This is a genomic window from Leucobacter albus (assembly GCF_039528015.1).
GTDB classification, from domain to species: domain Bacteria; phylum Actinomycetota; class Actinomycetes; order Actinomycetales; family Microbacteriaceae; genus Leucobacter; species Leucobacter albus.
Window position 1 is genome coordinate 1 of sequence record NZ_BAAAKZ010000012.1, and the last position, 57,671, is coordinate 57,671.

At 67.9% G+C, this 57,671-nt stretch carries 49 protein-coding genes and 1 tRNA gene (1 of these 50 running past the window's edge); 17 read left to right on the plus strand and 33 right to left on the minus strand.

Annotation, left to right across the window (positions count from 1 at the left end; all coding sequences use genetic code 11):
- Window positions 1-324: 324 nt before the first annotated feature.
- Window positions 325-1,653 (plus strand): tRNA guanosine(34) transglycosylase Tgt, encoded by a 1,329-nt coding sequence (gene tgt / locus ABD115_RS12780; protein ID WP_343961446.1) that lies wholly within the window; start codon window positions 325-327, stop codon window positions 1,651-1,653.
- Window positions 1,654-1,930: 277 nt separating this feature from the next.
- Here the strand turns inward: tgt and ABD115_RS12785 are convergent, their stop codons facing one another.
- The 5 genes from ABD115_RS12785 to ABD115_RS12805 all read right to left on the minus strand — a co-directional run bounded on the left by ABD115_RS12785 (window position 1,931) and on the right by ABD115_RS12805 (window position 7,747).
- Complete coding sequence (locus ABD115_RS12785; protein ID WP_343961448.1) at window positions 1,931-2,626, minus strand: queuosine precursor transporter; 696 nt, start codon at window positions 2,624-2,626, stop codon at window positions 1,931-1,933.
- Window positions 2,627-2,708: 82 nt separating this feature from the next.
- Window positions 2,709-3,713: an NAD(P)/FAD-dependent oxidoreductase gene (locus ABD115_RS12790; protein ID WP_343961450.1), complete on the minus strand. Its 1,005-nt coding sequence runs from the start codon at window positions 3,711-3,713 to the stop codon at window positions 2,709-2,711.
- A 64-nt stretch (window positions 3,714-3,777) separates the two neighbouring features.
- Entirely contained in the window at window positions 3,778-5,301 is a 1,524-nt protein-coding gene (gene gltX, locus ABD115_RS12795; protein ID WP_343961451.1) for a glutamate--tRNA ligase, read from the minus strand.
- 36 nt (window positions 5,302-5,337) lie between these two features.
- The gene (locus tag ABD115_RS12800; protein WP_343961453.1) at window positions 5,338-6,642 is read right to left on the minus strand and encodes an MFS transporter; all 1,305 of its coding nucleotides are present in this window, start codon (window positions 6,640-6,642) and stop codon (window positions 5,338-5,340) included.
- 124 nt (window positions 6,643-6,766) lie between these two features.
- The gene (locus ABD115_RS12805; RefSeq protein WP_343961455.1) at window positions 6,767-7,747 is read right to left on the minus strand and encodes a LysR family transcriptional regulator; all 981 of its coding nucleotides are present in this window, start codon (window positions 7,745-7,747) and stop codon (window positions 6,767-6,769) included.
- A gap of 81 nt (window positions 7,748-7,828) precedes the next feature.
- Here ABD115_RS12805 and ABD115_RS12810 point away from each other — a divergent pair, with 81 nt between their 5' ends.
- A complete protein-coding gene (locus ABD115_RS12810) occupies window positions 7,829-8,911 on the plus strand; it encodes an aminotransferase class V-fold PLP-dependent enzyme (RefSeq protein ID WP_343961457.1) in 1,083 nt (360 codons plus the stop codon).
- Between the two features lie 758 nt (window positions 8,912-9,669).
- The gene (locus ABD115_RS12815; RefSeq protein WP_343961460.1) at window positions 9,670-10,566 is read left to right on the plus strand and encodes a hypothetical protein; all 897 of its coding nucleotides are present in this window, start codon (window positions 9,670-9,672) and stop codon (window positions 10,564-10,566) included.
- Between the two features lie 107 nt (window positions 10,567-10,673).
- Here ABD115_RS12815 and rlmN read toward each other — a convergent pair whose 3' ends face one another.
- The 4 genes from rlmN to ABD115_RS12835 all read right to left on the minus strand — a co-directional run bounded on the left by rlmN (window position 10,674) and on the right by ABD115_RS12835 (window position 15,112).
- Window positions 10,674-11,978 carry a dual-specificity RNA methyltransferase RlmN gene (rlmN, locus tag ABD115_RS12820; RefSeq protein ID WP_343961462.1) on the minus strand — a complete coding sequence of 435 codons (1,305 nt, stop codon included), beginning with the start codon at window positions 11,976-11,978 and terminating at the stop codon, window positions 10,674-10,676.
- A gap of 112 nt (window positions 11,979-12,090) precedes the next feature.
- A complete protein-coding gene (locus tag ABD115_RS12825) occupies window positions 12,091-12,879 on the minus strand; it encodes a fumarylacetoacetate hydrolase family protein (protein ID WP_343961464.1) in 789 nt (262 codons plus the stop codon).
- A gap of 10 nt (window positions 12,880-12,889) precedes the next feature.
- The gene (locus tag ABD115_RS12830; RefSeq protein ID WP_343961466.1) at window positions 12,890-13,993 is read right to left on the minus strand and encodes a branched-chain amino acid aminotransferase; all 1,104 of its coding nucleotides are present in this window, start codon (window positions 13,991-13,993) and stop codon (window positions 12,890-12,892) included.
- A 57-nt stretch (window positions 13,994-14,050) separates the two neighbouring features.
- A complete protein-coding gene (locus tag ABD115_RS12835; protein WP_343961469.1) occupies window positions 14,051-15,112 on the minus strand; it encodes a 3-isopropylmalate dehydrogenase in 1,062 nt (353 codons plus the stop codon).
- 203 nt (window positions 15,113-15,315) lie between these two features.
- Here ABD115_RS12835 and ABD115_RS12840 point away from each other — a divergent pair, with 203 nt between their 5' ends.
- A complete protein-coding gene (locus ABD115_RS12840; RefSeq protein WP_343961471.1) occupies window positions 15,316-16,296 on the plus strand; it encodes an NAD(P)H-dependent flavin oxidoreductase in 981 nt (326 codons plus the stop codon).
- 76 nt (window positions 16,297-16,372) lie between these two features.
- Here ABD115_RS12840 and ABD115_RS12845 read toward each other — a convergent pair whose 3' ends face one another.
- From ABD115_RS12845 to ABD115_RS12865, 5 genes are read right to left on the minus strand one after another with little or no spacing between them, the layout of a single operon-like run.
- Window positions 16,373-17,332 carry a C-terminal binding protein gene (locus ABD115_RS12845; protein WP_343961473.1) on the minus strand — a complete coding sequence of 320 codons (960 nt, stop codon included), beginning with the start codon at window positions 17,330-17,332 and terminating at the stop codon, window positions 16,373-16,375.
- Window positions 17,329-18,444, minus strand: coding sequence for an ABC transporter ATP-binding protein (locus ABD115_RS12850; protein WP_343961475.1), 1,116 nt, complete (start codon window positions 18,442-18,444; stop codon window positions 17,329-17,331). The genes ABD115_RS12845 and ABD115_RS12850 overlap by 4 nt, the downstream gene beginning before the upstream one ends.
- Window positions 18,441-19,277, minus strand: coding sequence for an ABC transporter permease (locus ABD115_RS12855; RefSeq protein WP_343961477.1), 837 nt, complete (start codon window positions 19,275-19,277; stop codon window positions 18,441-18,443). Before ABD115_RS12855 ends, ABD115_RS12850 begins: the two co-directional genes overlap by 4 nt.
- Window positions 19,277-20,167, minus strand: coding sequence for an ABC transporter permease (locus ABD115_RS12860; protein ID WP_343961479.1), 891 nt, complete (start codon window positions 20,165-20,167; stop codon window positions 19,277-19,279). Before ABD115_RS12860 ends, ABD115_RS12855 begins: the two co-directional genes overlap by 1 nt.
- A gap of 5 nt (window positions 20,168-20,172) precedes the next feature.
- Complete coding sequence (locus ABD115_RS12865; RefSeq protein ID WP_343961481.1) at window positions 20,173-21,237, minus strand: ABC transporter substrate-binding protein; 1,065 nt, start codon at window positions 21,235-21,237, stop codon at window positions 20,173-20,175.
- Window positions 21,238-21,394: 157 nt separating this feature from the next.
- On the opposite strand from ABD115_RS12865, the gene lysA reads away from it, so the two are divergent.
- Window positions 21,395-22,741 (plus strand): diaminopimelate decarboxylase, encoded by a 1,347-nt coding sequence (lysA, locus tag ABD115_RS12870; protein ID WP_343961483.1) that lies wholly within the window; start codon window positions 21,395-21,397, stop codon window positions 22,739-22,741.
- A 65-nt stretch (window positions 22,742-22,806) separates the two neighbouring features.
- Here lysA and ABD115_RS12875 read toward each other — a convergent pair whose 3' ends face one another.
- The 7 genes from ABD115_RS12875 to ABD115_RS12905 form a co-directional block, all read right to left on the minus strand.
- On the minus strand, window positions 22,807-24,489 hold the full coding sequence (locus tag ABD115_RS12875; protein WP_343961485.1) for a thiamine pyrophosphate-binding protein: 1,683 nt from the start codon (window positions 24,487-24,489) through the stop codon (window positions 22,807-22,809).
- Window positions 24,486-25,709: a Glu/Leu/Phe/Val dehydrogenase dimerization domain-containing protein gene (locus ABD115_RS12880; protein WP_343961487.1), complete on the minus strand. Its 1,224-nt coding sequence runs from the start codon at window positions 25,707-25,709 to the stop codon at window positions 24,486-24,488. The genes ABD115_RS12875 and ABD115_RS12880 overlap by 4 nt, the downstream gene beginning before the upstream one ends.
- A 50-nt stretch (window positions 25,710-25,759) precedes the next feature.
- Complete coding sequence (locus ABD115_RS12885) at window positions 25,760-26,830, minus strand: ABC transporter substrate-binding protein (RefSeq protein WP_343961489.1); 1,071 nt, start codon at window positions 26,828-26,830, stop codon at window positions 25,760-25,762.
- 99 nt (window positions 26,831-26,929) lie between these two features.
- Window positions 26,930-28,093: an acyl-CoA dehydrogenase family protein gene (locus ABD115_RS12890; RefSeq protein WP_343961491.1), complete on the minus strand. Its 1,164-nt coding sequence runs from the start codon at window positions 28,091-28,093 to the stop codon at window positions 26,930-26,932.
- Window positions 28,094-28,175: 82 nt separating this feature from the next.
- Window positions 28,176-30,227 carry an acetate--CoA ligase family protein gene (locus ABD115_RS12895; protein ID WP_343961494.1) on the minus strand — a complete coding sequence of 684 codons (2,052 nt, stop codon included), beginning with the start codon at window positions 30,225-30,227 and terminating at the stop codon, window positions 28,176-28,178.
- Window positions 30,228-30,338: 111 nt separating this feature from the next.
- Complete coding sequence (locus ABD115_RS12900; RefSeq protein ID WP_343961496.1) at window positions 30,339-30,935, minus strand: TetR/AcrR family transcriptional regulator; 597 nt, start codon at window positions 30,933-30,935, stop codon at window positions 30,339-30,341.
- 113 nt (window positions 30,936-31,048) lie between these two features.
- Window positions 31,049-32,446 (minus strand): flavin monoamine oxidase family protein, encoded by a 1,398-nt coding sequence (locus ABD115_RS12905; RefSeq protein ID WP_343961498.1) that lies wholly within the window; start codon window positions 32,444-32,446, stop codon window positions 31,049-31,051.
- Between the two features lie 122 nt (window positions 32,447-32,568).
- Between ABD115_RS12905 and ABD115_RS12910 the strand changes: the two genes are divergently transcribed.
- Together ABD115_RS12910 and ABD115_RS12915 are read left to right on the plus strand one after the other, a co-directional pair.
- A complete protein-coding gene (locus ABD115_RS12910; protein WP_343961499.1) occupies window positions 32,569-32,730 on the plus strand; it encodes a hypothetical protein in 162 nt (53 codons plus the stop codon).
- The gene (locus tag ABD115_RS12915; RefSeq protein WP_343961501.1) at window positions 32,730-34,208 is read left to right on the plus strand and encodes a cytosine permease; all 1,479 of its coding nucleotides are present in this window, start codon (window positions 32,730-32,732) and stop codon (window positions 34,206-34,208) included. The genes ABD115_RS12910 and ABD115_RS12915 overlap by 1 nt, the downstream gene beginning before the upstream one ends.
- A 56-nt stretch (window positions 34,209-34,264) precedes the next feature.
- Here the strand turns inward: ABD115_RS12915 and ABD115_RS12920 are convergent.
- The 5 genes from ABD115_RS12920 to ABD115_RS12940 all read right to left on the minus strand — a co-directional run bounded on the left by ABD115_RS12920 (window position 34,265) and on the right by ABD115_RS12940 (window position 39,264).
- Window positions 34,265-34,337, minus strand: a tRNA-Glu gene (locus ABD115_RS12920).
- A 121-nt stretch (window positions 34,338-34,458) separates the two neighbouring features.
- Complete coding sequence (locus ABD115_RS12925; RefSeq protein WP_343961504.1) at window positions 34,459-34,869, minus strand: hypothetical protein; 411 nt, start codon at window positions 34,867-34,869, stop codon at window positions 34,459-34,461.
- 19 nt (window positions 34,870-34,888) lie between these two features.
- Complete coding sequence (locus ABD115_RS12930; RefSeq protein ID WP_343961599.1) at window positions 34,889-36,013, minus strand: AI-2E family transporter; 1,125 nt, start codon at window positions 36,011-36,013, stop codon at window positions 34,889-34,891.
- Window positions 36,014-36,155: 142 nt separating this feature from the next.
- Window positions 36,156-37,583, minus strand: coding sequence for a threonine synthase (gene thrC, locus ABD115_RS12935; RefSeq protein ID WP_343961506.1), 1,428 nt, complete (start codon window positions 37,581-37,583; stop codon window positions 36,156-36,158).
- 148 nt (window positions 37,584-37,731) lie between these two features.
- Window positions 37,732-39,264: a GuaB1 family IMP dehydrogenase-related protein gene (locus tag ABD115_RS12940; protein ID WP_343961508.1), complete on the minus strand. Its 1,533-nt coding sequence runs from the start codon at window positions 39,262-39,264 to the stop codon at window positions 37,732-37,734.
- A 116-nt stretch (window positions 39,265-39,380) separates the two neighbouring features.
- Here ABD115_RS12940 and mscL point away from each other — a divergent pair, with 116 nt between their 5' ends.
- A complete protein-coding gene (gene mscL / locus ABD115_RS12945; RefSeq protein ID WP_343961510.1) occupies window positions 39,381-39,857 on the plus strand; it encodes a large conductance mechanosensitive channel protein MscL in 477 nt (158 codons plus the stop codon).
- Window positions 39,858-40,350: 493 nt separating this feature from the next.
- Here the strand turns inward: mscL and ABD115_RS12950 are convergent, their stop codons facing one another.
- From ABD115_RS12950 to ABD115_RS12970, 5 genes are all read right to left on the minus strand, one after another.
- Window positions 40,351-41,751, minus strand: a complete 1,401-nt coding sequence (locus tag ABD115_RS12950; protein WP_343961512.1) for a dipeptidase — start codon at window positions 41,749-41,751, stop codon at window positions 40,351-40,353.
- A 582-nt stretch (window positions 41,752-42,333) separates the two neighbouring features.
- The gene (locus ABD115_RS12955) at window positions 42,334-43,110 is read right to left on the minus strand and encodes a glycerophosphodiester phosphodiesterase family protein (RefSeq protein WP_343961514.1); all 777 of its coding nucleotides are present in this window, start codon (window positions 43,108-43,110) and stop codon (window positions 42,334-42,336) included.
- A gap of 283 nt (window positions 43,111-43,393) precedes the next feature.
- Window positions 43,394-43,630, minus strand: a complete 237-nt coding sequence (locus tag ABD115_RS12960; protein WP_343961516.1) for a hypothetical protein — start codon at window positions 43,628-43,630, stop codon at window positions 43,394-43,396.
- A gap of 196 nt (window positions 43,631-43,826) precedes the next feature.
- Window positions 43,827-44,690, minus strand: coding sequence for an SDR family NAD(P)-dependent oxidoreductase (locus ABD115_RS12965; protein WP_343961518.1), 864 nt, complete (start codon window positions 44,688-44,690; stop codon window positions 43,827-43,829).
- 32 nt (window positions 44,691-44,722) lie between these two features.
- The gene (locus ABD115_RS12970) at window positions 44,723-46,528 is read right to left on the minus strand and encodes an FAD-binding oxidoreductase (protein ID WP_343961521.1); all 1,806 of its coding nucleotides are present in this window, start codon (window positions 46,526-46,528) and stop codon (window positions 44,723-44,725) included.
- Window positions 46,529-46,545: 17 nt separating this feature from the next.
- On the opposite strand from ABD115_RS12970, the gene ABD115_RS12975 reads away from it, so the two are divergent.
- Both ABD115_RS12975 and ABD115_RS12980 read left to right on the plus strand, forming a co-directional pair.
- On the plus strand, window positions 46,546-47,244 hold the full coding sequence (locus ABD115_RS12975; protein ID WP_343961523.1) for a TetR/AcrR family transcriptional regulator: 699 nt from the start codon (window positions 46,546-46,548) through the stop codon (window positions 47,242-47,244).
- Window positions 47,245-47,277: 33 nt separating this feature from the next.
- Window positions 47,278-48,981, plus strand: coding sequence for a glycerol-3-phosphate dehydrogenase/oxidase (locus tag ABD115_RS12980; protein ID WP_343961525.1), 1,704 nt, complete (start codon window positions 47,278-47,280; stop codon window positions 48,979-48,981).
- Window positions 48,982-49,056: 75 nt separating this feature from the next.
- Here the strand turns inward: ABD115_RS12980 and ABD115_RS12985 are convergent, their stop codons facing one another.
- Entirely contained in the window at window positions 49,057-49,923 is an 867-nt protein-coding gene (locus ABD115_RS12985) for a glutamate racemase (RefSeq protein ID WP_343961527.1), read from the minus strand.
- Window positions 49,920-52,244 carry an AAA family ATPase gene (locus ABD115_RS12990; RefSeq protein WP_343961529.1) on the minus strand — a complete coding sequence of 775 codons (2,325 nt, stop codon included), beginning with the start codon at window positions 52,242-52,244 and terminating at the stop codon, window positions 49,920-49,922. The genes ABD115_RS12985 and ABD115_RS12990 overlap by 4 nt, the downstream gene beginning before the upstream one ends.
- Before the next feature lie 294 nt (window positions 52,245-52,538).
- On the opposite strand from ABD115_RS12990, the gene phnD reads away from it, so the two are divergent.
- From phnD to ABD115_RS13025, 7 genes are all read left to right on the plus strand, one after another.
- A complete protein-coding gene (gene phnD, locus ABD115_RS12995; RefSeq protein WP_343961531.1) occupies window positions 52,539-53,456 on the plus strand; it encodes a phosphate/phosphite/phosphonate ABC transporter substrate-binding protein in 918 nt (305 codons plus the stop codon).
- A complete protein-coding gene (locus tag ABD115_RS13000) occupies window positions 53,453-54,406 on the plus strand; it encodes a phosphonate ABC transporter ATP-binding protein (RefSeq protein ID WP_343961533.1) in 954 nt (317 codons plus the stop codon). The genes phnD and ABD115_RS13000 overlap by 4 nt, the downstream gene beginning before the upstream one ends.
- Before the next feature lies 1 nt (window position 54,407).
- On the plus strand, window positions 54,408-55,247 hold the full coding sequence (phnE, locus tag ABD115_RS13005) for a phosphonate ABC transporter, permease protein PhnE (protein WP_343961535.1): 840 nt from the start codon (window positions 54,408-54,410) through the stop codon (window positions 55,245-55,247).
- Entirely contained in the window at window positions 55,244-56,002 is a 759-nt protein-coding gene (locus ABD115_RS13010) for a tyrosine-protein phosphatase (RefSeq protein ID WP_343961537.1), read from the plus strand. The genes phnE and ABD115_RS13010 overlap by 4 nt, the downstream gene beginning before the upstream one ends.
- Window positions 55,999-56,667, plus strand: a complete 669-nt coding sequence (locus ABD115_RS13015; RefSeq protein WP_343961539.1) for a TetR/AcrR family transcriptional regulator — start codon at window positions 55,999-56,001, stop codon at window positions 56,665-56,667. Before ABD115_RS13010 ends, ABD115_RS13015 begins: the two co-directional genes overlap by 4 nt.
- Window positions 56,668-56,725: 58 nt before the next feature.
- A complete protein-coding gene (locus ABD115_RS13020; RefSeq protein WP_343961542.1) occupies window positions 56,726-57,349 on the plus strand; it encodes a hypothetical protein in 624 nt (207 codons plus the stop codon).
- A 68-nt stretch (window positions 57,350-57,417) separates the two neighbouring features.
- Window positions 57,418-57,671: the 5' end (the start) of an RES family NAD+ phosphorylase gene (locus ABD115_RS13025; protein ID WP_343961544.1), read on the plus strand. The gene runs 289 nt beyond the window's last position; only the first 254 of its 543 coding nucleotides appear in the window; the start codon lies at window positions 57,418-57,420; its stop codon lies off the right edge, out of view.

Sequence of the window (57,671 nt, forward strand, 5' to 3'; positions counted from 1 at the left end):
GTGCACACTATTGAGTTCTCAAGAACCAGACACCCACCGTACTCACCCTGAGGCTTTCCGAAGAGCAACCTGTCCAACGTACCACACTGAGGTGATACTGCGCATTGTTTTGAACCGACCCGCTGTTGCGGCCCGGCTGCGTTGCGCTGACAAGGGAATACATTACGGGCATCTCGCCCAGCACGCAAGCTCTCGCTCCTTCTCGGGCGTGTCTTCGCGTATTTCTGCGGTTCATGGGTTATTGCCGTGCGCTTCACCTCAACGTCACCCACGCAGCAGCGCCACAGCTCCCCGGCTCTCACCCGAAGCTCCTACACTGAGGGGGTGACTCAGAGCCCAGCTACATCAGCCTCCCCCTCCCCCGCAGACTTTAGCTTCGACGTCGAGCATCGCCTCGAACGGGGCGGCGCTCTCGGCACAGGCGATCGGCCACTCGGCAGAGCGGGCACGATCCACACTCCGCACGGCGATATTCAGACTCCCGCGTTCATTCCCGTCGGCACCAAGGCCACCGTCAAGTCGCTCCTGCCCGAGACCGTCAGCCAGCTCGGCGGGCAGGCGGTGCTCGCAAACGCCTACCACCTGTTTCTGCAGCCGGGCAGCGACATCGTCGATGAGGCAGGCGGGTTCGGCAAGTTCATGAACTGGCACGGCCCAACCTTCACGGACTCGGGCGGGTTTCAGGTAATGTCGCTCGGCGTTGGGTTCAAGAAGGTTATCTCGATGAGCGAGAAGACTCACGCCGAGGCCGAGGTCATCGCCAAGACTAAGGAGCGGCTCGCGCACGTCGACGAAGACGGTGTGACGTTCAAGTCATTCATCAACGGCGACAAGCACCGCTTCACCCCCGAGATCTCGATGCGGATTCAGCATCAGCTTGGAGCCGACATTATGTTCGCCTTCGACGAGCTCACCACGCTACTCGATTCGCGCGCCTACCAGGAGGATTCGGTCGAGCGCACCGAGCGCTGGGCGATTCGCTGCCTCGACGAGCACGCGCGGCAGACTGCCGAGCGCCAGCACCGCCCGTACCAGGCGCTCTTCGGTGTCGTACAGGGCGCCCAGTATGAAGACCTGCGGCGCCGCGCTGCCGGCGGCCTCGCGCGGTTGCGCGGGGCGACCGCAACCGAACAGGAGTTCGACGGCTTCGGCATCGGCGGGGCGATCGAGAAGTCAGAACTTGGCGAGATCGTTGGCTGGGTGTCTGACGAGCTCCCCGAGGCGAAGCCGCGCCACCTGCTCGGCATCTCCGAGCCAGACGACCTCTTCTTCGGCATCGCGGCGGGAGCCGACACCTTCGATTGCGTCGCTCCCTCGCGGCAGGCTCGGGGTGGCACCATGTACTCGAGCTCGGGTCGCATCAATGCGAAGGCCGCAACCCAACGCCGCCGCTTCGAGCCGCTCGACCCCGAGTGCGACTGCTACACCTGCGAAAACTACACCGCCGCGTATCTCCACCACCTGTTCAAGGCGAAAGAAATGCTCGGCTCGACACTCGCAACGATTCACAACGAGCGATTTATCGTGCGCTTGGTGGAGCGGATCCGCGAGTCAATCATCGATGACACCTTCGTCGAGCTGCGCGATGAAGTGCTCACCAAGCAGTACGGCGCCGACTTCGCCAGCAACGCCGCCGCCCGCTACGCCGGCTGATTGGGCGGCCCCACGGTCTGATTGGGCGCCCGGGCCCCAGTCAGCTGCGTTCACTAGGCGATCAGCGCCCAGTCGGCCCGCAGCGCCCGGCTGCGTGCTAGCGAGTGCAGATCACCTATGCAGCGCAGTCACCCCGCACGCCGGCCGGCTGCGCTCAATAGGCGATCGGCACCCCATCGGCCCGCAGCGCCCGGCTGCGTGCTAGCGAGCGCAGATCACCTATGCAGCGCAGACGCCCCGGGGCCCACGCTCCAAGCCCGGGCGCTAAGCCCAGGCCTCACGCACCCTCGGCCCGCCGCACCCACCCGATCACCCGGGTGGTCACGGGCAACAACACGATCTCGGCGAGCACCTTCACGACGTAACCGAGCACGACGTACATCACGAAGTCGACCCCGGTGATGATTCCGGCGAACGCGATCGTGCAGAAGAGCAGCGTGTCGATGAGCTGCCCAGCGACGGTCGAGACGATCAGCCTCGTGCGCAGCAGGCGGCCCGAGGTCTTGCGGCGCAGCCGGTCGAGCACCCAGGCATTCACGAGTTGACCGACAAGAAAGGCGACGAGGCTCGCCGCCACGATTCGCGGCACGAACCCAAGCACCGCGGCAAACGCTTCTTGGTTCTCCCAACCGGCCGCGGGTGGCGACACCTGCACGAGCAGAATTGTCAGCGATGCCAGGAGCGCGAGCCCGAATGCCGTAAGAATAGCGCGGCGCGATGCCCGCAGCCCGTAGACCTCTGCGAGCACGTCACCGAGAATGTACGCGAGCGGAAACAAGAAGACCCCGCCATCGAACACCAACGGCAACGAGACATCGCCGATCGCGACTGCGCCGAAGGCGATGGGTTTCACCGCGACGACGTTCGAAATGAGCAGGATGCCGACGAATGCCGCAGAGATGAGGGCGTATCGCGACCCCGCTGCTGCTGCGCGTTCGCCCGGAACATTCAGGGCGCGCTGTTGCTCTGACACAACTCTCCTTGCGAATGGCGACGCGCTGCCCCACGTCTAAATCGAAAACACAAAGCCCACCAACAGGCGAGCGGCTTCTAGCTTACTCGTCGATCTGACCGACGCCGAGCGCGCCCCGAATCATATCCATATTCAGTTTCGCCGCGACGGCCGCGCCGTTACCCGCCGCGATGATCAGCTGCTGCGGCCCGGGAGGCACCGTGTCGCCAGCGGCATACACGCCGCGAATCGACGTCTCGCCGCGGTCGTCGACCCGAACCAGTCCCCAGTCATCTCGGGCGATTTCGAGGTCGCCAAAGTAATCCACCGACGCGTGCCAGCGCGGCCGCACGAAGCCGCCGACGCGAGAAATCACCTCGCCGTCTGCCAGGCGCACGCCCGTCATGTCGGCTTTCTCGCCGACAATGTCGTCGATCTCGCGTCGCTCCACGCGGATCCCGATCGACGCAAGCTGGGCCTCTTGCTCGGGCCGAATCGTATCGGCACCATTCGTGAACACCACGAGGTCTGAGCTAAAGCGCGAAATCAGCAACGCGCGGGCGAACAGATCGCTCGTCTCCCCGATGAGGGCAAGCGGCTTGTCGGTCTTTTCAAAACCGTCGCATTCGACGCACGAGTGCAACGCGGTGCCGTAGTATGCCCGAATCATCGGAAACGGCGGGAGATCTTCCGTCAGGCCCGCGGCGATGAGCACGCGGCGCGCAACGATCTCAACGTCGCCGCTGCCGCGAAGCCCGGTGCCGCGCACCCGAAACCCGATGCCGTCGGGGAAGCCGGCAGCGAGCGCCTCGTCTGCGCTCAGCGGAACGACCTCTCGGGTCATCGCCTGGGCGAAGCGCGCGGTCGGGTAGGCTTCGAATTCCTCGCGCCCGAGTCGCCTCAGCTCGAGCGGCGGGGCGCCATCGCGTGTGAGGAAGCCGTGCGAACGCAGCGTCGCCGAGTGCCGCGGCCGGTTCGAATCGAGAATTGCGATCCGGCGATTCGCCCTCACCAGCTGGAGGCCGGCTGACAGGCCGGCCGGCCCACCACCGATAATGACGACGCCGTAGGGAGCGTCGGGGTTCTCAGCCACCGTCTCGATCACCATCTGCCCGCACTCCTTCTGTGCTTCAACCGTCACTGCCAACCGGGCGGCCGCCCGCCCGCGAAACCTACTCGCCCGAAAGCTGCGCTTCGAGCCGCGTGAGTCGTGCGAGCGTCTCCTCGCGGCCCAGCAGCTCGAACGACTCAAAGAGAGGCGGCGACACACGTCGGCCCGACGCCGCGACTCGCAGCGCCCCAAACGCGACGCGCGGCTTCAGCCCGAGCCCCTCGATGAGCGCGGCCTGCAGCGCCTGCTGAATGGGCTCGGTCGCCCACTCGCCCTCTGGCAGTGCCTCGAGCGCCGAAATGCTCGCCCGTAGGGTCTCTGGCGCGTCGTCTTTCAGCGACTTCAACGCATCTTCCTCGTACACAAGCGACCCCGCGTTCGTGAACAGGAAGCCGAGCATCGGCACGACCTCAGAGAGCACGGTCACCCGGCTCTGCACGAGCGGCACAGCCGCCCGCACGGTCGCGAGCTGCGCCTCGCTCGGTTCGACGGGCAGCGCGCCGCCTGCGATGAGATAGGGCAGGATACGCCCGTAAAAGTCTTCCTCGCTGAGCAGGCGAATATGGTCGGCGTTGATCGAGTCGGCCTTCTTCTGATCGAAGCGGGCCGGGTTCGGGTTCACGTCGGTGACGTCGAACGCGGCGATCATCTCGTCGCTCGTGAAGACGTCGCGATCGGCCGAGATCGACCAGCCGAGCAGCGACAGGTAGTTCAGCAGCCCCTCGGGAATGAACCCGCGCTCGCGGTGATGCAACAGGTTCGACTCGGGGTCGCGCTTCGACAGCTTCTTATTGCCCTCACCGAGCACGTACGGGAGATGACCGAACTGCGGGATCGCCGGCTCGATACCGAGCTCGACAAGCGCCCGGTGCAGCGCGACCTGGCGCGGCGTCGATGACAGCAGATCTTCGCCGCGGAGCACGTGGGTGATGCCCATCAGCGCGTCGTCAACCGGGTTCGTCAACGTGTACAGTGGCGCGCCGTTCGGGCGTACCACGACGAAGTCGATCGTCGAGCCGGCAGGGAAGCTGATCGGGCCGCGCACGAGGTCGTCGAAACTCAGATCCATGTCGGGGATGCGGAAGCGGAGCGCCGGTTCGCGCCCCTCCGCCCGGAACGCCGCGCGCTGTTCCTCGGTGAGGTCGCGGTCAAAGTTGTCGTAGCCGAGCTGCTTCGCGCGGCCGTTGGCCTCGTTTCGTGCGTCGATCTCTTCGGCGGTCGAGTAGCTCTCGTAGAGGTAGCCCGCGTCACGGAGACGCTCCGCGATCTCGCGGTAAATGTCGCCGCGCTCCGACTGCCGGTACGGGCCGTGTGGGCCGCCAACGTCGATGCCCTCGTCCCACGTGAGGCCGAGCCAGCGCAGCGAGTCGAGAATCTGGCCGTAGCTTTCTTCGCTGTCGCGGGCCGCGTCGGTATCTTCGATGCGGAAGACGAACGTGCCGCCCGTGTGCCGGGCGTACGCCCAGTTGAACAGGGCCGTGCGCACCATGCCGACGTGGGGTGTTCCCGTCGGCGAGGGGCAGAAGCGAACGCGAACGTCGCTGCCGGTAGCGGTTGAGAACTGGGGTTCGACGGTAGTAGACATCTCCCCCAGTTTAGCCGCTCCGAGCGACATCGCGGCTCAGTGTTGCCTGGCGACCCGCAACTTCGGGTACATCGACGCGATTGCGCCGAGGCACAGCACCGCGAGCGCAACAAGCGCGAGGATCGAGAAGTTGCTCATCGCAAAGACGATTCCCGCGAGCACACCTGCGGCGGCGCCCGAAGCGCTCATAAATGTGTCGGCCCTCCCCTGCCACTTCGGCCGCTCGGCGAGCACTGTGAGGTCGGTGAGCAGGGCCGCTCCGGCTACCGTTACGGCGCTCCACCCCACGCCGACGAGTGTCATCGCGAGCTGCACGTACACGCTGTTGTCGCCCGAGACGTAAGCGAAATAGATGGCGACGAGCAGAATCACCCAACCACCGACGATCACCCTGAGGCGCCCCACCTTGCCCGCAAGAATTCCGAAGACTGGCGACAGCGCATACATACCAGCGATATGCAGGCTGAGCGTGATGCCGACGAGCGCATCGCTACCGCCGTGGTGCTTCAGGTGGAGCGGCGTCATCGCCATGAGCCCCACCATGATCGCCTGCGCCGTCGCGATGATGACGATCGCCAGCACCTTCGCCCGCCGGGAGGCCGAGACCTCCGCGTTCGTCTCGGGCGCGTCGACGGGCGCGGCTGCTGCCGCAGCAGCCTGCAGTTCGCGCGCCGTCAGGAGCGGGTCGGGTCGCAGGCCGAAGAAGTTGACGAGCACGGCGGCAAGCTGAGCGAAGAAGGTGAACACGAAGACTCCGGCGAGCGGGGTCACACCCAGCCAGTTCCCCACGAGAGCGCCGGGCCCCATGAGGTTTGGCCCGATGACGGCTCCAACCGTAATCGACCAGACGACAAGGGAGAGATCTCGGGCGCGGTTCTTCGGCAGCGCAAGGTCGGTCGCCGCGAAGCGCGAGAGCAACTGCACCGCGGCAGCAACCCCGAGCACGCCGATGCCGAGCGCGAGCACCCACCACAGCGAGATCGCCGCTCCGCAGATGGCGAGCAGCGCGCCGAGCATCGCGATCGAGCTGCCGAGCACGACTGCGGTTCGGCGCCCGCGGCGGGCCGCAATGCGCGCGAGCGGAATGCCTGCTGCTGCTGCGCCGGCATTCGACATCGCCGCGGCGAGGCCGGAGATTGCGTCGTGCCCGCTCACCTCGGCGAGCAGCAGCGCCCCGACCGACGCCGAGGCGCCGAAGCCAAGCCCGCCGAGAATCGTTGCGGTCGAGAGCACGAGCAGGGTGCGCCGCTGCAGCTTGCCGCCGAGCTCGCGTGGCAGCCGGTCTCGGTAGCGCGCCCCGCGCCCGGTCTCCCCTGGCTGGGCCGTCGTCTGAATGCTCAACTCACTGTCTCCTTGTTGTGGCGAAGAGCTCCCTGTTGGAAAGCTCCCTCGCGGAAAGCTGTTTCGCGAGGGAGCTGCATCACGAAACAGCTCCGTCGCGTGTGCCGGTTTCGGCGAACCCGACCTACCGCACCGCGGTGGCGGGCGACAGCCCCCAGCACGTGCCGTCGACTCTCGCGAGCAGTCGCTTCGCGAGGCGCACCTGTGGGCTCTCATTCGCGGTGGCCATCGCGATGAGCCCGATCGTGCGGTGCCGCTGCTGGTCAAGCGTGACGAGCACGGCCTCCTCCGGGAGCGTGCGCGCGGCCGCGAGGGCAAGGCCAGGAACGAGCGCGACGGCTCCGCCAGCCGCCGCCATCGCGAGCATCGCCGGTACGTTATCGGTCTCTTGGATGATCTCGGGGTCGAAGCCGGAGTCGCGGGCGGCAGCGAGCAGGTGACCACGACACTTCTCGCAGCCGGCGATCCAGTGATCCGCCGCGAACTCGCCAAGCTTCGCCGGTGCGGCGCTCGTGCCGGCCCCGTCGAGCTCCGCGGCACGCCGCTCCGAAACCACGAGGTGCACCTCCTCTTGCCACAGCGGGAAGAAGGCCGAGCCTGCGGGCAATTCCGCAGCGCCCTCGTAGTCGAAAATCAGCGCGCAATCGACCTCGCCGTCGCGCAGCATCTCGGTCGCCTCCGGCGGCTCGGCCTCGCGGTACTGCAGCGCGACGTCGGGCGCCTCATCGGCAAGCAACCGCATGATGGCCGGCACGATGGTCGCCGATGCCGAGGGGAAGCCGACGAGCCTGAGGGTGCCCGCGCGCTCGCCCCGAAGGTCGTCGATGGCCGCGAGGGCAGCGTCGATCTCGCTCACGACGGTGCGCCCGTGCTCGGCGAGAATGTTGCCAGCGATCGTCAGGCGAATACCACGGCCGGAGCGCTCGATGAGCGGCACGGCGAGCCGCGTCTCGACCCGTTTGATGCGCTGACTCACGGCGGGCTGGCTCAGCCCGAGGGCACCTGCGGTCGCGGTGAGGGAGCCCGTCACCGAGAGCGTGTGCAGAATTCGCAGCTCGGTCGAGTCGATCGAGCCGAGCGGGTCAACTGGTCGCGTTGCGTTCACACCCCCACTATAACGCAGGGGCAACTCTTTCATAAGAATCATTCCCTATTCTTATGTATGGGCCCGGCGTAGCCTGTCAGCATGAGCCACGTCACTCCCACCGCCGGCAGCGAAGCCCTCGGATCCAACGCAAATTTTGCCAGCCACTTCCCCGAGACGCGCGGCTACCTCTCCGTGTGCACGGGCGGCCTCCCCTCGCACGCGACGCTGCGCGCCGGCCGGGAATTCTACGACACCTGGTCGCGCGGCGGTCTCGACGCTCAGGCGACGGGCGCGGCCGCCGAGCGCATGCGCGGGCTCTACGCCCAGCTCGCGGGCGTCGCCTCCGACCGCGTCGCGCTCGGCGCCCAGGTCTCGCAGCTCGTCTCGATCATCGCCACCGGGGTGCCCGACGGCGCCGAGGTACTCTGCGCCGCGGGCGACTTCGCCTCGCTCACGCACCCCTTCGAGCAGCTCGCGGCGCGCGGTGTCACAGTGCGCTACGCGCCGATCGCTGAGCTCGCCGCCGCCGTGAGGCGTGAGACCGCACTCGTCGCGTTCTCGCTCGTGCAGTCGGCGACCGGCGAGGTGGCGGATCACCGGGCCATCGCACACGCCGCAGCCGCCGTTGGTGCTCGCACCTGCGTCGACCTCACCCAGTCTCTCGGGTGGCTCCCGGTCGGTGCCGCCGAGTTCGACTACACCGTGTGCCACGCCTACAAGTGGCTGTGCGCGCCGCGCGGCACGGCCTTTCTCACCGTTCGCGCCGGCCTCGACGACACGCTCACCCCGCTGGCAGCCGGCTGGTGCTCGGCCGACGACGTGTGGAGCTCGTGCTACGCGGGGCACACCCCGCTCGCCGCGGGCGCCGGGCGATTCGATCTGTCGCCGCTGTGGCCGCTCGTCACCGGAACAGAGGCAGCGCTCGAGCTCTTCGTCTCACTCGACGCAGCGGCCGTGCACGATCACGCTGTCGGGCTCGCGAACGCAGCGCGCTCACTGCTGGGGTTGGGCGATGGCAACTCGGCGATCGTCACCTGGCCAGATGTCGACGGGTCAGAGCTTGCCGCGATGAAGGCGGCGGGCCTCGTCGCCTCTGGCCGCGCGGGCAATGCGAGGGTGGCGTTCCATCTGTGGAACACGCTCGACGACGTCGAGCTGCTCGGGCGGGCACTGGGCCGGTAGGGGCTTGCGGGGGCCCGGGCTCCGGGCCACGGGCTCCGGGCCCCGGGTCGCCCCACAGAACTTTCTGCACGAAATGCGCGTTTTCGGGCTCCCATAACGCGCGTTTCCCGCAGAAAGTTGCGCGGCACCCCGCCTCGCCCGCCCAGGACCCAAGACAGCGCTCGATGCCAGAGGCGCGCTTCGCGTTGCGCGACCGCCCGCCAATCGCCCCGTTTCGATGCGGCCCGAGCGACACCCACTGCGGGGTTGCGCCCCCAATCAACCCGCGCAAGGCGCACTCCCCACCCGCCGCACCCGGGCCCCGGCCCCGAGCCCCGAGCCCCGAGCCCCGGCCCCAAGCCTTTCTGCACGAAATGCGCGTTTACGGGCTCCCATAACGCGCGTTTCCCGCAGAAAGTTGCCGGGGCCGAGCCACGCAGTGCCCGGCCAAGCAGCGCCTCCCAGCACCAGCACAGCACGAGCACAGCACGAGCACAGCACGAGCACCAGCACCAGCACCAGCACCAGCACCAGCACCAGCACCAGCACCAGCACCAGCACCAGCACCAGCACACCGAGCCCCACCCGTTCCCCACAGCCGCTTCTCCCCGCCTAAGCCCAGCAGCCCCTGTGCACAGCCCCCTCGGGGCCACGGCCGGCGTGCACACTGGGGCACATGCCCCGAAGACCAACTCCCCTCCCTGCGCAACTCGGCAGTGTCTTTACCCATGCCCAGGCCGCCTCGCTCGGTGTGCCGCGGGGGCGCCTGCTGCAGCCCGATGTTGCCCGCCTCGCGCGGGGCATCTACGCACGCACAGCGACCCTTCCCGCGGTGCCCGAGCCGGGCAACGGGGCGCCAGCACACCCACAAGAGCTGCTGCGGCTCGAGCACAGGCGTCGCGCGCTCGCACTCGGCCCCCCTGCTGCAGGCGGGCGAGTTCTTCGCGGGCCGCACCGCCGCCGTGCTGTGGTCGCTCCCCGTCACCCTCGCAGAGGCGGCACCGGCCAGCCTCGAGATTGCCGCAATCAGCCAGGCACCGGTGCAACGCGTGCACGCTCAGCGCGCCCGCAGGGTCGCTCCCAGCCTGGTGCGCACCCGCTCCCTCCACGGCGTTCCGGTGACTGACCCGGCGACGACGTGGGCCATGCTTGCCCCCGAGTTGCGCCCCAGCGACGCCGTCGCGCCCGGTGACGCGGCCGTCTGGCGGCCGCGGTTCCCCGGCACAACGAGGCTTGTTCGGCCCCCGCTTGCGACGCTGGCCGAGCTCGCCGCCGCTGCAGCGACCCCGTACCGCCGCGGCGGCCGGGTGTTGCGCGGGCTACTCCCGCTGCTATCGACGCAGAGCGCCTCGCCGCCAGAGAGCCACCTTCGACTGCGGCTCGCAGCATGGGGCGCCCCGCAACCGCATCTTGACTACGACGTTCGCGCAGCGGGCGGCCGCTTGCTCGGGTGCAGCGAGATCGCGTTCCCGCAGTTTCGGGTCGCACTCGAGTACGAGGGCGGGCACCACTTCAGCCAGGCGCGCCAGTTCGCCCGAGACATCGAAAAATACCAGAGCTACGCCGAGCACGGCTGGCAGGTGCTTCGCATCACGAGCAGGCTGCTGTACGGCGAGCCAGAGGAGCTACGCAGACAGGTATTTGCCACGCTCAGGCGGCGCGGCTGGGCCCCATAGGCAAGGAGCCGCCCGCGCAGCGGCAAAACCCAGCGGTCAAAACCCAGAGCCCACCCAACACCAAGCCGACACCCGGCGCCCAGCGCCCACAAGGCACCGACCCAGCACTACGCGGTCGCGAACGCCTCCGCGTCGGCACGATCCTGCTCGGTCGCGACGAGCTGGCCACACGCGCCGTCGATCTCCTTACCGCGGGTGTCCCGGAGCGTCGTCACGACGCCGGCTGCGTTCAGCCGGTCGACGAACTCGCGCGTGACCTCCTTGGTGGAGGATGTCCAGATCGACCCCGGAGTGGGGTTCAGCGGAATCGGGTTCACGTGCACCCAACCGCGACCGCGCTGGTTCAGGCGATCGGCGAGCAGGTCAGCGCGCCATGCGTGGTCGTTCATGTCTTTGATCAGTGCATACTCGATCGAAACGCGACGCCCTGTTTTCTCGTAGTAGGCGTACGCGGCGTCGAGCACCTCGTCGACCTTCCAGCGGCTGTTCACGGGAATGAGCTCGTCGCGCAGCTTGTCGTCGGGGGCGTGCAGCGAGAGCGCGAAGGTCACGGGAATGTCTTCGTCGGCAAGCTTGCGGATCGCCGGGGCGAGCCCAACCGTCGACACCGTGATGCCGCGCGCGCTCATGCCGAGCCCCTCGGGCGATGGGGCGACCATACGGCGCACCGCGTTCATGACCCGCTTGTAGTTCGCGAGCGGCTCACCCATGCCCATGAACACGATGTTGTTCACGCGCTCGGGCTCGGCACCGTTGCCGGCCCGGCGCTTGTGGCCAAGGCCGCCCTCGGCGATGAACCGGTTTGCCTGCACGATCTGGTCGAGAATCTCGGCGGTCGACATGTTGCGGGTGAGCCCTGCCTGGCCTGTCGCGCAGAACGGGCAGTTCATGCCGCAGCCGCACTGGCTCGACACGCACAGCGTGATGCGACCGGGGTAGCGCATGAGCACCGACTCCACGAGCGCACCGTCAAACAGGCGCCAGAGGAACTTCACGGTGTTACCGTCGTCGGTGACGAGCTTCTTCACCTCGCTGAGCAACGGCGGGAAGAAGGCCTCGGCGAGCTCCTCGCGGCGGTCTTTTGGCAGGTCTGTCATCTCGTCTGGCGAGGTGGTGCGATGCTCGAAGTAGTGCACGGAGAGCTGCTTGGCGCGAAACTTCGGCAGCCCCATCTCGACGACCTTCGCTTCGCGCTCGGCGAGCGTCATGTCGGCGAGGTGCGTTGCTGGCTGTTTCACGCGCGGGGATGCGAACTGCAGCGTCGGGCGACCGTCGGGGTTGGTGAGCTGCGTCCACCCCTCGGCCTTCGGCCGCACCTGGGGTCTCCTGGCGAGCCCGCCGGTGTTGGGGCGGGTCTTGATGAGCTTGGACTCACCGGTGGGCGGCGTGTGGTTGAGCTTGTTCGGATCCATCGTGCATCTATTGTCTCACCCCGCGCCGCGATTCGTTCACAGGCACGAAAACGCGGTGGCACGGAGTCTATCCAGTGCCACCGCGTGCGTGGTCGAGCGGCCGCCGCGAGCGCTACGCGACGGTGTTGCGCAGGATCCCGATGCCCTCAATCTCGACCTCGACAGTGTCCCCGGCCTCGAGCGGCCCAACGCCGGCCGGCGTTCCCGTCAAGATCACGTCGCCCGGCAGCAGGGTGAACGCCTGCGAGGCGTGGGCCACGATCCGCGCGAGCGAGAAACTGAGCTGCGCGGTGCTGCCGTCTTGCCGCACCTCACCGTTGACGCGGGTGGTGACCCGCGCGTCTGCAAGGTCTGGGTCGGTCTCGATGACCGGCCCGAGCGGGCAAAACGTGTCGAAGCCCTTGCCGCGCGTCCACTGGCCGTCGGCGATCTGAATGTCGCGCGCCGAAACGTCGTTCGCGCACGTGAACCCGAAGACGTACTCGAGCGCACGCTCCTCCGGAACATCCTTCGCGACCGCTCCGATTACCATCGCGAGCTCGCCCTCGTGTTCGACACGGTCGGAGATCGCGGGCCGCACGATCGTGCCTCCCGGCCCGATCACCGAGGTATTCGGCTTCAAGAACAGCAGCGGCTCTGCCGGGGCGTCGCCCCCCGTCACGTCTTTCATCTCTTCAATGTGGTCGGCGTAGTTTTTGCCGACGCAGACGATCTTTGAGCGCGGAATGACCGGGGCGAGCAGCCGCACCTCTTCGAAGCGAAACCGCTTTCCCGTCGTGTCGAAGCCAGCCACGATCGGGTCGCCCGTGAGCTCGACGAGCTCGACGCCCTTGCCGTCTTCTGCGGGGTCGAGAATGCCGAACGAGATCTCTCCGTCGGCCTCAAAGCGTGCGATCTTCATGCGTTTCTCCCTAAACCGCAGCGCCGAGCGCGGTGATTTCCTCGAGCCACCCGTGGCGGTCCTCGCGTGAGCCGTACTGAATACCAGTGAGCTCCTCGCGCAGCGACAGCGTAAACTCACCGGGTGCCCGGTCGCCGAAATCGATCGTGAAATCGGGTGACTTGAGCTGCCCGATCGGCGTGATCACCGCTGCCGTGCCGCAGGCGAACGCCTCAACGATCGAACCGTCAGCGACACCCTCGCGCCACTCGGTCACGGTCACGGCCCGTTCCTCGACCGCGTAGCCACGATCCTGCGCCAGCTGAATCAGGCTCTTGCGGGTGATCCCCGGCAGAATGTTGCCGTTCAGCGCTGGGGTGACAAGTGTGCTGTCGCCGCGCACGAGGAACAGGTTCATGCCACCGAGCTCATCGATGACGTCGGGGTTGTCGGCGTCGGTGAAGAGCACCTGCTGGCAGCCATTTTCGGCCGCAACATTCTGAGGCAGCAGCGACGCGGCGTAGTTTCCACCGCACTTGGCAGCTCCGGTGCCGCCGTGACCCGCACGCGCGAAATCCTGCGACAGCCAGATCGACACGGGCTTCACACCCCCGCTGAAGTAGGGCCCGGCGGGGCTTGCGATCACCATGAAGCGGGCGCGCTGCGCTGCGCGCACCCCGAGGAAACTCTCATCGGCAATCATGAACGGGCGGATGTAGAGCGACTGATCCGCCCCGCTCGGCACCCACTCGGCATCGACCGCCACGAGCTGTTTCGTGGCCTCGACGAACAACTCGACGGGAATCTGCGGCAGCGCGAGTCGCGTGGCCGACTCATTGAGCCGCCGCGCGTTCTCCTCCGGGCGGAAGGTCACAATCGACCCGTCGGCGCGGCGGTACGCCTTCAGCCCCTCGAAAATCTCCTGCCCGTAGTGCAGCACCGACGACGCCGGGTCCATGGCGATCGGCCCGTACGGCATGACCCGTGCGTCGTGCCACCCGGCGTCTTTCGTCCAGGTGATGGAGACCATGTGGTCGGTGAAGTGGTCGCCGAACCCGGGGTTTTCGAGAATCGCGTCGCGGTCTGCGGCGGGGAGACGCTCGGCCTCGGTGAACGCAAAGGTGAGGTCGGTCATGACACGCCTTTCAGGGAAAGAAGGAATATAAAAGAATCTCGGCCGTGGCCGGGTGAATCAGCCGCGCGGAGGGATCTGGGCGATGATCGCATCGCCCACCGCGCTCGTGGAGCGGGGGGCCGCGCCGTTGGACGCGCGGTCGGCGCGAACCGCGGCTCGCAGCCGCTCAGCCTCGCCCGCAAGCCCGAGGTGGTCGAGCATGAGCCCAGCCGAGAGAATGGCCGCCGTCGGGTCAGCGAGCTGCTGCCCAGCGATGTCGGGGGCGGATCCGTGCACCGGCTCAAACATGCTGGGATAGGCGCCGTCTGGGTTGATGTTGCCGGAGGCAGCGAGCCCGATACCGCCGCCGATTGCGCCGGCGAGGTCGGTCAGGATGTCACCGAAGAGGTTATCGGTGACCAACACGTCGAACTGTGCTGGGTTTTGCACCATGTGGATCGTGGCCGCATCGACGTGCATATAGTCTACGGCGATTTCAGGGTACTCGGCGCCAACGGCCTCGACGACGCGCTGCCAGGTCGCGCCGGCGTGCACGAGCACGTTGGTCTTGTGCACCCAGGTGAGCTTCTTGCGGGGGCGGGCCATCGCGGTCTCGAAGGCGTAGCGCACCACGCGCTCGACCCCGAAGGCCGTGTTCACGGACACCTCGGTCGCGACCTCGGCCGGCGTGCCGGGGCGAAGCCGCCCGCCGTTGCCGACGTATGGCCCCTCAGTTCCTTCCCGCACGACGACGAAGTCGACCACGCCAGGGTCGGCGAGCTTTGACTCGACGCCCGGGTAGAGCACGCAGGGGCGCACGTTCGCGTAGTGCTCGAAGTCGAAGCGTAGCTTTAGCAACAGCCCGCGCTCGATGTTCGCAGAGCGCAGCCGCTCGTCGCCCGGCACCCCGCCGACCGCGCCGAACAGAATCGCGTCGTGGCTCGCGATGGCCGCCTGCTCGATCTCTGGCAGCGTCTCCCCCGTTGCGAGAAAGCGGTCGGCGCCGAGCAGAAACTCTGTGCGCTCGATCGTCACGTCGCCGCCGGCAGTGACCGCGTCGATAACGCGGTTCGCCTGCTCAATGACCTCTGGGCCAATACCGTCGCCTGGAATCACTGCAAGCTTGATCGTGCGGGTCACTACGTGCTCCTCGTTGTGCGTGGAAATGTTGATTCCAGCATAGCCCCGCAGCGCCGCCCGCCGATGGTGCAGCGCGACAGCGCGACCGCGGCGCCTTCTCCCGGGGCTCCAACTCGCGCCCTCAGTTTTGCGCTACACTTAATTGACTGGTCAATCAGTTAACGAACTGAACCGGACCGCGTCGCTGAGATCAAGGAGGATCAATGACTTTTCGTACCCGCTTCACCGAGACTTTCGGCATCGAGCACCCCATAGTCTGCGGTGGTATGACGGCCGTGGGGCGCGCGCCGCTCATCGCCGCGGTCGCAAACGCCGGGGCGCTGGGCTTCTTGTCTGCCCTCACCCAGCCAACACCCGAAGAGCTCACGCAAGAGATTCAGCGCACGCGAGAGCTGACCGACAAGCCCTTCGGCGTAAATCTCACGATGCTGCCAACGATCAACCCCGTGCCCTACGACGAATACGCCGACGCTATCGTGCAGGCGGGCGTTCCGTTCGTCGAGACCGCAGGCAACAACCCTGAGCCGTTTCTCCCGGCCTTTCGCGCGGGTGGGGTGAAAGTCATTCACAAGGCGGTGACCGTGCGTCACGCCCTCAAAGCTCAGTCGCTCGGCGTCGATGCGGTGTCGATCGATGGGTTCGAGTGCGCGGGCCACCCGGGCGAGGACGACATCGGGGGTCTCGTGCTCATTCCGGCGGCGGCCGATCAGCTCGAGATTCCCATCATCGCCTCGGGCGGAATAGCAGACGCGCGTGGCCTCGTCGCGGCACTCGCCCTCGGCGCCGACGCCGTCAACATGGGCACCCGCTTTGTCGCAACGACAGAGTCGCCCGTGCACGAGAACATCAAGCGGCAGATCGTCGAGAACTCCGAGCGGTCGACGAACGTCGTCTTCCGCAAGTTCCGCAACTCCGCCCGCGTAGCCAAGAACGCAGTCTCCGATGAGATCATCGAGATTCAGAACCAAGACGGCAGCACGTTTGCCGACATCGCGCACCTCGCCTCAGGCGCGCGCGGGCGCGAACGGGCGCTCGCGAACGGCGAGGTCGACGGCGGCGTGTGGTGGGCGGGCCAGACCCAGGGGCTCATCGGCGACATTCCCAGCACCGCCGACCTCGTCGGCCGCATCGTCTCCGAGGGGCGTTCGATCGTAAGCGCGCGCCTCGCCGGGATGCTGGGTTAGGGCGCAGCGAACCCCGCGCTGGCTGCCGCCCGGCCCCGTGTCCGAGCGGCAGCCAGCGCTCGCCTCGCCACCAGGCTCAGGCGGCAGCAGGCGCGAAAACGGGTGAGAGCGGGCTCCCGGAGCTGCCCACTGCGATCACGTTCTCGGCCTGGTGCACCACGTAGTCGATCTCGCTTTGCGGCGACAGAAATGCGACGTGCGGGCTGGCGAGCACACGCGGATGCCGCAGCAGCGCGTCGCCCGGGTCTGGCGGTTCGACCTCGAGCACATCGAGGGCGGCGCCAGCGAGCCGGCCGCTGTCGAGAGCATCGAGCAACGCGGCCTTGTCGATGAGCGCGCCGCGGGCGACGTTCACGATGCGCGCACCCGCCGGGAGCAGCGCCAGGCGTTGGGCGTCGAGCAGCCGAGACGTCTCGGGCAGCAGCGGCAGGTGCAGGCTCAGCACATCGGCCCGCCGCAGCACGGCCTCGAGGCCGAGCCGTTCGAGGCCCGGCACCGCGAAGTCGGCAGGGTCGTAGCCGACAACCTCTCCGAAGATCGGGGCAGCGAGCCCCGCGAACCGTCTGCCGATGCGGCCGAGGCCGAGCACCCCAACCGTCAGCGCCGAGGGCCGCGCGAGCGCGTCGGCCGCCCCCGGGTTCCACTCGCCAGCCCGGGTCGAACGATCGAACTGCGGCAGACCACGAACGAGCGACAGGGCCATCGCGAGCGCGTGCACCGCGACCTCCTCGGTCGCCGAGGCAGGCACGTTCGACACGGAGATGCCCCGCGCCGCGCATGCGGCGAGGTCGACCATGTCGGTGCCAACCGACTGAGTCGCGACGATGCGCAGGGCCGGCAACGCGTCGAGCATCTCGACCCCCACCGGGGAGTACCCGATGAGCAGGGCCTGCGCATCGGGAGCAACCGCTGCGATCGTTGCCGGGTTCTCAGACCCGGCAACGCGCACCTCCCACCCTGCTGCCTCGAGGGCCGCAACACCCGGCGCGGGGTCGGTACCAACGATGTCGGAATAGACGGCGAGCGGCCGGCTCATGCCTGCCGCTGCTCAGCGTCGTCTGGAACGAGGCGGCTGTCTTCGGTCGCCCACGTCATCACGGCGCGGTCGCCCTCGAGCGGGGCCGATACCCCGTGCGAAATCGGCGTGCGCGCAACGACGACCTGGCCCGACTCTGTGCGGCCATAAACGACCATGTCGCTGCCGAGGTAGACGCAGTTGAACACGCGAACCGGGGCGGCGTTCGTGAGCCCCTCGGTGCTGGCAGCGACGCGCACGTGCTCTGGCCGCACCATGAGGAGGCTCCCGTCGCCACTCGGGCGCCCGAAACGCGCCCCACCGTCGGTGACGAACCCGTCAGCGTCGACGCGCCCCTCAAAGAGGTTCGACTCCCCGATGAACTCGGCGACGTAGCGCGAGTTCGGGGAATCGTACAGCTCCTTCGGGGTTCCCAGCTGCACGATCTTGCCGTGTTTGAGCAGCGCAATGCGATCAGACATCGTGAGCGCCTCGTGCTGGTCGTGGGTCACGAAGATGAACGTGATGCCGAGCTCCTGGTGAATGCGGCGAATCTCGAGCTGCATTTCCTCGCGCAGCAGCTTGTCGAGGGCCCCAAGCGGCTCGTCCATGAGCAGCACGCGCGGTTCGAACACGATGCCGCGCGCGAGCGCGACGCGCTGCTGCTGCCCGCCAGAGAGCTGATCTGGCTTGCGGTCGGCGAGGTGATCCATCTGAATCATGCGCAGCACGTCGCCGACACGCTGCTGCACCTCGGCCTTCGGACGACGCTGACGGCGCAGCCCGAAGGCAACGTTGTCCCAGACGCTCATGTGCGGGAACAGGGCGTAGTGTTGAAACACCATGCCGAGCCCGCGCTTGTGCGGCGGCCTGCGCGTGAAGTCTTCGCCGTCGACCTCGAGCAGGCCCGCGTCTGGCTTGTTAAAGCCCGAGATGATGTTGAGCAGCGTCGATTTGCCCGAGCCGCTCGCTCCGAGCAGGGTAATGAACTCCCCAGCGTTGATGTCGAGGCTCACGCGGTCGAGCACCGTGAGGTCGCCGTAGCGCTTCACGATGTCTGAGACGCGGATCGCTGCGCCTGCCTGTTGCTCGACCTGCGAGATTTGTTGGGTGTACGTGAGTTGGCTCGTCATGCGAGTTCCTCCTGCATAGTGACGATGCGCTTCCGGCGGCGACGCTCGGAAGCAGATGCGAACAGCTTGAATACGCCCTGACCCGCAAACGCGGCGAGTATGACGATGAGGGAGATTGTCGAAATCGCCGCGATTGTTGGGTCGATTTGTACGCGGATCCCCGACCACATTTTCACTGGCAGCGTGGTGATATCTGGGCCCGAGAGGAAGATCGCGACGACGACCTCGTCCCAGCTGGTGATGAAGGCAAACAGCGCTCCAGCGAGCATGCCGGGGAAGATCAGCGGGAGCGTGATTCGAAAGAAGGTGCCGAGCGGGGTGGCCCCGAGATTCATCGCAGCCATCTCAAGCCGCCGGTCTACCGAACTCAGCGAGGCGACCACATTGATGAGCACGTACGGAACACCAAGCGCGGTGTGCACCAAGACGAAGCCGAGCGTCGTCTGCGTGAGCCCGAGGCCGAGGAATGTGATGTAAACCGCGAGGCCAACGATGACGAAGGGGACGATCATCGGGGCGAGCAGCACCCCCATCACCACCCCGCGGAACGGGAACTTTCCGCGCACCAGCGCAAGCGCTCCCATCGTGCCGAGCACGACGGAGAGCAACGCAGACAGCAGCCCGATACTCACGCTGTGGCCGAGAGAGCTCATCCACGCTGCATCGTTAAAGAACTTCTCGTACCACTGCATTGTGAACCCCTCTGGCGGGAACGCGAGGTACGGGCTCTCAGACCACGACATTGGAACGATGACAAGCACGGGCATCAGGAGGTACACCCCAATGAGCACAGCGAGGAGCCCGAGGAACGCGCGTGTGAGAATCTTCGCCATCAGCTTCTCCTCATGAGTGCTTTTTCGAGGTTCAAGAACTTGCCGGCCACACCGAGGAGCACGAGCGTCAAGACGAGCAGCATCGTCGCGAGCGCCGCCGCGAACCCGTATCGCAGCACCGCGGACACCTGCTGCACGATGAGCTCGCCGATCATGGTGTTCTGGGGCCCGCCAAGCAGGGCCGGCGTGATGTAGTAGCCGAGCGCTTGAATGAACGTGAGCAGCAGGCCCGCCGCCACCCCGGGCACGCTCAGTGGCACGAAGATACGCCAGAACGCGCCAGACGGCCGGGCGCCGAGGTTCTGAGCTGCGAGCCCCAGGCGGTTATCGATGCCGCTCATCGTCGCGTACATCGGGAGCACCGCGAACGGCAGCGACACCTGCACCATGCCGAAGACCACGCCGCTGAAGGTGCGCAGCATAGTGATCGGCTCATCGATCGCCCCGATGTCAGTGAGCATCGTGTTGATGACCCCCGTATCGCGCAGCAGCACGATGAGCGCGAAGCTACGCACGAGCACGCTCGTCCAGAACGGAATGAGCATGATCACCATCATGATGTTGCGCCACAACGGCGGCACGAGCGTCATGAGGTAGGCGTACGGGTAGGCGAGCAGCAGCGTGACGAGGGTGACGAGCAGCGCGACATAGAAGGTGTTCATAATGACCTTCATGTACAGCGGCTCGGCAAACACCGCGACGTAGTTCCCGAACCCCGGCTCGGGGTCGGTGAAGCTCTTCACGAGCATCGCAACGAGTGGCACGAGAAACACGACGACAAGGAAGATGACGAGGGGCACGACGAGCGCCCCCCAGCCGTCAATGGCGAAGTACTTCCGCTTCGGCGCCGCCGCTGTCGATGGCGCCGCTGCGGTTTCGACGGTACTCATTCAGCTCAACCCGCCATCCAGACGTTCATTTGCTCCGTCACTTCGGAGTAGTGCTCGGCCCAGTAACCGTAGTCGATCATCGCCGCCATCTTTGCCTGGTTCTCCGCACTGTTGGGAAGCTCCTTCTGCTCGTCTGCCGATAGCAGCTCGAGGGCAGCGGGGGTCACGGGGCCGTATCCGGTCTGCTTCGAATACTCCGCCTGAGCGGCAGGTGTTGCGAGCACCCACTGCATCCACTCCTGGGCGAGGTCTGCGTTGGCGTAGCCCTTCGGAATCACGATCTGCTCGTAGGTTCCGAGAGCCTCGCCATACTCGTTTGCGACCGGCTGACCGCTTGCCTGGGCTTTGAAGATGCGGCCGTTCCACGCTTGCACGAGCGGCGCCTCACCGCTCGCGACGAGTTGCGTTTGCTGGTCGCCGGTGTCGTACCAGACGATGTCGCTCTTGATCGTGTCAAGCTTCTTGAACGCGCGGTCGAGATCGAGCGGGTATAGGTCTTCCGGCGCGACGCCGTCGGCGATGAGTGCTGCCTCGAAGATGCCCCCGGTTGCGTACTTCCAGAAGCCCCGTTTGCCCGGGAACTTCTCGGTGTCGAAGAACTCCGCCCAGGTAGTGGGGTGCGCGTCTGGGAATTTCTCGGTGTTGTAGCCGATTGTAAACGAGTACTGCAGAATCGGAATGCCGCAGTCGCTCATGGTGACGGGGTCGACGCCGTGCTCCTCGGCGGCCCGCTTCACTGCATCGTCGAGTTTGGTGAGCGTGCCGGCTGCGCAGGCCGTCTCGGTGAAGTTCGGTTCAACCTCGACTGTGCCCCAGTTGACCTTGCCCGCCTGCACCATTGCATCGAGCTTGGCGTAGTCGGTCGGCGAATCCTCTTTCATCGCGACACCGAACTCCTCTGCCCATGGCTGGTAGAGCTGCTCCATGGCGACGCGCTGAGTTTCGCCGCCCCAATCCACCATTGTCAGGGACTTCTCTGATGCCTCATCTGTGGCTCCTCCGGCGCAGCCGACGACGGCCAGTGAAGCAGTAGCAATTCCCGCAACGGTGATGACAAGTTTCCTGTTCATCTTCAACGTCCTCCTTGACGTTTTTATTAACTGAGTAGCCAGTCAATAATGACAACTATGGCAGCCAATCGCTACGATGGCAACACCGCGGCCCGAATTCTGCGGTCGCCCGAACACCCGCAGAGGCCCCTCACACACTGATCGCAAAGGAGCGACATTGACTCAGACCCCACCCGTTCACCCCACCGCTTCGACCGCTCAAGGGCAGACACCATTTGACCGCCTGCGCAGAATTCTGCCCGAGGAGAGCGGCGTCAACGACAAGGGCGAACTCACCATCGGCGGCGTCTCAGTCAGGGCTCTCGCCGACGAGTTTGGCACTCCGCTGCACATCTTCGACGAGCACGGGCTGCGCCGACAGATGCGCAGCCTCGTGCAGGGGTTACGCGAGCGCTGGCCAAACTCGGAGGTGCTCTTCGCGTCGAAGTCGATGCCGATCGTCGCCGTGTACGCAATCGCGGCCTCAGAGGGCATGAGCATCGATGTCGCTGGCCTCGGCGAACTGCGGCTTGCAATCGAGGCCGGCGTGCCAGGAGATCGCATCTACATGCACGGCAACGCCAAATCGGACGAGGAGATTGCACTCGCCGTGGCCCACGGCGTCGGCACCGTCATCATCGATGGCACCGACGACATCGCACGGCTCGACGCGGCGCTTGCTGTCGGCCAAACCCAGCGCATCTTGCTGCGCGTCATTCCAAACATCGACGCCGATACTCACGCGACGCAGGCAACGGGCGGCGAGACCTCGAAGTTCGGGGTCACCTTCGATCAGATCGCCGAGATCGCGAAGCTCGTGAGCCACAACTCAAAGATCGAGCTAGTCGGCCTGCACGTGCACATCGGGTCTCAGATCTTGGAGACAGAGCCCTTCGCAGAGGCGGTGCGCCGCGTCACGAGCCTCGGCGAGTTTCCCGTGTACGACGTCGGCGGCGGCCTTGGCGTGAACTACACCCCGACAGATCACGCGCCGACCGTCGAGGAGTACCTCGACGCCGTCGTCGCCGCGGCTCGTGGCCTGCTCCCTGCCGACACCAAGCTCATCATCGAGCCCGGCCGTTCGACGGTAGCCCGGGCGGGGGTCACCGCCTACTCGGTGGTGACCACGAAACAGACGGGCCGGCGCTTCGTCGCGATCAACGGCGGCATGGCCGACCACCTCGACACCGCCCTCACCGGGCAGCAGTACAGCCCGATCCTCGCCGACCGACCCACGGCGATGCCCGACACGATCGCGCAACTCGTCGGCAGGCAGTGCGAGTCGGGCGATCTCTTCGTCGACAACGCCCACCTGCCACACCCACAGATCGGCGACATCGTGGTGCTCGCTGCGACCGGCGCCTACGCGTACACGCTGACCAACAACTACAACGGCGCGCTGCGGCCTGCGGTGGTCTTCGTGGGCGGCGGCGAGGCCCGGCTCGCGGTGGAGCGCGAGTCGCTCGATGATCTGCTCAGGCTGCACCGGGTCGCGGCTGAGCACGACTGGAGCACCCAGATCTAGCGATAGGGCCGCAGCTGCGGCGAGGGGCCCCGACACGGTCGTGTCGGGGCCCCTCGCCCGCGAGACTACTCAAACAGCCCCATCGGCACGTGCACCAGGGAAACACCCGGCGTCGACACCGCGCGCGCGACGACCGCTTCGAGCTGCGACGCCTCGGCGACCGCGAAGCCCGTGCCGCCGAAGGCGCGGGCGAGCAGTGGCCAGTCTGGTTGGCGCAGCTGCACGGCGATCGGGGCAATGCCGCGGTCGATCTCGTTCTGCTCGATCTCGCCGTAGCCACCGTTGTCGACGCAGACCACTGTGAGATCGAGCCCCTGCTCGACCGCGGTTTGCAGCTCGACGACCGAGAACATGAGCGCCCCGTCGCCCGTGACGCACACCACATGCCGCTCCGGGGAGGCCAGCTTCGCGCCGATCGCGGCTGGCACACCGTAGCCGAGCGTCGCATAGGTGATCATGTTCAGGCACTCCCCCGGAGCGTCGGGTCTGAACGCCTCGGCGATGCCGTTATAGCTGATCTGCGACGAGTCGCCCGTCACGATGACGCCCTGCGGCAGCGCCGACACGATGCGCGTCGCCACCTCCACCGAGGCTCGGCTCGTGCGCATGGCTTCGGCGGCGCACGCCTCGCGCACAGCGGCAACGTCACACCACGGGCTCGCCTGCTCGGCCCCCTCGAGGCCGCTGCGCACGCCCGCGAGGAGTCTCGGCACCTCGTTCTCCGCCCGCCCGACAAGCTCCGTGGCGAGGGGAGGCCCGACCCGGATCTGCGCGGCGTCTGCGTCAACCCGAATGACGGCGCCACGTGGCGACAGCGGCCCCGTCATAAACTCGCCTACCGCGATCTTCGAGCCGACAATCAGCAGCACATCCGCACCCTCGAGCAGCTCGACGGCCGGCGCGAGCCGCAGTTCTGCCCCGACGGATAGGGGGTGCGACTCCGGGATCACGCCCTTACCGTTCGAGCTCGTGACGACCGGGGCGCCGAGCTGTTCGGCCAGTTCGCGGAGCTGCTCGCGGCTTCTCCGCGAGCCCCGCCCGGCAAGAATCGCCGGGCGCTTCGCAGCCAGGAGCAGCTCCACAGCCGACTCAATCTCCGCTGCCGGCGCGGCCGCCCCTTGAGCGGCTTCACGGGCCGCGAGCACCGCTTCGTCGAGGGCCGCAGCCTCCTCGAGTAGGTCGAGCGGCACCTCGACATACGCCGGCCGCGGCCGCGGGCCCCGAAACAGCTCGAACGCGGCGTGGACAGCATCGACGGCCGCCTCCGCGCTCTCGACCCGCACCGCCAAGTCAATCACCGACGCTGCAGCCCCGAGCTGGTCCTTGGTTTCGTGGAGCGTGCCAACCGTGCTCCCCTCATGACCCCGGGCCGGGCCCGGCGCGAGAATCAGCATTGGGCGGGACTCGCAATAGGCAGTGCCAGCCGCAGACAGCGCGTTGAGCAGCCCCGGCCCCGAGGTTGCAACGACTACGCCGGGCAGCTCAGTGCGCTGCGCCCACGCGTCTGCGGCGTAACCTGCGCCCTGCTCGTGACGGCTCGTGACGGCACGGATGCCGAGCCTGGGCAGGTGCCGATAGAACTCGAGGTTGTGGGTGCCGGGAATGCCGAAGACCGTGTCGACGCCGTAACCGCGCACCACCCGCATGATCGCGAGCCCCGTGTTCTCGGGGTGCACGCCCGCGGCACGGGCCGCCCGGCGCTCCGCCTCCGGCACCGCAGCCCCCGGAACGGTCTGTGCCGCGCTCACGCGACCGCCCCCGCTGCAAGAGCGCGGTCGCCTGCCTCGATTGCTGCGAGCCCCCGCGCAGCAATCGCCAACGCGGCTGCGCGCGGGGTGATGCCGTCACGGGCTGCGTCTAGTAGCGCCGCCTCGGTGAGCGCACCGATGCGCTCGTCGAGCATGGCGGTCGACTGCTCCCACGATCCGTCGATATCTCCGAAGAGCACCCACCACCACCAGGCGTTCGTTCCCGAGTTGGCGACGAAATCCGGAATCACCGCGACGCCCCGATCCGCCAACGCACGCTCGGCCTCCGCCGACACTGGGAGATTCGCGGCCTCGACCACGAGCCCCGCCGTGATCTGCTCGCAGTTACTCACCCCGATGCAGTTTGAAACGGCCGCCGGCACGAGCACGTCGCACTCGATCGACAGCCACCGATCGCCCGGCAGTTCGCGGGCGCCGCCCGGCAGGCGCGACCGGTCTACGGTGCCGAAGGCGTCGCGTGCGGCGAGCAGCAGCTCGACGTCGAGGCCCGAATCGTCGACGATCACCCGAGCCGCATCCACGACGGCAACGATCCGCACGCCGGCCCGCGAGAGGAATCTCGCGGTCGCCCCGCCCATCGACCCCAGCCCCTGCACGACCGCGCGCGCCCCTACTGGGTCGATTCCCCGGAGGCGCATCGCGGTGAGCGCTGCCACGGTGACACCGTAGCCGCCGACGAGCTCGTCTTGCGCGATCCCGTCAACCGTCACCGAGAACGCGCGCGCGAGCCGCGCATCGGCCGCCGCAGTCTCGCGCTCGGCCCCCAGCAACCGGCGCACGGGCGCAACGGCGCTCCCCCACCCTCGCCGCTCGAAGATCTCGTCGATGTCGTGCTGCCGCACCCCGAGGTCTTCGCCGACCGCCCAGTAGCTGCGAAGAATGGGGCTCAGGCTATCGAGGAAGCGCTCGAGCACGCCCTTCGCGCCCGGGTGTCGCGGGTCGAAATCGATGCCGCCCTTCGCGCCTCCGACGGGCACGTAGCGCGCTCCCTCGAGCAGGTGCACGGCCTCCTTTTTTGTCATCGCCTGAGCGAGGCCCCGCACCTCCTCGAGGGTGCACCCCGCACGCATGCGCAGGCCGCCGCTCGCGACCCCGCGGAGCAAGCGGTCGATCACCACGTAGCCCGTGGCGTCGCTGAGATCGTCTTGCCACACGATCTCCATGAAAGAGGGGCGGGGCCCCAAAACGTTCGCGTTCATGTGTTCTCCTCGGTTGTCACTCTCAGTGAAGCCCGTCGGCGGGCAGGGAGCTACTGAGCCATCCAGACGTTGAAACGCTCCGTGACCGGGCCGTACTGCTCCGCCCAGTAGCTGTAGTCGATCGTGGCGACCGACTGGGAGTTCACGGCCTCGCTCCCGGCGAGCTCCTGCTGAATCTCTTGCGGAATGAACTCGAGCGCCTTCGGGGAGGCGGTGCCATAGCCGGTTTCTTCGGCCTGCTTTGCCTGCGCCTCGGGGTGCGACAGGAACCACACCATCCACTCCTGCGCCAGCTGCTCGTTCGCGTAGCCGCTCGGAATGACGACGTGGTCGTAGGTGATGAGGTTCTCACCAAACTCATTCGCGACCGGCTGGCCGTCTGCGGCGGCCTGCGTGATGCGGCCGTTCCAGGCTTGCACGAGTGGGGCCTCGCCGCTCGCGACGAGCTGGGTCATTTGGTCGCCCGTGTCGTACCAGACGATGTCGCTCTTGATGGTGTCGAGCTTCTTGAACGCGCGGTTGAGATCGAGCGGGTAGAGATCTGCCGGCGCGACGCCGTCGGCGAGCAGCGCGGCCTCGAAGATGCCGCCGGTCGCATACTTCCAGAAGCCACGCTTGCCCGGGAACTTCTCGGTGTCGAAGAACTCGGCCCAGGTCGTCGGGTGCGCCCCTGGGAACTTCTCGGTGTTGTACGCGATCGTGAACGAGTACTGCAGAATCGGAATGGCGCAGTCGTTCACGAACTCCGGGTTCACCTCGGCCGCTGCGATCGCCTGCTTCACCTCGTCGTTGAGCTTCGCGAGCGTTCCGGCCTCGCAGGCCGTCTCGGTGAAATTGGGCTCGGCCTCAACCACGCCCCAGGCGACTTTGCCTGCCTGCACCATCGCGTCGAGCTTGGCGTAGTCGGTTGGCGAGTCCTGCTGAATCGTCACGCCGTTCTCCTCCGCCCACGGCTGGAACACCGTCGCGACGTGGCCCTCCTGTGCAGCGCCGCCCCACATGGTGACGGTGAGACTCTTCGCGTCTGCGGCAGCTCCGCCGCCGCCCGCGCAGCCGCTGAGCAGCATTCCGGCGGCTGCGACCGCCGCAACCGCGGCGAGAGTTCTCTTTCGATCGTGCATCTGGCGTCCTCCTTGACGTCACATTAACTGAGTCGTCAGTTAACAGAATGATTGTTGCATTTCGGCGCGGCCCTGGCAATACGCGGGCGGTGCGCCCGACTACATGTTGCGTGAGATCACCAGGCGCATGATGTCTGAGGTGCCCTCCTCGATTTCTTCGAGCTTCGCGTCGCGCATCCACTGCTCGACAGGAAACTCGCGCGAGTAGCCCCACCCGCCGAGGGTCTGCACAGCGGCCCACGTGCAGAACGCGGCCGTTTCAGACGCCTGGAGCTTTGCCATCGCCGCCTCGCGCACGATCGGCTTGCCCTGGTCGAACATCGTCGCGGCGCGAAGCGTCTGCAACCAGGCGGCATCGATGCGGGTGGCCATGTCGGCCAGGCGGAAGGCAACGGCCTGGTGCTCGATAATCGGCTTGCCGAACTGCACCCGCTCCCGCGCGTAGTTCAGGGCGTACTCGTACGCAGCACGCGCGACGCCGGTGGCCGCCGCGGCCAGCACAATGCGCGATGCGTCGAACGTCTTCATCAGGCCGAAGAAGCCCTGACCCTCGTCGCCCAGGCGGTCTGACTCCGGCACGAACACGTCGTCGAAGAACAACTCGCGGCAGGTGATGGCCCGCTGGCCCATCTTCTTCATTGGCTCCCCCATAGTGAAGCCAGCAGCATCCTTGCGAATCAGAAAGGCGCTGACACCCTTCGACCGCTCGCTGGGGTCGGTCTTCGCGAACACCACGTACTGCTCGGCGTAACCGGCGTTCGAAATCCAGGCCTTCTGGCCGCGCAACAGGTAGCCGCCGTCGGTATTCACGGCCTGGGTCACAATCGAGGCGGCGTCAGACCCCGCGCCCGGCTCCGTCGTGGCGAGCGCGGTGAGCACCGGCTTGTCACCCGTGAGCGGGCGCAACCACTGCTCCTTCTGCTCCTGAGTTCCAAGCACGAGCATGGGGTCTGCGTAGAACCCGTTCGAGCAGAGGAAGTTGCCGATGCCGAGGTCTCCCCAGCACAACTGCTCTTGCACGAGGCACTGGGTGAAGAGGTCGGTGAAACCGCCGCCACCGAACTCCTCGGGAATCATGAAGTCGGTGATGCCGACCTTCGCCGCCTTCTCGAAGAGATCGAGCGGGGAGCCGGCGTCGGCCTCGTCGACCTGCTTTGCTCGCGGGCGAATCTCCTCTGCAGCGAACTCGCGACAGAGCTCAACAATCGCCTCTTGCTCATCGGTGAGCTGCCAGATCGAGCGGGTGCTTTCCATCAGGTTCATGTGTGTATTTCCTTTCGGGAGGGTTTCGAATCGGGCACGCGAGGGCTCGCGCAGCCCGGTGGCACTGCAAACTCGGTGGCCGTCACGGCCGCCCCTCGGCTATCACCGCGAGGCAGTCGACCGCGAGCGCGCCGTTGATGCCGACGCGCACCGGGTTGATTTCGATCTCGGTGACCCCCGGGCTCGCCGTGAGCACCGCCGACAGCCGCATGATGACGCCGACGAGCGCCTCGGTGTCGAGCGCGGCACGGCCACGCCAGGGCTCCAGCAGCGGGGCGCTGCGCAGCCGAGCGATCATGCCGAGCGCGGTCTCGCGACTCACGGGAGCCCGCTCGAGCGCAATGTCACCCCAGATCTCGGTGCCGGTGCCGCCCGCTCCGACCGAGACGATAGGCCCAAAGGCCGGGTCTCGCCTGGCCGAGACAATGTACTCGGCGAAATGCTCCCGCGTGTCTTGCACCTCGACCGTGAAATCGCCGTCGCCGATTCGGGCGTGCATCGCGCGAAACGCCGAGCGCGTCGCAGAGGGCCCCTGCAGCCCGAGCGTCACTCCCCCGGCCTCGGTTTTGTGCGCGAGCCATGCCGCCTTGAGCACTACCGTGCCCCCGAGCTCGGTGGCGGCCGCGGCGGCCTGTTCGGCGTCACGAACGATGCGGAAGTCAGGGAACGGGATGCCAGCTGCGGCGAGCTCCGAGCGAATCTCGGTCTGCGTGACCCCGCGCAACGCTGGGCCCTCAGCGGGCGCCACACCGTGGGCGTGGCCGAGCCTGCGGGCGGCAGAGAGCGCGAGCAGCGCGTCTTCGATGCGCCCGGTGACCGGCACCCCGGCGTCGCGCAGTCGCTGCGAGACCGCCGAGTCGGGGGCCATGGCGTGCACCACGACGGGCACCGCTGTGACCGCGGCGAGCCGGTCGGCCACCGCGCTCTCCGCGGCAACAAGTGCGGGCATGTCGTGACCGTAGCTACAGAAGTATCCAGACAGCACAATGGCATCGACCTCACCGCTGTCGGCGAGCAGCCCCGGGAGTTGGGCGTAGACGTCGAGGCTCGCCTCGCCAGACCCTGCGAGGTCGATGGGGTTGCGGCTCGACGCAGCGGCCGAGAGCAACGCATCGAGGCGAGCCCGCAGCGCCGAGCTCAACTCGGGCAGCTCGATGCCGAGGCCGGCCGCCACGTCAGCTGCGATGCCGCCCTGCCCGCCGCTGTCACTAATGACCGCGACACGCGGCCCCGCTGGCGCATTGCGCCGGTGCAGGTACGAGGCGATCTGCACGAGCTCGGCCGGCGTGCGCACCCGCAGCGCGCCTGCGGCGCGGCAGGCCGCATCCACAAGATCCATCGACGAGGTCATCGCGCCGGTGTGCGACTGCGCAAGCTCGCGGCTCGCGTCGCTCGCCCCCGTTGTCAGCAGAATCACTCCGATGCCCGCGGCGGTAGCCTCGGCGATCGCGGCAAAGAGGTTGCTCGCGTCTGAGAAATCCTCGACGTACAGGCCGATGGTGCGGGTGGGGGCGTCACCAATAATTGATCGCACGACCTCGGCCGCGCCCATGTCGGTCTGGTTGCCAAGCGACACGAAGCGCGAGACCCCAACGCCGGCGCGCGCGCCGATCGCCGCGATCTCGCTGCCCAATTGACCACTCTGCGAGACGATCGCGAGGCTGCCTGGGCGCATGCTGCCCCACATGAGCTGCAGCTCACCCTCGGCCGAGTAGATGCCGAGGCTGTTCGGGCCGATCATGCGCGCACCGTGCTCGCGAAGCAGGGCCGCGGTCTCGGCCTCCTCAGCCATCGCCGCGGCAACGACCACGAAGGCGCGCGAGCCAAGCCCGAGGGCCTCGCGAATCACGCCTGCAACGAGGTGGCCGGGCACGGCAATCGCCACGAGCTCTGGCACCTCGGGGAGGTCGCCGAGGCTGCGGTAGCTTGGCACGCCGAGCACCTCAGCACCCCCGCGGTTCACGAAGTAGACGGGGCGCCGGTGGGCGCCCGATTGGGCCCCCTTCGCAAGCCAGTGGCCCCACTTGGCCGGGTCGCCGGAGGCCCCAACCACCGCAACCGAACCCGGGTTGCCAAACGCCGTCGTGACCGCGCCGTCGTCGAGGCGGGCAGAAGAAGCAGAAACCAACATCATCGTCCTTGATCCGTGGTGAACTCGGCCAGCAGTTCTTAACTGGCTATTCAATCAATTTAGCGGAGACGCAAAAGCGAAGTCAAGCAATCTCCCCGGTTTTGCCCGCGGGCCTTAGTCGAGCGTCAGGTGATTGCCGACGAACTCGGCACACAGCTCCCGCATCGCCTCAGCCGTGATTACCGTCGAGCCGAGCAGTGCCTGCACGGCGAGGCCATCAATCATCGCGATGAGCTGATTCACCTTCGACGTGAGCCCCTCGGCGACAAACACACCCTGATCCACTCCCTCGTCGATCACATCACGAATCAGGCGACGCCACTCCCCGTAGGCGGTCTCATTGAGGCGGCGCAGTTGCTCGTCTTGCAGGGCGCCCACCCAGAGCTCGAGCCAGACGTGCCACGACTCCCGCGTTGCCTCGTCAACCGGAACGTACGACTCGAGCAGCCTGCGGAGCTTCTTATCGGCGGGCAGTTCCTCGGCGAGCAGCGCAGAGCGCCGCTCGAACGACGAGGAGAAGTTGTCTTCGAAGGTCTCTCGAATGAGCTCGTCTTTGCTCTCGAAGTAGTAGTGCACGATGCCTGGCGAGACACCAGCCTCGCGAGCCACATCTGCGACCCGCAGCATCGCGACGCCACGCTGCACCATCACCCTGCGTGTGGCGGCCATAATCTGAGCCCGCCGCTCGTCTTCAACGCTCGGCCGCACCATGTGACCCACCTCTCAAAGCGCCGGATGCGCTCAATTGTCTCCATCGTAGCCCGCGCGCGTCGGGCAGGCCCGCCGCCGCGACGCCCCGCATGCAGTTCTCACCACAGCTCATCTCACTGCTCCCCCACGGCCCCTCGCACCTCTCGAGCAGCCCGGCGGCCCGAGGCGATGGCGCCATCGATATAGCCGTTCCACACGCTCGCCGTCTCGGTTCCCGCCCAGTGCAGCCGACCAACCGGTTCGCGCCAGCCGGCGGGCCCGTGCTCGACCCACGTGCCCGGCGTGGGGTTGGCGGCGTAGGCGCCCTCGATGAACGGCTCCTCAGCCCAGTCTTTCTCGGCGTATCTGAGCGGCTCCGCCGCTTCGCTTCCGAACAGCTCGACGAGGGTATCGATCACCTCCTGCCGCCTGCCGTCTTTTCCCCGACCGCGCCACACGCGAAGGCGCTCGGCGTACACGAAGCACACGAGCACGCCAGCCGAGAGATCGTGCGGGGAGTTGTCGAACACGAACCCGAGCGACGAATCGCCGTACAGCGTCGCCTCACCACTCAGCCCGCGTTCGCGCCAGAACGGGCGGCCATACGAGACGTGGATCTTCACGACGTCTCCCATCGGGCTCTGTGCGAGCCAACGCCGCCGCGACAGGGGCAACTGCGGCTCGTATGCGATGCGGCGCCCGGCAGAAGGCGGCACGGCAACGATGACACGCTCGGCCCGAACCTGGCCCCGGTCGGTAACCACCGTCACACCGCCGCCCGACTCCTCGACGCTCCGCACCGCGGCGTGAAGCACGACGCGGTTGCCCAGTCGCTCGGCGACCCGCTGCGCGGCCTCCTGCGCGCCCGCGACGAAGCGCGTCTCCTGCGCGCAGCCCTCCGCTTCCATCAGCTGATCGAGGTTTCCGGCCGAGCCGATATAGAACAGAAAGTGCAGCATCGAAATGTCGCGTGGCTCCACCGTCCACACGCTCTGCACGGCGAGCGCCATGCGCAGCCGCGCGCCAGGGTGCGCGACCGTGCGCTCGAGGTACGACTGCACCGTCTCACCGTCGAGTTCAACGGCGGCTGGCGAGGCCCACGGGCGCTCGAGATCGATCGTCTGCGCAAGCCGATCCACCTCTGCCATCGCGGTCAGGTACTCGCCCATGCCTGGCCCGCCCTCGGGGCCGGCGATCTTGAAGTGCCGCTGCGAACCGTCGACCCAGCGCTCGATGTTGACCCCCTCGAGGTACGTCGGAAACGTCTCGATACCGAAGCGCTCGGCGAGGCCGAGAAACTCTCGCTGCGTCGGCCCGACCCACTGGCCACCGTGATCGATGACCACGCCCCCACTGTCGCGCTCCGAGAGCGTGCGACCTCCGACGCGGCCGCTCGCTTCGAGCACCACCACGTCGATTCCCGCGTCGTCAAGCTCAAGCGCGGCGGCGAGCCCGGCGTACCCGGCCCCGACAACGACCACGGCGGCCTCGCGCGGAAGCGCACGGTTTTGCTCTGACCTCTTCGTCTCCATTCGGCAAGTGTAGGGGTAAATTGACTAGCTGGCCAGTTTTGTGTCGGGGGCTTGACAGGCGATACCGCAAGATCCAGGGTTGTAACTTAACTGGTTCATCAATCAGAAACATCGAGGTCAGTGTGGACAACGAATTTGAAGCAGAGCTGCAGCGGCGTCTCGCCCGCATGGAGTCACCCGGCTGCGGCGGCATGGTGCAAACCAACCTCCCGTGGAAAGACTTCGCGATCGCCGTCGGAGCCCTCGCCGTTGGCTCCGGGCTGCTGCTCTGGTGGGCCGCCTAGTGGTCGATTACATACGCACCGAGACCATCAGCGCCGTGCGGGTGCCAGAGGACGCAACGCTGAACGAGCTCCCGCTGCTCCCCAAGGAGCGCCTGTGGGGTTTTTGGGACTACTCCGTTGTCAATATCGGCCTCGCGATCGCCACGTGGGCTTTCCTCCAGGGAGCGACCGTCGCCTACTACGTTGGCGCGGTGCAGGCGATCGCCAGCATCGTTATCGGTTACGGTATCTCGGTGCTGCTCGTCGCGCTCTCCCCCGTGCTGGCGTCGGCGAAATACGGCGTCGAGCAGTTCGTTATGCTGCGAAGCATCTTCGGGCACGCGGGCGCCCGCCTCGTCATGATCATCACCTCGACAATCTTTGCGGCGGCCTGGTCTGCAATCCTCGCGATCATGCTCGGGCACGGCGTTGTCAACATCATCAACACGCTGTTCGGCGTGAGTGTCAGCAAGACCGGCGCGGCCGTCAGCGTGCTCGGCCTCATCGCCATCATCGCTTCGTGGGCAATACTCGCGCGCGGCCCCGTGTCGGTGGAGCGCGTCAGCCAGATCGTCGCCCCCGCACTCGTCATCATTCTGGTGGTGATCGTGGTGATCATCTTCACGCGCGTGTCGTGGGAGGAGCTCACGGCGATCCCCCCGCTTGACCCCGAAGAGAACCCGCACGTCAGTTTCATGGTTGCAATCGAGCTCGGCATCGCCGGTGGGTTCGCCTGGTGGCCGAACATGGGCAACCTCGCGCGGCTCACGCGGAGCGCTCGCATCGCGTTCTGGCCGAACTGGATCGGCATCTTTGGAGCATCGGTGTTCGCCGCGATCGTCGGCACGTTCGCGGCCCTGCTGCTGAAGATCACCGAGCCAACGGACTGGCTCGTTCCGCTCACCGGCGCGGTATTTGGCACCATCGCGCTCATCGCGATCGCTTTCGCGAACGTCACCGCGATTCTCTCGCAGGGCTACGGTTCGATGCTCGCCCTGCGCAGTGGCGGCGGCAACCTGTTTCGCCGCATGGCCTGGCCGCTCATGGGCGTGATTATTCTCGGGCCAGCCGGCATTCTCGTGTTCTTCCCCGAGGCCGTCTACGAGAACTACGGTCGCTTTCTCTCGTGGGGCGCGATTCTCGTCGCGCCGCTCGTCGGCATCGGCATCGTCGACTACTTCATTCTGCGCCGCACAAGGGTGCCGGTGCGGGAGCTCTACAAGCCAGTTGCGACCTCGGCCGTCGGCTACTGGCGAGGCTGGAACCCGTGCGCGTTCGCTGCGCTTGCAGCCGGCGCCATCACGTACACGCTGCTCCTCCACCCGATCAGCTACGAGCCGTCGCCCTGGTTCCTCTACACAACCGCGTCGATCCCCTCGTGCCTCGTCGGCGGCCTCGTGTACTGGGTGCTCACGACGAGCGTCACGCAGCCGCTCGGGCTCGGCGGCTACGCGCTCGAGACACCGGTGTCGACAGGCATCATCAACGCACCGCGGTGACCGCCAGCACACCCAAACAAAGAAAACCCCCGCCGAAGCGGGGGTTTTCTATCCGGTGACCCTAGCGGGATTCGAACCCGCGTTACCGCCGTGAGAGGGCGGCGTACTAGGCCGCTATACGATAGGGCCGGACGCTGTTGTCTCTGTCTGGCCTAGGCCGTCGTTGACAACTCATATATATTCCCACGTCACCACTCACCGCGCAAATCGAGGGCGAAAAACCGCAACTCCCGCGCGTGTTGCGCCCGCCCTATTTCTGAGAATGCGCGATTTTCCGCGCGAGTTCGCGCTTGCCGATGACGCGGTCAATGAAGAGCTTCCCGACCAACCAGCCGCCGAGCGCAGTGATCACCCACACGATCGCGGGCGCGAGCAGCCAGGCCTGCAGCCCCGTGATGACGATACCGCCGTGAAAGAGCGTCGCGATCCACAGCGCGAGCAGCGTTGCGATCAGCCCGACCCCGCCGGTGAGCGGCGTCGCGTAGCGCTGCGCGAGCTTCATCACGAGCGGGCTCAGGATCGCGTGGGCGAGCGTGAACACTCCCAGCGCGACGAAGAACCCGGCAAGGTGCAGCGTCACTCCTGGCAGCGCGAAGTGAATCACAATGAGCGCCACGGCGGCGAGCACAATCTGGGCGGCGATGTTGAGGAGAAAACGCATAGCGTCCTTTCGCGGTGCGCTACGCGCGGGTGTCACGGGGCCGGAAGGCCTTCGCGGGGAGGTTTGGCCCGTCCCAGACCTGAATGATGCCCCAGGCAACCGCCGCGATCGGCACCGCGAGAACGGCTCCGAGCACGCCGCTGAGCACGGTGCCGATCGTCAGGGCGAGCAAGATCACGAGCGAGTGCAGCTTCAGCGCACGGCCCATGAGCACGGGCTGCAAGAAGTTGCCCTCGAGCTGGTTCACGAGCACGACGACGCCGACGACGAGTACCGCAGAGATCGGCCCGTTGGCTACGAGCGCGACGAGCGCCGCGAGAATGCCGGCGACTGTCGCACCGACGATCGGAATGAAGGCGAGAATAAACACGAGCGCCCCGAGTGGCAGCGCCAGCGGAACCCCGAGAATCACGAGGCCGATGCCGATGCCGATCGCGTCAACTGCCGCGACGGCGGCCGTGCCGCGCACGTACGACCCGAGGGTCGACACCGTCTTGTCGCCTGCGCGCTCCGCGCGGGCAAGCGCCGAGCCGCGGAACGGCCGCAGCAGGAACTGCCAGATCTGGGGGCCGTCTTTCAAGAAGAAGAACAGCACGACGACCATGAGCACGAGCCCCGTCACGAAGCTCGTGATTGCGCTCACGCCCGCGAGTGCCCCGGAGCCGAACTGCGAGCTTGTCACGAAGTCGATGACGGTGTCTTGCCACTCAGAAATCTGCTCGGAGCTCGGGGCGAACGGTAGCGTCTGCACCCACTCGAGCACCTGCTCAAAGCCGCTCTGCGCCTGGGTCGACAGCTCGTCCCACTCGTCTTGCACCGCCCAGACGATGAGCCAGCCGACGCCGGTGAGCAGCAGCATGATGCCGAGCAGCACGAGCACGGTAGCGAGTGCCGACGGCACGCGGTGAGAACGAAGCCAGCGCATCACCGGCGCAAACGTGCTCGCGAGGATCAGGGCGAGCAGAATCGGAATGAACACTGTGCTGAGCGTGCGCAGCCCGACCACCACTGCCGCCGTGAGGGCGAGCACGATGATGACCTGCAGCGAACGCGTAGCGATCATGCCGAAGCCGTCGCCCCAGGCCCCGCCCGCCCTGCCGCGCGCAGCTGGCGAATCGGGGGGCGGGGCGCCGTCTCCCCCGATCGCAGCACTGTCGCTGCCGCCGGAGGACAAACGAATGCCGCTCCGTCGCTCCAATTCGACTATGCGTCTGGTAAGTACCTGCTCTGTGCGGCGTCCGAACACTGGAAACCCCTCCTAGCTGTGGCCCATGTGTGTCGGAAGTCTACGCCCGGAGCGCCCGCTTCGCGACGAATTCGCGCAGTGTCGCCTCATCGTCGGCCATCTCTGTCACGTGCTGCGGCAGCTCGAGCAGCCCGGCGAGGTGCGCGGGGAGCGCCAGCCGCTCCCCCGTTGCCTCGAAGACGATGTCGGGGAACTTCTCTGGCTTCGCCGTCTCGAGCACAAGCATCGGCACGCCGGGCTCGACGTGCTCGCGCGCAACCTTCACGCCGTCTGCAGTGTGCGGGTCGATCGTGACGCCGCTCTCGGCGTGCACGGAGCGAATCGTGGCAACACGGTCGGCGTGTGTGCTCGTGCCGCTCTGAATGCCGAACTCGCTGGTGAACCGCGGCAGCTCCTCGCTGAGGTCGAGCTTGCCGGTCTCGTCGAGCTCGCGCCACGCAGCGTTCAAGCGCTCGGGGTCGCGTCCGAGCAGGTCGAAGATGAAGCGCTCAAGGTTCGAGGCCTTCGAGATATCCATCGACGGGCTCGAGGTCGCGTGCGTCTCGGCCGCGGCGCGCGGCGCGTAGATGCCAGTGCGGAAGAAATCGTCGAGCACGTTATTCTCGTTCGCGGCGAGCACGAGGCGGCGGATCGGCGCGCCCATCTCACGCGCGAAGTGCCCGGCGAGAATATTGCCGAAGTTGCCCGAGGGCACCGTCACTGACACCTTGAAGGTCTGGCGGGCCTCTGCGTCGAGCGCATCGCTCGCGCGCAGCCACGCCCAGAAGTAGTACACGACCTGCGCCGAGATGCGGCCGAGGTTGATCGAGTTCACGGCACCAATGCTGTACTCGCGCTTGAACTCGAGGTCTCCCGCGATCGACTTCACGAGGTTTTGGCAGTCGTCGAACACCCCGTCGACGGCGATGTTGTGAATGTTTGCGTCGTCGAGCGAGTACATCTGCGCGCGCTGGAAGTCGCTCATGCGACCCTGCGGCGACAGCATGAAGACAGAGACGCCCTCCTTGCCGCGCAGCGCATACTCGGCGGCCGAGCCCGTGTCTCCCGACGTCGCGCCGACGATGTTGAGCGTGCGCCCGGTCTTGCGCAGCACGTACTCGAGCGACTGCCCGAGAAACTGCATCGCCATGTCCTTAAACGCAAGCGTCGGCCCCTCAGACAGCCCGACGAGCGAGATCTCCTCGCTGATCGGAGTGAGCGGCACGATGCCTGGCGAGAAGCTCTCTTCGCGGTAGGCGCGCTCGCACATTGCCGCGAGCTCTGGCCCGGGAATATCGGTCGCGAAGAAGCTGAGAATCTCGGTTGCGAGCTCCGCATAGCTCAGCGACCGCCACGATTCGATCCGCTCGCGCGTGATCTCGGGCATCGTTTCGGGCACCGCGAGGCCGCCGTCTGTCGCAAGCCCCTCGAGCAGCGTCGCGCTAAAGGGTGCGGGGGTCATCCCGCCGCGGGTCGAGATGTATTCCACCAAAGCTCCTAACCGTTGCAGCTTCACAGTCTAGTGAAGCCGGCATGCGAGCGGCGGCACGATGGGCCGGTCGCCGGTGTTTCACAGCTTCGCAGGCGGTGGCGGATCCGCGAGTCACGGATCCGCCACCGCGCGCTCGCGCACCGCGCTACCACGACACCGGCAGCGCCTTGCCCTCCTCGTACCCGGCCGCAGACTGCAACCCGACGCGCGCGTTCACGTGGAAATCGGTGAGCGTCGCGGCCCCCGCGTAGGTGAACGACGAGCGCACCCCAGAGGTGATCATGTCGACGAGGTCTTCGACGCTCGGCCGCTGCGGGTCGAGGTAGATCTTCGACGACGAAATGCCCTCGGCGAACAGCTCCTTGCGGGCGCGCTCAAACGCGTCGAGCCGCGAGAACCGGCCCTGCACCGCCTTCGTCGAGGCCATGCCCCACGACTCCTTGTACTGCCTGCCAGACGGGTCGGCGAGCAGCTCGCCGGGCGACTCTGCCGTGCCGGCGAACCACGAACCAATCATCACCGAGGCAGCGCCGGCCGCGAGCGCGAGCGCGACGTCGCGCGGGTAGCGCACTCCCCCGTCGGCCCAGACGTGCGCACCGAGCTCGCGGGCCGCCTGCGCCGTCTCGAGCACGGCAGAGAACTGCGGCCGGCCGACGGCGGTCATCATGCGCGTCGTGCACATCGCGCCGGGGCCGACGCCGACCTTCAGAATTGTCGCGCCGGCTTCCACGAGATCGCTCACCCCGTCTGCGGTGACGATGTTGCCGGCCACGACCGGCAGGCCGAGGCCGAGCGCCGAGATCTCGCGCAGCGCGCGAATCATGCCCTCCTGGTGCCCGTGCGCCGTGTCGACAACGAGCACGTCGGCGCCGGCCGCCGCGAGCGCACGGGCGCGTGACGCCGGGTCGCCGTTGATGCCGACGGCGACGGCGACGGCAAGTCGCCCGTCTGCATCGAGCGCCGGGCGGTAGATCGATGCGCGCAGCGCCGAGCGCCTGGACAACGTGCCACGCACCTCGCCGGCGCTCGCAATGATGACAGCCTCGCCGCCGCGCTCGCCGAGGAGTTCGTCGACGGCGTCGAACAGCGCGCGGGGGTCGTTCGCGGCCTCGCCGAGTTCTGCAAGGTCGAGCACGGGCACCCCGCCAGCGACCAGGTCGCCGAGCCGCGCGTCGCGCGGCAGCTCCGCGAGCCGGGTCGCCGCGAGCACGCCGAGCACGCGCGAGGCTGGGATCGCGAGCGTCGGGTCGGTTGTCGCGGTGGCGGCGGTATCGCCCGCGGATCCGCCAGCGGACGCGCCCTCGACCACCACAACGACCTGCCCCTCGGCCGCTGGCACCCGCGCGAGCGCGTCTGCCGCCGTCTGCTGGGGGCCGAGCACGATCGGGGTGTCGAACCCTACTGGCTGGCGCTTCACCCAGGCGATCGCGTCGGTGAGACCGGTCTCGCTCATGTCTTGCGGCAGCACGCCGATGCCGCCGCGGCGTGCGAGCACAGCGGCGAGGCGGGGGCCCGTCACCGAGTTCATGTTCGCCGACACGAGCGGAATCGTCGCTGGCGTGCCGTCGGTCGGGGCGAGATCGACGCCGAGCCTGCTGCCCACCGCAGATCTGCGGGGCACGAGGAAGACGTCAGAGTAGGTGAGATCGAGAGTGGGCTGGGCACCGATGAAGTCCATGGGCTCAGCGTACCGCCGCGACATGGGAACGAATAGGCTCGCGCAATCGCTGCTGAGGCAATACATTAGGTGCGAAACACACGCATTGGTTCACGGCCCACGCAAAGGGGAAGCAAATGTTCAAAGGGTTCAAGGAGTTCCTGCTCCGCGGCAACGTTATCGATCTTGCGGTAGCGGTTGTCATCGGCGCGGCGTTCAACGCCGTGGTTGAGAAAGTCGTGGCCTCGCTCATCAACCCGCTGATCGGGCTCGCATTCAAGGCAGATTCTCTCGACGACGCGCTGAAGCTCTCGCTGCCCAACGGCGACAGCGTGGCGTTCGGCGCCCTCATCGGCGCGCTCATCAACTTCATCATCGTCGCGGCGGTCGTCTACTTCGTCTTCGTGCTGCCGATGAACGAGCTGCGCAAGCGCACCACGAAGCCCGAGGAAGAGGCACCCGCCGAGGCGACCGAGCAGGAGCTGCTCGCCGAGATTCGCGACCTGCTCAAGGCGCAGCACGGGGCTTCGGCTGCGGCCCCGCTCGCCGCCCCGGCGGCTTCTGCCGATCCCGCTGGCCCCGCGGCTTCGGCTGGCCCGGCCCACGCCGGCTAAGCGGCCCTAGCCGCGCCGGCTAAGCGGCCCTCACCGCGCCGGCTAAGCGGCCCTCACCGCGCCGGCCAAGCGGCTCGCCAACCCTTGCGTTGCCTCCGAGCACACCCCCTTTTGCCGTGAGGCTAGGGGGTGTGCTCGGAGGCAAGTTCAGGGTTGAGAGGGGCGGAGGCGAGAGGGGCGGGTGGATCATGTGATCCACCCGCCCCTCTCTGCACGCAGCGGTGGCACGCCGGCCGACGGCCCCCGGCAGCTGCCTCAGCTGGCCCAGCCAATCGGCCAGCCAGACGCCCCAGCTGGCCCAGCCGGCGCAGCTGCCCCAGCCAACCACCAGCGCAGCTAAGCGCAGCCAACCCTTGCGTTGCTTCCGAGATCACTCTCTTGCTTCGCGAGGCTAGGGGGTGGTCTCGGAGGCAACTACAGGGTTCACGGGGTGGCACCGCCGGAGCGGCGCCAGAGCCGTGCCGGAGCCGTGCCCGGGCGCCGCCGAACCGCGCTACAGCCCGCGGTTCATGCGGGCGAGGAAGATCGCCTCGGCCGCAAGCGCCTTGCGGTACGAGCCAAGGTGCAGTGACTCGTTCGGCGAGTGCGCGCGACCGTCTGGGTCTTCGACGCCCGTGACGAGAATCTCGGCGCCGGGGAACTCCTCGACGAGCTCAGCGATGAACGGGATCGACCCACCGGCCCCCATGTCAACAGGGGCGCGGTTGAAGCCCTGCTCCATCGCGGCACGCATATGCGCGACCGCGGGGCCCGAGGTGTCGACGCTGAACGACTGGCCGAGGCCCGGGTCTTCGAACGTGAGCTTCGCCCCGTACGGCGCGTTGGCAGCAAGGTGCCCGGTGAGCGCGTCGTAGTACTCCTGCGGGTCTTGCCCCGGAGCCACGCGCGCCGAGATGCGCACCGTCACGCTCGGGATGAGCGTGTTCGACGCGTTCGCGATGTCGGGCGCGTCGATGCCGGTCACCGTGATAGCTGGCTGCGCCCAGATGCGCGAGAGGATCTCGCCGCGCCCGATGGCCGACACCCCGTCGAGCAGGCCCGACTCCTCGCGCAGCCGCGCCTCATCGTATTCGGGGGTTGCGAGGTCGGCGCTCTTCAGGCCCTCGACTGCGACCGCTCCGTCTTCGTCCCACAGGGTTGCGAGCAGCTTCACCGCGGCGAGCATCGCGTCGGGAATCGCGCCGCCAAACATGCCGGAGTGCGTGGCGTGCGCCATGGTCTCGATCTTCACGTTGAAGGCCACAGCGCCGCGCAGCGCGACCGTGAGGCCAGGTGTGTCGACATCCCAGTTACCCGAGTCGGCGACGATAATCGCGTCGGCCTCGAGCTCATCGCGGTTGTCGCGCAGGAAGTTGCCGAACGACTGCGAGGCCCACTCCTCCTCGCCCTCGATGAACACGGCGATGCCGAGGTCAAAGTCGGGCCCCTCGGTGGCCGCGAGCGCCCGAATCGCCGTGACGTGGGCCATGACGCCGGCCTTGTCGTCTGCGGCGCCGCGGGCGTAGAGCCTGCCATCGCGCTCTGTCGGCTCGAACGGCGGGGTCTCCCACTCCTCGTCCTTTCCCGGAGGCTGCACGTCGTGGTGAGCGTAGAGCAGCACCGTCGGGGCACCGTTCTTCGGGGCGCGCCTGGCGATCACGGCGGGGTGGCCGAGCTCGGGGTCAGCCTCGTGCTCTTGGCCCTCGATGGGCGCGCGGCGCACGTCGACAAAATCGAACACCCCGGTGGAGCGCATGAGCTCGGCAACCTTGTTGGCGCTCGCCTGCACGTGCGTCGGGTCGAACGCCGGCCACGACACCGACGGGATGCGCACGAGCTCGCAGAGCTCATCGATGGTGGTGTCAAAGACTTCTGAAATGTGCTGCGTGATCGCTGGCTCGAGCGCTTCGCTCATGTGGGCTCCTTCGTCGGCTGATGCTGGCCTGGTCGGCCGGTGCTGCGGGTCGCAGCGGCGCTCGTGGCACCGCACCTACCTGCATGTTAAGCCTAGCGAGCACGTCATCTGATTGGATGGGTTCGCCGGGTAACCTACCCGCCGTATGTTTCACCCCACGACCAAAGGAACCCCCATGTGCGCACGCGTCACCTGCCAGAACTGTTCGAAGCCCACTTGGGAGGGCTGCGGCGAGCACATCGAGACCGCGCTCGAGGGCGTTGCGGTCGCCGACCGTTGCGCCTGCGCCCGGTAGTCGCACCGGCCACCGGCCACCGCGCACCGCGCACCGCGCACCGGCAACTCCATGTCAGTTTGCCCCATAAATTCGGCCATTTCGGTCGATTTCGTGGGGCAAACTGACGTCGATTTGCGGCCGCGGCGACGAGGGCGAGCCTGGCCGCGCCGGCAAGTCACTGCGGTAACACTGAGATCTTCGTAGGATCGGGCCGGCGGGCCGCGGTGGGGCCTATCCCGTGCAGATCCACTGGGTTTCGGCAGCACATGGCCCCAGCTCCCAGCGCGGCGAGCGCCCCGCGGCAGCTACGAGCGCAGCGCCTCCACCGCGAGGTCGGTGCGGTCGGTGATGATGCCATCGATGCCCCGCGCGGCGAGCTCGCGCATGCGGTGCGGGTCGTTCACCGTCCACATGTGCACCTCGACGCCTCGGGCGTGCGCCTCACCCAGCAGCCGCTCGGTGAGCACGGGAACCGGCCCCTGTCGCTCGGGAATCTGCAGCGCATCGATGCCCGCCAGGGCGCGATCTATGAGCCTCCGAGAGCGAGTCGCCACGGCCGCGAGCACCCGAACGATCGCTGCCTGACCGGCACCCGTCGCAGGCCGCCCTCCAGCCGCGTGGGCCGCTGCCACCGCTTCGAGCCGAGCGCGGTCAGAGAAGCTCCCGATGAGCACGCGACTGGGGGCCTGGGCGCCAATGATGCTCCCGGCGGGAAAGGCTACCTCGGCAGACTTCACATCGATGTTGAATCGGGTATCGGGGAATTCGGCGAGCGCGCCGGCGAGCGTGAGCAACCCCCCGCGGCCTGCCATGAGCCGGTCGAGCTCCCCGCGGGTGACCGCGGATACCCGACGCGGGTCGCCGAGCGTTCGCGCGAGTGTCGAGTCGTGAAACAGCACGACCTCTCCGTCTGCGGTGAGGTGGCAGTCGGTCTCGACATACTCAGCACCTTCGGCAACCGCTGCGGCGATCGCCTCCCGCGAGTTCTCGAGCACCCCCGCCGCGGCACGATCGACAGCGACGAAGCCGCGGTGCCCGAAGATGCGCGGCATCGGCCCAGGGGCAAAGAATGGGTGCTGCATGCGCTCAGCCTAGTGGGCTTCACCCTCCGCCTTGAGCATGCGGCACCCAGTACGGCCCACCCAACACGAAGCGAAAAGCACGCAGCACGAATCGCAAGGCCCTCAACCACAGATGGTCAGCCAAAAGCGCTCACCATGATTGGCCCAACGCGCACCGCCCGTCCCGCACTGCCCGTCCCGCACCGCCCGTCCCGCACCGCCCGTCCCGCACAGCCCGTCCCGCTCCGCTGTCGGCGGGCGCGCACCGAAGTCGTGCGCCGCAGCCACCCCGCACCGCTACCGCTCAGCTAGCGATCGTGCTGTACTCCGCAGTTCGAGCAGCCGCGCGCGCGGCCTGGCCGGCGCCGTCTTGCTGATGCACCACGCTCGGGGCCGCCGGCCGCACCGCGAGCGCGGTCTGCGTTGCCTGGTTGATGAGCAGGAACCCGCCGATCGCGGCGAGCAGCGCGAGCAGGCACGCCGTGACAAGCGCGGCTGCGACGAACGTCGACGGCTGTTTCAACACCTCTGGGAAGCTCATGCTCCTATCGTGCCGCGCAGCGCGCCCCCGCGCGTCGGCCTGAAGTATGAACGCCGTGGTACTCAGGTGCCATTCGCGCCCGCAGCGACGATCAGGGCTCCTCAGGGTTCACCCGGGCCCCGGGCGGGCCCGCCAACACCCGTCAACACTTGCCAACAGCCGCCAGCACCCGCCAGCACCCGCCAACAACCGCGCCCTACCCCCGCCCGGTGAACTTATCCATCGACGCGTAGACGTTGAACACCCGGTCGGCGACGACGTCCCACGCTCGCGTCGGCAAGATGCCGCGCACGATCATGGCGAGCTTCACCGTCCAAGGCCGCAGCACGAGCGGCGTGCCCTTGAGCATGCCGCCCCACGCGGCCCGCACGGCGTACTCGGGCTTCATGATGGGCGTCAGCAGCGGGCCCCTGGCCCCCGCGAACATGCCCGTCGAGATGAAGCTCGGGCAGAAGGTCGTCACCGCTATGTGAGAGTGCCCCTCGCGGGCGAGCTCGAGCCTGAGCGACTCGGCCCAGCCGATCATCGCCCACTTCGACGACGCGTAGACGCTCATGCGCGGGTTCGCGAGGGTGCCCGCGGCCGACGCGATGTTCAGCAGCCGCTTCGGGCGCGAGCGGTCGCTGATCATCGCGGGGAGAAACTCGCGCGCGATCCACATTGGCGCCAGCGCGTTGATGCGCATCGTGAGCTCGATGTCTCGCTCCTGGTCGTGCTCCCAGAACAGGGCGCCGCGCACGATGCCGGCGTTGTTCACGACCACGTCTGGCTCGCCGAGCTCGGCGCGGGTGCGCGCTGCGGCGGCGGCCACGGCCGCGCGGTCGGAGATGTCGACGACGAAGGCGCGCACGTCGGGCCCCGGGCCGCCGCCGCGCCCTGGCCGCCGCAGCTCGGTGGCGAGGGCCTCGGCCCTCTCCTCGTCGACGTCCCACAGCGCGATGGCGCGCGCCCCCTCGCGCGCGGCGCGGCGGGCGTAGAGCTCCCCCATGCCGCGCGCCGCCCCGGTGATGAGCACCGTCGACCCTGGGATCACGGCTTGCTGAGCAGACTTCTTCGTCATTGCCACACACTTTCTCCCGCGCAGGCGGCGGGTTAAACAAGTTTCCCGGGATTCATGATGCCCGCCGGGTCGAGCTCACGTTTCACCGCTCGGAGCACGTCGACGCCGAGCTCGCCGATCTCTGCCGGCAGCTGGGCGGCGTGTTCGGTGCCGACCGCGTGGTGGTGGGTGATCGTCGCGCCGCTGGCGAGAATCGCCGCGTTCGCCGCCGCCTTGACCCGCTCGTACTGGGCGATCGGGTCTGCCTCGGCGGCCGCGATGAAGGTGTAATACAGCGAGGCGCCGTAGCGGTAGACGTGCGAAATATGCCCCTGCACTGCGCACGGCAACGGGTCGGTCGGCAGGGCGGGCGCGGCAGCATTCGGCGGCGGATCGGTCGGCCCGGCACCCAGCACGGGCACGGCAGCAGGCACGGCAGCGGGCACGGCAGCAGGCACGGCAGCGGGCACGGCAGCAGGCGGCGGATCCGCGGCCGTTGGCCCCCCAGCGAGCGCCCCGCGGATCCCCTCCGCGACAGCGCGGTGCGTCTCGGCGAGCCTGGTCCACGATGCTGCCGTTTCGAGGGTGTCAACCATCACCCCGATGGTGAGCAGCTCGTCGCGCAGCCGCGGCGAACTGAAGCGCCCGCGATCCCACGCCTCGGCGGGCCGCGTGGTCGCGGAGACAGCGCCGTGTGCCTTCAGCAGCTTCGCGGCGCGGCGGTGCCTGCGCTTGGTGTCGGCGTCGGTGCCCTCCCAGACGCCGAGCAGCAGCGCCGGGGTGTCGATGCCGCGCGATCGCAGCCAGCGTCGCAGCAGTCGCACCGGGGCGCCCTCCGACTGCGCGAGCGTGAGCTCGGTCTCTTCTTCGTCGCTGAGTCGGCACACGTCTGGCAGGTCGCCCTTGGCGCCGTCTTGCGCGAGCGCGCGGATCGCCCGTGCCCCCGCCTCAAATGAGGGGAAGGCCCACGCACCGTAGGTTTTCGCGGTGACGCGCGGGCGGATCGCGACGGTGACGGTCGTGATCACGCCGATCGTGCCCTCGCTGCCGATCGCGAGGTGTTTGAGGTCGGGGCCAGCCGCTGAGGCCGGAGCCCGGCCGCCAAGCTCAAGCGTGCCGCTCGGGGTCTCGAGCGTGAGCGCAGTGATGAGCTCGGCGATCGCACCGTAGCCGGTCGATGCCTGGCCAGCCGAGCGCGTCGCGGCGTAGCCGCCGAGCGTCGCCTGCTGGTGCGACTGCGGAATGTGGCCGAGGGTGAAGCCCCGCTCGGCGAGCGCCCGCTCGAGCGCCGGCCCGCGAATGCCCGCCTCGAAGGTTGCCGTGCGATCGACCTCGTTGAGCTCCACGAGCGCGTCGAGCCGCGTGAGGTCGAGCGCGATCACGGCGCGGTGGGCGCCCCGGAGCGGGGTGACGCCGCCGACGACGCTCGATCCGCCGCCGAACGGCACGACCGCAATGTCGTGGGCGACGCACGCGGCGAGCACCCCGGCGATCTCACCGGTCTCGCCTGGGCTGACGACGGCGTCTGGCACCGCGAGCAGCGCGCCAGAGCGCTGCCTGATGAGGTCGGGCGTGTGCTTGCCTGCGGCGTGCCGCATGCGCTCTGCCGCGCCCTGCGACACGGCACCGGTAGCCACCGCGGCAGCGAGCGCGCCGAGGGCTTCGGCGTCGAGTGCCGACTCTGGCAGCTCGGCCGCGGTGGGCTCGGGCGGCGGGGCGGCGATCTCGGCGCCGGGGTCGATGCCGAGGCGCTCCGCAAGCACCGCGCGGGTGGCGGGCTTCAGCGCGCCCCCGGGAGTGAAGGGGGCCCAGCCCCACCAGGGAGATTCGGGAACGCTCTCCGTAATATCAGCGGCCATACGTTACAGTGTGACACATGGAAGCACATCGTCACACAACACATGCGCGGGCGGCGCGTGACGAGTCGATTCTCGACGCTGTGTCAGACGGCCTCAGGCGCTACGGCCCCCGCAAGCTCACCGCGCGAGATGTGGCAAACGCAGCTGGCATCTCGCGCATGACGCTGTACCGCGCGATGGGCAGCATGGACAACGCGATCTTGCTCGCGCTCACCCGCGAGTTTTCGCGTGCCGTCGCCGGGCTGCGGGACCAGCTCCCCCAGGGCCCCGGCCACGACGGCGCGGCCCGCCTCGCCGCCTTTCTCGGCGCCGCCGCGCGCGCCTTCGTCGAGTCAGAACTCATCGCTGCGGTGCTCGCGCAGCAGCCAGACCTCATCGAGCCCTACCTCAGTGGCAGGCTCGGCCGCAGCCAGGAGCTCGTGCTCGGCGCGATGGAGGAGCTCCTCGCGGAGGGTCGCGGGGACGGCTCTGTTGCGGATCCGGCACCGGCCCCGCTCACCCTGCTGCTGCTCGTGCGCGGGGTCGCGCTTGGCGCGCCGCTCCTGCCGGGCGCCGAGTTCGAGCGCAGCTGCACCGAGCTCACGCGCGTGGCGGAGGCCGCGCTGCGGGCGGCGACGGGCGCGGCGCGGGCAGCGGATCGGCGCGCCGACCAGCTCACACCATCGACTTCACCGACCTCACCGACCTCACCGACCTCACCGGTCACGATCGCGTAGCGAACGGCCAGGTTCGGCCGGGATGGGAGCGACATGCTTGACGCGCAACCAGGGGACCTGAATGAGCGAAGTCGCGCCCGGGCGCTCGCGCACCTCGCCGAACACGAGGTCGACGTCGTCGTCATCGGCGGCGGCATCACGGGGGCAGGCGTCGCCCTCGACGCAGCAACGCGCGGCCTGAGCGTCGCGCTCATCGAGGCGCGCGACCTCGCGAGCGGCACGAGCGGCTTCAGTTCGAAGCTCGTGCACGGCGGGCTGCGCTACCTCGCCAAGGGCGACGTTGCGCTCGCGTGGGAGTCGGCCGTCGAGCGCGAGGCGCTCATGCGGCGCATCGCGCCGCACCTCGTACACCCCCGCGCCTTCCTCGTGCCGCGATTTGCGCGAGGCAGCCTGCGCCGCGGGCTCGGGGGCGCCGGCGCTGCTGCGCGCACCGCCGCGACCCGGCCAGGGCCGCTCGACGGCCGGCTCGGCGATGCGCTCACCGAGGTGGGCGTGCGACTGGCCGACGTCTTGCGCGCGGCGAGCGGCCTGCCCGCACGCTACCTCCCTCGGCCGCGCCGCGTCGATGCGCGCGCCGCGAAACAGCTCGCGCCCGCGCTTCGCGACGCCGGCCTGCGGGGCGGCCTCGTCTACTGGGACGGCGCCGTCGAAGACGACACCCGCCTCGTCGTCGCGCTCGCTCGCACCGCCGCGCGCCACGGCGCGCACGTCGTCACCGGGTGCCGCGCGGTGCGTGCAAGCGATCGCGAGGTGTGGATCGACGGCGGCCCGGGCGCCCACGCCCTCGTGCGCGGGCGCACCGTGATCAACGCCACGGGCGTGTGGGCTGGTGAGTTCGCCCCATCACTGTCGCTCGCGCCGAGCCGCGGCACCCACCTCGTGTTCCCCGCCGCCGTGTTCGGTCACCCCGAAGCCGTGATAACCGCGCCCGTGCCCGGGCACTTTGGGCGCTACGTGTTCGTGCTGCCGCAGGCGAGCGGCCTGTGCTATCTCGGCCTGACCGACGAGCCGGCGCCGGGGGCCGACGGCCACGACCCGGGAGTGCCAGAGCACGATATCGACTTTTTGCTCGACATTGCGAGTGCCTCGCTCGCGCGGCCGCTGCGGCGCGAAGACATGCTCGGGGCGTTCTCGGGGTTGCGGCCGCTCGTGCGCCGGCGGCCGCGCTCCGGCGCCTCCGCTGAAGGCACGGGCTCCCCTGCGGGCGCAGACTCCGCCTCTGCCTCGCGCCGCCACCTCGTGCTCGACGAGCCGGGGCACCCCATCACCGTGACCGGGGGCAAGCTCACCGTGTACCGCCAGATGGCAGAGGAGGCCGTCGACGCGGCGCTGCACCGCATGGGCGAATCGCCTCGGGCCTGCCCTGCGGTCACGAGGCGAGTGCCCGTGTTGGGCTCCCCAGGCTCCTGGCCGCGCGGGGCTTCGCCGCAGCGGCCCGAGCGGTTGGGCCGGCCCGAGGCCGCCGAGGCCGCCGAGGCCGCCATCGCGCGTCTCGTGCGGCGCTACGGCTGGGAGGCTCACCGGGTCGCCGCGCTCGCGACCGCAGACCCCGGGCTTGCGGAGGAGGTCGCTCCGGGCGCAGGCGTGACGGGCGCCGAGGTCGCGTTCGCCGTGCTCGCGGAGGGAGCGCGCACCATTGACGACGTGCTTGCGCGCCGCACGAGACTCGCGCTGCAACCGGAGCTCGCCGCTGCCGCGCGCGCCCGGGTCGCCGAGCTTGTTGAACGATTCCGCTAGCTCGGCGCCTCCGCACCGAGGCCCGCTTGGCGCTCGACACGGCCGTCGGGTTTCTTGCGCGCCACGGCTCCGCGGCTACAGCGTGATCAGGGTGGGCCGAATGCCGAGCCCGAGCGTGTCGATCATCGCCTGAAACTCCGCAAGCGTGTGCTTGGCAGAGGCGGTCGCGACGCACGTGAGATGCCCGCCCACAAGGTCGCCAGCGGCCTCGGGTTGCGGCACGAGCGCCGCGAACTCGCGCACGACCTCGTCGGCGGGGTCGAAGAGCTGCACGTCGGGGGCGACGCGCGCGAACTCCGCGGCGAGCCACGGCAGGTGGGTGCTCGACAGGGTGATGGCGGCAAGCCGCGGGTGTTCTCGGCGCAGCGCCTCGACAAACTCCCCCACGGGCCCCGCGACCCGCTCCGGGGTGAGAAACGCACCCGATTCGACGAGCGCGATGAGTGCGTCGGCGCGCACCGGCACGACCCGCCCTGGGTCGGTGCCCGCGCGCAGGGCCTCCGCGGCGATGTGGTGCCCGAGCGCCTCGCTGTCGATCATCACACCAGCACCGGCGACGGCAACAACCGCCCCCGGGGCCACGGCGCCGAGCGCAGCGGCGACCGGCGGTTTCACACCGAGCACGGGCACATTGGCGCGCTCCTGCAGCCGGTCGAGCACCGTCACGCTCGGCGCGTTCGACGCGAGAATGACGCTCCCGGCGCCGAGCCGCACGAGCCCCTCGGTCGCCCGCGTCACCGAGACGAGCAGCTCGTCTTCAGTGAGCGCGCCGTACGGAAAGCTCGCGCGGTCGGCGAGGTAGATGATGTCTTGTCGAGGAAACGCCTCACGAATGCGCCCGACCATGTCGTAGCTGCCGATGCCGCCGTCGAAGATGCCAACGGGGGCGCCAGCCGAGGTCGCGCGCGCGGCCCGCGGCGGCGCTCCTGCTTGCGGCGTCATCGCAACGCCCACTCGAGGAAGTCCTCGGCGGCGAGCACGGGTTTGCCCCACTGCGCGGCCTTCTTCGCCTTGCCCGACTGGGTGCCGCGCTCAGCAACCACGAGCACATCCGTCTTCGTCTTCGTCATGTTCTCCGAAATTCCGAGACCGCGCGATACCGCGAGTTCGCGCATATCTTCGCGGTCGAACGCTCCGTGCACCGGCGAGACGACCTCGCCCGTGAAGCAAACACGCGCCCCGGGCACGAGCACCGCGTCGAGCGGCTCCGCTTCCGCCAGTGCAAACCCCTCGGGCAAGACAAGCACACCGAAATGCGCCTCGACGCCGCGCAGCCGCGCGATAACCGGGGCGTCGCGATCCACCACGCGATCCCACGCCCCTCGCAGCTGATCGGCGAGCACCTGCGCCGCGTCGTCTTCAGCCGTGAGATGGCCTCCGACCGTGAACCCGTCGGCATTGGGGTTGCCTGACTCACCGGTTGTGCGCTGCAACAGATACCCTCGCCCTATGCTGTGCTGCGGGAAGGCTGACCCTTCGGAGTGCAGCAGAGCCCGGGGTGATTCCGCTAGGAGCCGATCAGCGATGGCCCGAGTGGCGCGCGCCCGCGCGAGCGCGGTGGGTGCCCGGAGCAGGTGCCGCTCGTCAGAGGTGAGGAGCCGCTCTGGCAGCTCCGCCCCGAGCGGCAGCTGCGTGACGACGCCGTTGCGCTTCAGCTCGAAGTCAATGATTCCGAGAGCCGAGTCGATCTTCACCCCTGTCGGGATGCGACCAGCAAGGAGCGGCGAAAGCGCCGCCCACGCTTCGGCCAGCAGCGGGGCAAGCGCGACGTCTCGGGTGGTGATTCCGAAGTCGCGGGAGGCCGAGAACAGGTCGCTCGTGGGGTTCACCACGGTTGTTGCCTCGTCGCCCTCGTCAGTGACCACAGCGATTTCGATGGGGCGCGGCCGGTACCTGTCGCCCTCGTTGCCGACCTGAAGCACTGACAGATACACCCGCCCGACACCGCCCTCGCGCGGCCCTCCCCCGGCGAGGAACCGGCGCACAAGTATGTCGGTTTTGAGATCGCGCGGCAGCACGTCGCGCTTGAGCACGAGGCCGTCGAGGCTCGTGCACCGGCTGAGCGCGACATACAGCTGACCGTTCGCAAAGGTACCGCCAGTGAGGTCGACGACGACACGGTCGAGCGTCTGCCCCTGGCTTTTGTGAATAGTGATTGCCCACGCAAGTTTCATGGGCAACTGCGTAAACGAACCGACGAACTCGTGCTCGAGCGCGCCGGCGCGCACCACCGGGCGGGTGATCTCCCAGGTGTAGGGGCGCACACTCACGAGATTGCCCTCGCGCAATCGCACGTCGACCACGGGTTCGCCGCCGTCGTAGCCTATGCTCTCGACGCGGCCGATGCTGCCGTTCACCCAGCGGTCGATCGGGTCGTTGTTCAGCAGCATCACCTGGGCGCCGACCGCGAGCTGCAGTCGTGTCTCTGCCGGCAGCTCGAAGCCGTCGGTGTCGCCGCTCAGTGCCGCCGCGAAGCTCGCTGGCGCATCGGTGAGCCGCTCGAGCATCTGCCGATTGCGCGCGCCAACAATACGATTCGTTGTGGCGAGCGTGAGCCAAAACTCGTCGAGAGCCGGGTCGAAGTCAGGGTTCGTGCGCTCATTGAGTTCGGCACGAGCGCCCTCGAGCAGCGCCCCCTCGCGCACCGCGTTCAGCAGGTCGACGAGCTTCGTGTCGCCGAGCTGGCGAAACACCGTCGTGAGTTCGACGCCCGGAAACAGCTCGCGAGAGAAGGAGCGCGCCGAGAAGAAGTACGGGGTGCCGTAGCGCTCGGCGATGAACGCGGCCTCGTGCTCTGTGACGACTGGCGGCAGCTGGTACAGATCGCCGACGAGCACGAGTTGCACCCCGCCGAACGGCTCCCCCGGTCTCGGGCCGAAGCGTTCGAGCGCGGCGGCGAGCGCGTCGAACAGGTCGGCGCGCACCATCGACACCTCGTCGATGATGAGGGTGTCGAGCTCTTTCAGCGCGTTCGCGAAGCGGCCGGGGTAGTACCCCGAGCCGCGCACGAGGTCTTCGTTGACGCCCATGGGAAATGAGAACAGGCGGTGGATCGTGTAGCCGTCGACGCCGAGCGCCGCGATGCCAGTGGGCGCGACAGTGATCGCGTTGCGGTCGGTGTCTGCGAGAAAGCGGCGGATCAGCGTTGACTTGCCCGTGCCGGCTTTGCCGGTGAGAAACACGCTGCTCCCGCTGTGCAGCAGTTCGAGGGCGCGCGCGAACTCCTCGGTGATCGTGATGCCTGGCGCGGCAGTGTGGATCACTGGTATTCCCCTTCTTCGACCCATGTTGCCTGGAGCTCAAGCCCGGGCGCTTCTGCGAGCGCGGGGAGATGGCACATGACTATCGGGATTTCAGAATAGCCGATTGATATCGGAAAAAGCGGATACCGCAGAGCTATCTCAATATTCCGATACTCACGCCGGCCAGATTCACCACCCGTTCACCAAAGGTTTGGCGAGCGAACCCCCAGTCTCGTAATTGCCCGTCACTTTCGAGGGTTTGAATACAGGTGTTCTCGGAATTCTTCGGGGGCCCAAACTCTTCGAAAGGTCACCATGCGTCGCAACGTCATCACCGCGCTGGGTCTCGTCGGCATCGCCGCGATCACGCTCACCGGTTGCCAGGCTGCAGACTCCAGCGGCTCCGGATCCGCTGACACCGCCGCCTCGGCGAACGCACCGATCACCATCGCCACGATCCCCATGTCCGACGACCCGACCGCCGAGAACCCGGTCGACGTGCTCGTCGAACTTCTCGAGGCAGAAACCGACCGCGAGGTCGAGGTCACCGACGTGCCTGATTACCTGTCGGTCGTCGAGGCGATTCGCTCCGATCACGTCGACATCGGCATCATGAGCGGCTTCCCCTCGGCCCTCGCCGTGAACACGGGCGAAGTCGACGCGCTGCTCGCCTGGCCGGGCGACGACAAGCCGGTCTCGACCTGCGTCGTGCTCGACGACTCCCCCGTGAAGAGTCTCGCCGACCTCAAGGGCAAGACGATCGCGTTCGCCGACCAGGCCTCGAGCTCCGGCTACTTCATGCCGGTGTCGATGCTGCACGAGGCGGGCCTCACGCAAGACACCGACTACGAGGCAATCTTCGCCGGCGGCCACGAGGGCAGCTTTGCGGCGCTCGAGCAGGGCCAGGTCGACGCGGCCTGCACGGCGTTCATGCTCACCGAGATGGGCGCGCCGATGTTCCCGTTCGCAGAGGGCGAGTGGCGCGCGGTCGGCGAGAGCGCCCCGATGGAGGTCATGGGTTCGGTGCTCGCGCGCCAGTCGCTCGACGCCGAGACCCGCACGCTCCTCGAAGAGGCGCTGCCGAAGGTGTTCTCGGCCGAGAACAAGGAGCGCCTCGCGGGCTACGGCGGCTTCGCTGGCCTCGAGCCCGTCATCGCCCCCGAGCCGGCGTTCTTCTCCTCGTTCGCCGAGATCGCATCGATCGCGGGCGTCGAGCTCGAGGATCTCAAGTGAGCCGGCTCACCCGCCAGGCCGCAAGCGGAGCCGCGAGCGGGGCGAGCGCGGCGGTGGATCCATCGCTCCTCTCAACCGCCGAGCTGCGCCAGGCGCTCCCGCTCGTCACCACCCGGGGCCTGCGCGTCGCCTACGAGAGCGGCCCGAACGTGCTCGACGGCGTCGACCTCGACCTGTTCCCCGGCGAGATGGTCGCGCTGCTCGGCTCCTCTGGGTCCGGCAAGTCGACGCTCATGCGCTCGCTCACCGGCTTCGCTCCGGTCACGGGCGGGCAGGTGCGGGTCGCCGGCCACGACGTCACGAACCTCAGGCGCGGCGAGCTTCGCACGCTCCGCTCGGAGGTCGGGCAGGTGTTCCAACAGTTCAACCTCATCGGCCGCATGAGCGTGCTCACGAACGTGCTCACCGGCGCTCTCCACGGCGCCGGCCCCATCAACCTCGCCTACGGCTTCACCTCCGCGCACCGGGGGCGCGCGCTCGAGCTACTCGATCGCGTCGGCATCGCGCACAAGGCGAAGGATCAGGCGCGCTCGCTGAGCGGCGGCCAGCAGCAGCGCGTCGCGATCGCGCGGGCGCTCATGCAGCAGCCGAAACTCATCCTCGCCGACGAGCCGGTCGCCTCGCTCGACCCGAAGCTCGCAGACTCCGTGCTCGAACTGCTGCGGGAGATCGCGGTGCAAGACGGCATCCCGGTGCTCGTGAGCCTGCACGTGCTGCCGCTCGCGCTCGCCCACACCGACCGGATCGTCGGCCTGCGCCACGGCGAGATGATCGTGAGCGGCCGCACCTCAGACCTCGACGCGGCCCAGCTCGCGCCGCTGTACGCTGACGATGCTGACGACACCGACGACGCCGACGCTGACGCTGCGGCGCACACCGCGCCGGTTTCCGCGCAGGCTTCCGCGCCGGGTTCCGCGCCGGCCGGCCTCGCTCGTCAGGAGGTGGCGTAGCGTGGCAACCCAGGCACCCGAGCGCCCGAAGGCGCTTCACCCCGAGCTGCCCGCGGCGGATCGCGCGAGGCTCGAGAAGGCCGTCTCGCTCCCCCGCACCCGGTTCCTGCTGGGGCTGCCGGTCGCGGTGATCCTGCTCATCTGGTCGTTCAACGGCGCCGAGTTCAACTTCGCAAAACTCGGCGAGGGCACCGTGAACATGGGCGAGTTCCTGTCGCGGCTCTTCCCGCCAGACTTCTCGAAGTTCGGCACAATCGTCGAACTGCTCATCGAGACGTTCCAGATGGCCGTCGTCGGCACCGTGCTCGGTGCGGTGCTGTCGCTACTCACCGCGTTCGCCGCGTCGTCGAACATCGCCCCGAAGTGGCTGTATTACCCGGCGCGCTGGGTGATGAACGTGATCCGCTCGGTGCCAGACCTGGTGTTTGCGCTCATGTTCGTCTCTGCGGTGGGCCTCGGCCCCTTCGCCGGCATCCTCGCGATGACGCTCGGCTCGATCGGATCCATCGGCAAGGTGTTCGCCGAGGCGATGGAATCGGTGGATCGCGGCCCCATCGTCGCCATGCAGGCCGTCGGCGCGTCCAAGCGCCAAGTGATCCAGTACGGCGTGCTGCCGCAGGCCGCTCCCCTGCTCGTCTCGTACACGCTGCTCTTGTTCGAGGGCAACGTGCGCGGGGCGACGATCCTCGGCCTCGTTGGAGCCGGCGGCATCGGCCTCGAACTCACCACAGCGATGCGCATGTACGACTACGGTCACCTCAGCGCCATCATCATCTGCATCATCGTGCTCGTCACGGCAATCGACCAGGGCAGCGCCCTCATCAGAAGGAAGATCACATGACCTCCACCATCGAACTCACGCTCAGCTCCCCCGTGAACCTTCGCGACCTCGGCGGGATCGCCATCGAGGGCGGCGTGCTGCGCGAGGGCCTCGCGATCCGCACCGACGATCTCGCGACCGTCACCCCCGAGGTCGCCACCGAGCTCGTCGCGAACGGCCTCACCGCGATCATCGACCTGCGCTCGCCCCACGAGGTGCAGGTCACGGGCCGCGGGCCGCTCGGCGACCACCCGATCGCCTACCACCACCTGCCGTTCATGGGCTCGATCCAGGCGCCGGCCGGCGACGCCCCCGAGCTCACCCACGAGGTCATGGGCGAGATGTACGTCGGCATGATGGAGCAGGCCGCCCCGCTTATCGTCACCGCGCTCGGCATCATCGCGAACTCCACCGGCGCGACCGCGTTCCACTGCGCCGCCGGCCGCGACCGCACCGGCGTGCTCGCAGCCTCACTGCTGCTCGTGCTCGGAGCCGACGACGACGCGATCGTTGCCGACTACGCGAAGACCGGGCCGAACATGCCCGCGATCATGGCGCGCACCCGCACCGCGATGGCGGCAGTGTTCGCGAAGCTCGGGCTCGACCCCGACGTGTTCGACAGCAAGGCGCTCGAAGACGACGGCATGCACGTGTCGATGCGCATGCTGCTTGCCACGCTGCGCGAGCGTCACGGCGACGCGCTCGCCCCGCTGCGGGCTGCCGGCCTCACCGACGCCACCATCCAGACGCTGCGGGCGAAGGCGCTCGGCGCGTGACAATTGCACCGGTTGCGGCTGTTGAGAATGCTGCGCCTGCAAGTGCAGCATCCTCCGGCTCTGCCGGGGTCGCGGTTCGCCGCGGCCCCGGCAGGCCGCGTGACACCGACCTCGACCCGCAGATCATTCGGGCGGTGCTCGAACTCATCGACGCGGAACAGGAGGTCACGGTCTCCCGCGTCGTCGAGCGCGGCGGCGTGAGCCGGGCGGCGCTCTACCGCAGGTGGCCGTCGCTCACCTCGCTCATCGCCGCGGCCCTCGACGTTGGCCGCACCGTGCCACCGGAGATCCCGGTCGATGGGGATCTGCGCGAGGCGCTGTTCACCGCGATCATCGGCTCCCCCACGTCGATCGACGCCTCCGGGTACTCGGAGGCGCGGTTTCGGCAGCGGATCCGCCTCGTCATGGCCGACCGCGAGCTGCAGCGGGCGTACTGGAGCTCGCACGTGAGCCGCCGACGCGGGCCCGTCGAGCGGGCGCTTGGCGCCGGCATCGCTCGCGGGATCCTGCGCGCAGACCTCGACGTCGAGGCCGCCTTCGACGCGATCGCGGGCGCCGCGTACTACCAACTGATCGTGCGCGGCGAGCCGATCGAGTCGCCCGCGGCCCAGCGCAGGCTCACCGCCGCGTTCGACATCACGTGGCGCGGGATGCTCGCGTCGTAGGCTCTCGGGTATTACACCGTTTCCACCGCTACAATGGATCGTAGGGATTGGAGCACGCATGTCTACCGTTCGTTCTCGGAGCAACGCTCCACAGCCAGGTGACATCACCACGATGCGTCGAGTGCTGGAGCGGGAAACCGGGCTCCAGTTCACGGACTCGCAGGCGACCGCCGCGCTGCGTGCGGCAGTCGAAGTTGCACTCACCGAGCAGTCGCGCCTGCAACTTGCAGACGAGCTCGCGCGCATTCCGCACCCGATCCCACCGGCGACCTCCCGCGCGACGCAGGCAACCGAGAACGCCTGGAAGGCGATCGAAGCAGAATCCGGCCTCCTCCCCGGCGCCGAAGTGGCCGAAGTGCTTGGGTCTCGCTCAGCCCCAACCGCGGCGCGATCATTCGCGAACGACATGCGCAAGCGAGGCGCGCTGCTCGCGGTCCGAAGGCTGAACCGCTACCTCTACCCCGGGTTTCAGTTCGACCGCGAGCGAGGACGCGTTATGCCGTGGGTCGCTCCCTTCGCCGGGCTCGCCACGGAGCATGCGCTGAGCCAGGAGGATGCGCTGCTGTGGCTGTACCGCCCGACGACCTACCTCCCGAACGATGCCCGGCCAGTAGACGTCATCGCTTCTGACCCCGACTTAGTCATCGATGTAGCCCGCCGGGCTTGGGAATTCGAGTGGTAGTTCGCCCACCGCCACGGCCTTTTCAGCCGCAGGTGGAGGAACTACCAGGTGGTGCTGAGCTGTACCGAGTGCATCATGCGAGCCGCTCAGCGGCCGAGTTCAACCCTGGTGTTGGATCTCCGACCCGGTTCGCGTTCTTCGGCTCCCCGAGAGTTCCCATCTTGTACGCGGCTGCAACCGAGCAGGCCGCGATCGCGGAGACGCTTCTGCATGATGTTCCGCAGAGCGGCGGCCGTCTCGTCGCGTTCGAATATGAGGGGCGGCAGGCCAGCCGCCTCCTCACCACAAGAAAGCTCAGGCTCGGCGCTTTCCTCGGCTTGGG

Bases quoted from the DNA above. Each gene is read 5' to 3' on its own strand.
- ABD115_RS12790 (WP_343961450.1), bottom strand. From the start codon at position 3,713: ATGGTGATCGAGACGGTGGCTGAGAACCCCGACGCTCCCTACGGCGTC.
- gltX (WP_343961451.1), bottom strand. From the start codon at position 5,301: ATGTCTACTACCGTCGAACCCCAGTTCTCAACCGCTACCGGCAGCGAC.
- ABD115_RS12810 (WP_343961457.1), top strand. From the start codon at position 7,829: ATGAGCCACGTCACTCCCACCGCCGGCAGCGAAGCCCTCGGATCCAAC.
- ABD115_RS12815 (WP_343961460.1), top strand. From the start codon at position 9,670: ATGTTGCCCGCCTCGCGCGGGGCATCTACGCACGCACAGCGACCCTTC.
- rlmN (WP_343961462.1), bottom strand. From the start codon at position 11,978: ATGGATCCGAACAAGCTCAACCACACGCCGCCCACCGGTGAGTCCAAG.
- ABD115_RS12825 (WP_343961464.1), bottom strand. From the start codon at position 12,879: ATGAAGATCGCACGCTTTGAGGCCGACGGAGAGATCTCGTTCGGCATT.
- ABD115_RS12830 (WP_343961466.1), bottom strand. From the start codon at position 13,993: ATGACCGACCTCACCTTTGCGTTCACCGAGGCCGAGCGTCTCCCCGCC.
- ABD115_RS12840 (WP_343961471.1), top strand. From the start codon at position 15,316: ATGACTTTTCGTACCCGCTTCACCGAGACTTTCGGCATCGAGCACCCC.
- ABD115_RS12845 (WP_343961473.1), bottom strand. From the start codon at position 17,332: ATGAGCCGGCCGCTCGCCGTCTATTCCGACATCGTTGGTACCGACCCC.
- ABD115_RS12850 (WP_343961475.1), bottom strand. From the start codon at position 18,444: ATGACGAGCCAACTCACGTACACCCAACAAATCTCGCAGGTCGAGCAA.
- ABD115_RS12855 (WP_343961477.1), bottom strand. From the start codon at position 19,277: ATGGCGAAGATTCTCACACGCGCGTTCCTCGGGCTCCTCGCTGTGCTC.
- ABD115_RS12860 (WP_343961479.1), bottom strand. From the start codon at position 20,167: ATGAGTACCGTCGAAACCGCAGCGGCGCCATCGACAGCGGCGGCGCCG.
- ABD115_RS12865 (WP_343961481.1), bottom strand. From the start codon at position 21,237: ATGAACAGGAAACTTGTCATCACCGTTGCGGGAATTGCTACTGCTTCA.
- ABD115_RS12880 (WP_343961487.1), bottom strand. From the start codon at position 25,709: ATGAACGCGAACGTTTTGGGGCCCCGCCCCTCTTTCATGGAGATCGTG.
- ABD115_RS12885 (WP_343961489.1), bottom strand. From the start codon at position 26,830: ATGCACGATCGAAAGAGAACTCTCGCCGCGGTTGCGGCGGTCGCAGCC.
- ABD115_RS12890 (WP_343961491.1), bottom strand. From the start codon at position 28,093: ATGAACCTGATGGAAAGCACCCGCTCGATCTGGCAGCTCACCGATGAG.
- ABD115_RS12895 (WP_343961494.1), bottom strand. From the start codon at position 30,227: ATGATGTTGGTTTCTGCTTCTTCTGCCCGCCTCGACGACGGCGCGGTC.
- ABD115_RS12900 (WP_343961496.1), bottom strand. From the start codon at position 30,935: ATGGTGCGGCCGAGCGTTGAAGACGAGCGGCGGGCTCAGATTATGGCC.
- ABD115_RS12905 (WP_343961498.1), bottom strand. From the start codon at position 32,446: ATGGAGACGAAGAGGTCAGAGCAAAACCGTGCGCTTCCGCGCGAGGCC.
- ABD115_RS12925 (WP_343961504.1), bottom strand. From the start codon at position 34,869: ATGCGTTTTCTCCTCAACATCGCCGCCCAGATTGTGCTCGCCGCCGTG.
- ABD115_RS12940 (WP_343961508.1), bottom strand. From the start codon at position 39,264: ATGGACTTCATCGGTGCCCAGCCCACTCTCGATCTCACCTACTCTGAC.
- mscL (WP_343961510.1), top strand. From the start codon at position 39,381: ATGTTCAAAGGGTTCAAGGAGTTCCTGCTCCGCGGCAACGTTATCGAT.
- ABD115_RS12950 (WP_343961512.1), bottom strand. From the start codon at position 41,751: ATGAGCGAAGCGCTCGAGCCAGCGATCACGCAGCACATTTCAGAAGTC.
- ABD115_RS12955 (WP_343961514.1), bottom strand. From the start codon at position 43,110: ATGCAGCACCCATTCTTTGCCCCTGGGCCGATGCCGCGCATCTTCGGG.
- ABD115_RS12960 (WP_343961516.1), bottom strand. From the start codon at position 43,630: ATGAGCTTCCCAGAGGTGTTGAAACAGCCGTCGACGTTCGTCGCAGCC.
- ABD115_RS12965 (WP_343961518.1), bottom strand. From the start codon at position 44,690: ATGACGAAGAAGTCTGCTCAGCAAGCCGTGATCCCAGGGTCGACGGTG.
- ABD115_RS12970 (WP_343961521.1), bottom strand. From the start codon at position 46,528: ATGGCCGCTGATATTACGGAGAGCGTTCCCGAATCTCCCTGGTGGGGC.
- ABD115_RS12975 (WP_343961523.1), top strand. From the start codon at position 46,546: ATGGAAGCACATCGTCACACAACACATGCGCGGGCGGCGCGTGACGAG.
- ABD115_RS12980 (WP_343961525.1), top strand. From the start codon at position 47,278: ATGCTTGACGCGCAACCAGGGGACCTGAATGAGCGAAGTCGCGCCCGG.
- ABD115_RS12985 (WP_343961527.1), bottom strand. From the start codon at position 49,923: ATGACGCCGCAAGCAGGAGCGCCGCCGCGGGCCGCGCGCGCGACCTCG.
- phnD (WP_343961531.1), top strand. From the start codon at position 52,539: ATGCGTCGCAACGTCATCACCGCGCTGGGTCTCGTCGGCATCGCCGCG.
- ABD115_RS13010 (WP_343961537.1), top strand. From the start codon at position 55,244: ATGACCTCCACCATCGAACTCACGCTCAGCTCCCCCGTGAACCTTCGC.
- ABD115_RS13020 (WP_343961542.1), top strand. From the start codon at position 56,726: ATGTCTACCGTTCGTTCTCGGAGCAACGCTCCACAGCCAGGTGACATC.